The organism is Pseudomonas sp. FG98, assembly GCF_057808595.1.
In genome coordinates this window covers 1-56,372 of the sequence record NZ_JBMDIJ010000013.1, presented here as the reverse complement: position 1 = coordinate 56,372, position 56,372 = coordinate 1, and the positions used below count along the sequence as shown (strand labels likewise).

The window sequence follows — 56,372 nt, the reverse complement described above, 5'->3', positions numbered from 1 at the left end:
TTGCGCTCCATCGGGGGTCACCAACAACACACACCAGAGCAATGTCGATTCAGACCACCACCGCCCGGTTGTTGGTACAGACCTTCAACAACGCCAGGGTGATCTTCATCTGCAGGACCGAATCGCCGATCAGGGTTTCCTGCTTGAGCGGCGCATCCTCCGCCGCTTCATGAGCGGTATCGATGGCCTTGTTGAGGTGCTGGCGGGCGAGGTAGAGCGCCTCGTCCAGGGAGAGTCCTTCGCGGATGCAGAGGACGGGAGGCGGGTCGGGAACGAGTTTTTTCATGGGTGCAATCCTTAGTCGGTCGATTGGAGCTACCACGAACTCGCTGTCAAACGAGAGGGTGGCAACTGTGCGCGGGTTGACAGACCAGGGACTAAGAACCCGGCGCACCCGGAGGTGCCCACACGCACAGCCGCCATTACGACAACCAGCGTCTTAGATCCACACGGCCTGTCAAAGCCGGTCGTCGATTTTGCAACGACCGACGCAGCCTAGGCAGTGATCGCCAAGAGCGCAACGACTGGTAAGGGCGCAAAAGTATGCTTGGGAAATTGCCTACATAAAAGTCGGAAGCCCGCGAAGTTTCGTAGCGATATGCGACACCTGAAGTTTGAATCGCGGGGGTCGCGGAGCGCCTGTCGGGATACCAGGTCACGGCTTCCAAGGGCATGCCGGTGTTTTTCTAGCGCCCTCAAGATCGAGCGCCGTCCACACGGCGCATCGCTGGCAAGCCAGCTCCCACATTTGTTGCAACGTACCTATGCCTGTCAGGCCATGGTTGTTCGCCTTGTTTGGACGACGCGATATCGAGTCGAGCCCAACAGCCTCCCCGCGATGGATCGCCATGAGACAAAGGCTGGCAACTCAATTCCAACAGGCCATGGCACGTTGCAACAAATGTAGGAGCGGATTTATCCGCGATGCGCCGTGTGGACGGCGCTCGATCTTGAGAACGCTGGAAAACTCAAGACAAGCACCTGGCAGCCCTGATGCGATTTCCCGACAGACACCCGAGATCAACCTGTTATTTCTGCTAAGTAGACAGCCCATCCCGAACGCTCAATATGGAGCCCTGGCCGCTTGACCGGTATCCGCGACCAGGACATCAATCCCTATAAGGAGATAGCAATGGCAACGTTTGGATACACCGCTCATGCAGCGGACGGTAGCAACAAAACCACCACCGGCAGCGTGGAGGCCGCCAACAAGACGGAAGGGGAGAAACTGGCCAAGGCCAAGCATGCCTATCCGGTAACGATCCGGTGGAACGATGAGGTCCCGAGCGTCCAAAGCAGACGGGGGATGAGCTCCACCATCAACAACACGCAGAACATGAATGACCATTCTTCGAGCGTTCTGGGCCAAAAACCCTGACCATTCTGCGACCTGACCGAGGCAAGCCGCTGGTTCTGCGGTCCAGCGGCTCACACCACCGCCGAAAAGGCTCATGCCGAAAGATTGTCAGCGCTCTCAAGATGAGCGCCGCCCGCGCGGCGCATCGCGGCGGTCCGGCGCTCCGGTAAATCCGCTCCCACATTTGTTGCAACGTACCTATACCAGTGAGGCCATGGTTGTTCGCCTTGTTTGTACGACGCGATATCGAGTCGAGCCCGACAGCCTCCCCGCGATGGATCGCCATGAGACAAAGGCTGGCAACTCAATTCCAACAGGCCATGGCGCGTTGCAACAAATGTGGGAGCTGGCTTGCCAGCGATGCGCCGCGCGGGCGGCGCTCGATCTTGAGAACGCTGAAAAACTCAAGACAAGCACCTGGCAGCCCTGATGCGATTTGCCGACAGACACTCGCGATCAACCTGTTATTTCTGCCAGTAGACAGCCCATCTCGAACGCTCAATATGAAGACCTGGCCGCTTGACCGGTCTCTGCGACCAGCACATCAACCTTTATAAGGAAATCGACATGCAAAGGTACGCTTACATCGCCTACTCCGTAGATAGCGGTAAACCAGTCGGGCGCTCTGCTGTGGACGCGAATAGCTCTGAAGAGGCAGAGAAAATGATCCAGGCCAAATACTCCTTTCCAGTGAGGATCGAGTGGGAGTGCAACACTGTCACCAATCTCTTGCCAAGATAAAGTTCCACTGACTCCGTAGCGAGGCAGTCCACCGAGAAATACGTGCCGTTTCTCAGTAGCTGCCTCAAAGCGTTGAGCGGCTCACTCCACCACCGAAACCCGATACCCCCGACGCCTCGCCGACTGGGCAAACACCACGAACAACGCCGCCATCAACGCCAGCGCCATGGGCAAGCCGTGGGGCGCGATATCCATCGCCGCGCCGCTGACCAGCGGCCCCACCAGGCTACCCACACCCCACAACAACCCCACACTGGCATTCGCCGTGACCAGGTCCTGCCCCTTGAACTGCTGGCCGATCAGCACCAGCGCCAGGGTGTAGACCCCACCCGCCACCGCGCCCAGCAATACCAGCGCCGGCCACAACAGCCACTGCACCTGGATCAGCCACGGCAGAGCCAGGCCGATCAGCATCGCGACCACACCGCAGACCAGATGCACCGTGGTCCGCTCGCAGCGGTCGGCGAGCCAGCCGATGGGCAGCTGGAACAGCATGTCGCCGGTCAGGATCACCGTCACCATCAACGCCGCCACGCCCACCGCGTAAGCGTGATGGGAGGCATACACCGGCAGCAACGAGAGCACCACCGCATCGAAGAACGAGAAGAACAGCACGCCCATGCACAGCGCCGGAGCAACGCGGAAGAAGCCGGCCAGGGAGAAACTCTTGTGGCCATCCTCGCCGTGCTCGACATGGTCGTTGGGCACGGTCCAGACGATACAGGCCAGGGCCAACGCATAACCTACCGAGACCATCAGCACCAGCCACGGCCCCTCGGCACCGAGCAGCGAGAGCATGGCCGGGCCGAGCATCTGGCAACCGGTGAAGGCGGTGGCGTACAGCGCCATGATCTTGCCGCGGTTGTGCTCCTCGCTCAGTTCATTGACCCAGGACTCGCCAAGGATGATCGCCACGCCCATGCCGACGCCCAGCGCCAGGCGCAGCGCAGCGAGCAGGTAAAGCGACGGGAAGGCCCACTCGATCATTGCAACGCTGAGGGCGCAGACGCTGAAGCTGAGCAGGTAGATGGCGCGCCGGGTCAGGTGACGGCAGCAGACGTCGACCAGGAACGCCGAGAGCATCATGCCGGCCGCCGGCATCGCCGAGAGAATACCGATGCGCAGACTGCTCGCCCCGGCCTCCAGCAAACGCAGGGACACCAGCGGCAAGGTCGCGCCAAGACTGAAACCGACCACGGATACGACGAACAACACACCCACGAGAAAACGCTTGTTCACAACTCACTCCACAAGCCTCGGCGCGCAGCACGGATGGCTGACGCGCGGAAGCACGACACGCATGACGAAAGAAGACGGACGAACCGCAGCGGGTCCGCCAGGGGTCAGCAGAGGGAGGTGTGAGGCGAGAAGGTGAAGGCGAACAGCACGCTGCGTCGGCGCTTGAGGACGGTGTCCTTCGGCCACGCACGGCGAAGTGCCCGGAAGAGGGGCAGCCTGGCGGTGAATGGACGGACAGCGGCGTTCATAACGACAACGACAGCGACGAAAGAAAGGGTCCGCACTCTAGGACATGGCTGCCGCTCGCGTCAATCGAGAAGAAGAAAGTTCGGCTGTTGTTCAGCGCTCCAGCACCTCTACGGCATACCTATCATTTCTGTCAGTAGATGGCCTAGTGCATAGGTTCAATATGAGAGACGGCGGTTTCGCCAACGGCGAGATGGGTAGATGCCTGATGTTCGCGAAGGCGAAAACTCACTACTGCCGCAATGCCAATAAAAGGAGTTAAAAATGCCGACCTACACGTATTTGGTAACCCCATCAAAAGGTACGAAGTCGGAAGTGAGCGTAACGATTTCCGCACTCGACCAGGAAACCGCCGAAGATGGCATCAAATTCACCCACGGAGGTGGGTCTACCCTAAAGTTGCAAAAAACCGCCAGTGGTGACGACGCTGTCTGGAGACGAACCATCTGCAAGTGGTACATCCATTAGTTCCCCTGCTTGACCCACATCGCCAACATCTTCGGCGGATGGTCAATGCCTTGAAATCAACAGTCCATCGCTGGCGGCAATCTGTCGCGGTGGACCTTCGAATAGCGCTGCGTTGAATGCAGTACACAACACCATTTGCGTGGGCTAGACGAGCGGCGACACCTGTTATTTCTGCTAGCAGACAGATATCAAATCGGCCTAAATAATCCAGGCTCCCTTCCCATTGTGGAGCCTGTTGAAATGAACACTTCGTTCCGCAAAGCAGCTGGCAATCTCGACCCTGACTTCGGCAACGCCGGTCAGGCCCGTATCCCCGAGGGCCTGAACCGGATCCGCCCGAAACTGCTCGACGACCAACGCATCCTCAGCGTCGGTGGCGAGCACGCCAACAATGTCGTCGTCCTCACTCGCCACCTGAGCAACGGCGAACTCGACGACACCTTCGGCGAGCAAGGCGCCGTGCGCATCACCATGCCACGAGGGCCCGAGGTTGGAGGGGTACGGCATGAGCTCCTGTCCGATAGTCGCAGCCTGTGTTTTGGCGCAGTCGGGCTATTGGTGCAATCCACAGGTTTTGTCTTCCGGGTACTGGCCAACGGCGACGTCGACACCAGCTTCGGTGAGTCCGGTTTCTACTTCCTGGATGAGGGAGCATCGAGCAGCATCACCAATCTGGGCGTGCTCAGCGACGGCAAGATCATGGTGACCATGGTGATCCTTTCGGGCACCACCTTCACGCATTACCTGGCACGCCTGGATAACGGACACCTGGACACCACTTATGGCGACGACGGTTCGGGGATGGTCTTGATTGGTACCGGATTCGAGAATGTGTATGGCTTTGCCGTGCTGCCAAACGACGGGATTCTGCTCAGCCCCATGCCATTGGCGCTCGATAAAGCCGTGTTCCATCAGTACCTGCCCGATGGCCAACTCGATCCGGCATTCGGCACGGACGGGGTAGTCGAGCTGGTCCTGGATCAGGGACGCCTGGGGATCACGAAAATGCTACGGCAACCCGATGGCAAGATCGTCGCCGTCGGTAGCGCGGACGTCGGCTTCGGCATGCACTTCCTGATCACCCGGCTCGATGCCGATGGCGGCATGGACAGCACCTTCAACAATGGTGAGCCGAAGATCATGGTGCTCCAGGGGTATGAAGCCCAGGCAGAGGAAGTCGTCCTGCAAGCTGACAACAAGATCGTCGCCATAGGCAGTACCAGCAACAACGCCCCCCCGGTGCTCGACGACTTCGTGCTGATGCGCTTCCTGCCCAACGGAATGATCGACTCGAGTTTCGGCAACAACGGCCAGGTCATGAGCGACTTCGGTGCCCGTGACAGGAGCCACCAGGCGCAGGTTCAAGCCGACGGCAAGATCCTGGTTTCTGGCATCCACGATACCCTGGAAGAGCCCGGCACCTACGCCCTGCTGGTTCGCTACCTGGCCTGAAGCCCCCGACCACCTGCTCATCGACTCGCGGCAACCGGCAGTACCCTGCGGTCGATGGCCGGCGCTACCTGATATTTTTGTCAGTAGACGACAGCGCCCCCGAAGCATAAAAACAAGGCTCCGTCCCCCAGCACGAAGGCGCGACCATGGCGACTCGACAACACCCCGAAGGGCCCGTCCGTTTCGATGGCGATTTCGCCACCCCGCAACCGCTCCTGCTGCCGGCGTCGCCCTGTTCAGAGCAATCGCTGCTACTGGCCGACGGCAAGATCCTGATGGTCACTGTCGATCGTCCGGCGGCCGAGCTCGTACTGACCCGACACCTGCGCAGCGGCCATGTGGACAGCTCGTTCGGTGAGCACGGCCTGCAACGTATTGGCACCGAGATCGCTGCCAGCATCGGCACTCTGGCACTGGAAGCCGAAGCGAATGGCAACCTCGTGATCCACGGCAGCCTGGTCGATGAGTCGAGCGACAACCAGGCGTTGTGGCAACTGCAACTGATGCCGTGCGATGACGCCCGTCCACGCCTGGGCGTGCAGGCCTTCCTCAGCGTTTCGCGCTGGCCGCTCGCTGGCGCCATGGCTGCACCGGAGCATGCCCGGCACCAGTGGACCTGAACCGACTCAGCGCGGCGCCACAGGATCGGCCGGGCCGCCCTGGACCAGGCGATTGCGCCCAGCCTGCTTGGCCCGGTACAACGCCAGGTCGGCAACCCGCAGCAGAGCGCCCAGGGCGATGCTGTCGTCGGGCCGGGCCGGGTCATGGCTGGCGCAACCGATGCTCAGCGTGACCCGCCGAAGCGGACTGGCGACATGCTCCAGGTGGGCATCGTAGACCTGCTGGCACAAGGTCCGGGCAACGCTGCGGGCACCCTGGGCATCGGTGTCGGGCAGGATCACCGCGAACTCCTCGCCACCATAGCGGCAGACCTGATCGCCAGGCCGCAGCAGGGACTGGCCAAGCAGCATGGCGATGCGCCGCAGGCCTTCGTCGCCGGCCTGATGGCCGTAGTGATCGTTGAACACCTTGAAGTAGTCCACATCCACCATCAGCAGCGACAGCGGCCGCCCCTCACGACGGGCGCGGGCTTTTTCCTGCAGCAGCGCTTCGTCGAAACGCCGGCGGTTAGGCAGCCCGGTAAGGAAGTCCTCGCTGGCCAGGGCCTGCAAACGAGCGTTGGCCTCGGCCAGTTGCGCGTTGCTCCGCGCCAGAGCCTCGCGCATCAGGCGCTGCTCGGTGATATCGCTGAAGGCCAGGGTCATGCCGAGGATCTGCTGGTCGAGATCACGGACCGCGCCTATGTGCAGCAGATAGGTGCGCTCGCGCCAATCCAGTTCGCGGTCGGCGGGGGGCTGATCCTGTTCCAGCTCCGCCAGGCACTGCGCCAGGTCCAGTTGCGCCATCACCAACGGCTGCCCGACCAATTGCGCAGCATCGCCGCCAAGCAACTGGCCGAGCGCATGGTTGACGTTGACCAGCACCCCCTGGCGATCCACCAGCCCCAGCGCCACCGAGGCGGCGGCGTACAGCGCTTCGAGCTGCACCTCGCGGCGGTCGAGCGGACCGATGGCCGGGGTCACATCGCGGTCGATGCCGCGATAGCCGATCAGCTCGCCCTGCCCGTCGAACAGCGGCACGCCACTGGTCTCCAGCACCACCAGGCGACCATCGGAACGCAGGTTGCGATTGATCAGCCCGGCGAAGGGCCGCTGCTCGGCGACGATCCCGGCAAAGATCGCCCCGACCCGCGCCGCCTCTTCGGCCGGCATGAAGTCGAACGGTGTCTTGCCCAGCACCTCGCTCGGCGCATAGCCGAGCATCTGCCGGCTGTGCTCGGAGCAGAAGGTATAGCGTCCCTGGCTATCCACCTCCCAGAGCCAGTCTGAGTTGTGCGCGATGATTTCCCGCAGGCGAAGAACTTCCTGTCCTTCGGGGAGCGGCTCGGGTTCGGAGGCGTTGGGCATGGGAAGCGACTTCGGCGAACGACCAGGCGATTGCAAAACGCCACGTTACTGGATCACGGCCCTCACGGGCAAATCCGGCGTGAGATGGCGGATTTGTCATGCATCTCGAACGAAGCCCGACGCGCTCCAGGTAGGAGCTGCTTTAGCTGCGAAGGACCGCATAAGCGGTCCCGAAACCATCCCGCACGAGTCACAGACCATGCCCTGTTGCGGATTCACAGCGGCTGATCTGGCGCGTTTCTCCAGACTCACCGAACTGACAGGTTTTGGGACCGCTGTGCGGTCCTTCGCAGCTAAAGCAGCTCCTACCTGAACCGCGTCGCACGGGCAGTTTGGGTAAACCGGAAGATGTGTAGATACCCAAGCATTTGCCTGACCCTGCTTGTTAACAATTCTCAATAACGCTAGCATCGCCGCTCATTTCCCTCCTGCGCAGCCGAGCATGTCCGAGGATCAGGAAGACCGCAGCCTGACGCGGCTCTATCAGCGTCACCGCCACGAGCTGATGGCCTTTCTCACCCGCCGCACGCGTTGCCGCGAGACCGCCAGCGACCTGGTCCAGGACGCCTTCGTCCGCCTGATGCACAGCGAACGCGGCGAAGTCGGCAACCTGCGGGCCTTCCTCTACCGTATCGCCAACAACCTGAGCATCGATCACGCACGGCGCAACCAGGTACGCGGTATCCAGGACGAACAGGCCCTGGAACAACTGCTGACCGAAACCACCCCGGAGCGCAGCGCCCTGGCCGGCAATACCCTGGCTCATCTGGAACGCTTGATCGATGGCCTGCCCTCGCCCACTCGCGAGGTATTTCTGCTGGCCCGGGTCGAACAAATGAGCTACAAGGACATCGCCGCGAAACTGGGCCTGGAGCCCCGCGCCGTCGAACGCCACCTGAACAAGGCCCTGAGCCACTGCGCAGCCGCCGCCCTGCACGCCCGCCAGCCGACCGAATCGCCATGACCGTCCCGCCCTCCTCCGCCGATACCGCCGCCGACACTGCCCAGCAAGCGCTGGACTGGTTCACCCGGCTGCGCGCCGACGACCTGGATGCGGCCGAGCGCGAGGCGTTCGAACAGTGGCGCATGCAGGCGGACAATGCCCGCGCCTTCGATGAAGTCGAGTCGTTGTGGCGCAGTCTCGAACTACCGGCACGACGGGTGCGCCAGGCCGAGCGACGCCAGCGCCGCCATTGGCCACGCCTGGCTACGGCGGCCTGTGTGTTGCTCGCCTGCGGCCTGGCCTGGTTGCAATGGCCGGCCCTGCAACGGCTCGGCAGCGACTACGCCACCACCGCTGGCCAACGTGGCAGCTACAGCCTGGCCGACGGCTCGCAACTGCGCCTGGACAGCAACAGTGTGGTGGACGTCGATCTGACGGGGGCCACCCGCACCCTGCGCCTGCGCCAGGGACGCTTGTTCCTTGAGGTGAAGCACGATGGCCGGCCATTCGTCGTCGAGGTCGACCAGGCCAGGGTAGAAGTACTCGGCACGCGCTTCTCGGTGGCGCGCAGCGACGCGGGTGACGAGGTGATCCTGGAAAGCGGCAAGGTCGAGGTCCAGGCCGGCGACCAGCGCCAGGTGCTCGCACCGGGCCAACGCCTGACGGTCAGCGGCGAGCGCATCGAAGCACCGCAGGCAGTCGACGCCGAACGCCTGCTGGCCTGGCGCGATGGCCAGTTGCGGGTGCGCGACGTGCCACTGCGCGAGGTGCTGCAACGTCTTGCCGATTACCGTGGGCAGTCCCTGCTGCTGCTCGATGACCAGGCAGGCCAGCGTCTGGTCAGCGGCAGCTTCAATCTCGACCAGGCCGACAGCGCCCTCGACGCCCTGCTCAGCAGCCAGAAACTGCGCGCCGACAGCCTCGCCGGACGCTGGCTGATCGTGCGCTGAAAAATATTTTCCGGGCCGTCCGGTAAAGTCCGTTCCTGCTGCGTCACACCCCCACATAAGAAGCATTTGCGTTTGTATTGTTCGGGGAGGACACATGCAGCATCCGTTCGGTTTCACCTTCAATCCACAGCCCCTGGCCCGCGCCATCCTGGCCGCAACCCTCGCCGGGTCACTGCCGTTGACTGTCGCGCAGGCGGCGCAACAACCGGGCAACGAAACCCGCGCCCAGCAGTTCGAGTTCAACATCGCGCCTCAGCCGCTGGCCGACGCCCTCGACCAGTTCAGCGCCCAGAGCGGCTACCAGGTGATCTACCAGAGCAGCCAGGTCGGCGGCTTGAATTCCGCTGGCGTGCATGGCCAGCTCAGTGCCGAACAGGCCATCCAGCGCCTGACCGAAGGGACCGGCGCACGCCTGAGCCAGCCCAATGGCAACAGCTTCCTGCTGGACCTGCCCACCCGCCTCGGCAGCGGCGAACTGCAACTGGACGCCCTGAGCATTTCCGGCAAGGCACCCGGTTCGATCACCGAAGGCACCGGTCTCTACACCACCTACGCCTCCAGCAGCTCGACCCGCCTCAACCTGAGCCCCAGGGAAACCCCGCAGTCGCTGACCGTGATGACCCGCCAGCGCCTCGACGACCAGCGCCTCACCAACCTCAACGACACCCTCGAAGCGACCCCGGGCATCATCCTCACCCGCGATGGCCTGGGCGCGGAAAGCGATGCCGCCTGGTCCCGCGGCTTCCAGATCATCAACTACGAAATCGATGGCGTGCCCAGTGCCTCGCGCATGGAGAACTACACCCAGAGCATGGCCATGTACGACCGCGTCGAAGTGGTCCGTGGCGCCAGCGGCCTGATCAGCGGCATGGGCAACCCGGCGGCGACCATCAACCTGATCCGCAAGCGCCCGACCTACGAGGCTCAGGCCAGCATCACCGGCTCGGCCGGCACCTGGGACCGTTACGGCAGCGGCTTCGATGTCTCCGGGCCATTGAACGACAGCGGCAGCGTCCGCGGTCGCCTGGTGGCGGACCTGAAGACCGAGCATGCATGGATCGATCGCTACAGGCTCGACTCGCAACTGCTGTACGGCATCAGCGAGTTCGACCTGAGCGAAGACACCCTGCTGACGGTGGGCTTCAGCTACCTGCAAACCGACGTCGATGCGCCTGCCCGCAGCGGCCTGCCAACACACTTCGCAACCGGTGAACGGAGCAACTTCAGCCGCTCGGTGAACAGCGCGGCGCAGTGGTCCTACAACGACCACGAGCAGACCAGCTACTTCGCCTCGCTGGAGCAGCAACTGGGCAACGGCTGGAGCGGCAAGATCGAATACAGCCATGCCGAGAACCGTTACAGCGAACTGTTCGGCTACGTCATGGGCGACCTGCAAACCGACGGCAGCGGCCTGTCGACCTTGCCCGTGCGCTTCTCCGGCACACCGCGCCAGGACAGCCTCGACCTGTACCTGACCGGCCCGTTCCGCCTGTTCGAGCGCGAACATGAGCTGATCACCGGCATGACCCTGTCGCAGTACAGCGAGCATGTCCCCAGCTATGGCGGCTGGAACTGGACCTACCAGGGCAGCTCCGCCGCCGTGATCGGCAATATCTTCGACTGGGACGGCCGCCAGCCGAAGCCGGCATTCTCGGTGAGCGGAAAGTCGGAAATGGACGAAAGCCAGTACGCCGCCTGGGCCACCTCGCGCCTGAATCTGGCCGACGATCTGAAGCTGATCGTCGGCGGGCGCCTGACCGACTGGAAACGCGACAACAAGGACTACAGCTACGGGTCCGAAGCGACGCAGGTCAATCGCAAGGAAACCGGGGTGTTCATCCCTTACACCGGGCTGGTCTACGACATCGACGACACCTGGTCGGCCTACGCCAGCTACACCAAGATCTTCAGTCCGCAGGCCTATTACGTGCGCGACGAAGGCAACAAGCCGCTGGACCCGATGGAGGGCGTGGGCTACGAGATCGGCCTCAAGGGCACCCACCTGGACGGCAAGCTCAACTCCAGCCTGGCGCTGTTCAAGCTGCAACAGGACAACCTGGCGATCTGGATCCACGACGATGTGTACAGCTCGGAGCAGGACACCACGTCCGAGGGTGTGGAGTTCGAGCTCAACGGCGAACTGGCGGAGGGCTGGCAGGCCTCGGCGGGCTACGTCTACACCACCACGACCGACAAGGACGACGCGCGCATCAACACCATCCTGCCCCGCCACAGCCTGAAGACCTTCACCAGCTACCGCCTTCCGGGGGCGCTGGACAAGCTGACGGTGGGCGGCGGGGTGAACTGGCAGAGCAAGGTGGGCAACGACCTGCACAGCTTCACCCAGGGCGGCTACGCGGTGACCAACCTGATGGCGCGCTACCAGATCAACGAACACCTGAGCACCACGCTGAACCTGGACAACGTCTTCGACCGCAAGTACTTCAGCATGGCCGGCAGCTACGGCACCTACGGCGCGCCGCGCAACCTGATGGCGGGGTTCCGGTACGACTTCTGAGCCCTCGGCGGCCTAAGCGGTTGAATGCGCGTAAAATTTTTTGAAAAAGAGTGTTGACAGACATTCGTTTCAAGCGAATAATGCGCGCCACTTGGCTACATAGCTCAGTTGGTTAGAGCATAGCATTCATAATGCTGGGGTCCGGGGTTCAAGTCCCTGTGTAGCCACCAAGTACCGATTCATAGATGTCTACAGCAGTCTATGAATCACCTCAAGAAGCCCGCCTAGTGCGGGCTTTCTTGTTTCTTGCCCCCTCTGCCCCCTGTTCTTCCCCACAGCGTATGCTTGAGAAGGCGCATAAGGTTGAAGCGCTCCGATATAAAGCGACGCTAGCTTGCTGATAACGGTTCAGCTTAAGGAGCGCCTTCTTCCACATTATCGTACGGGGTAGGGAGCTTTCCGAGAGAGGCCGGCAATGCAGACACGGGGACACGCCCAAGAAAAAGCCCCCGGTCTTTGACAGACCGGGGGCTTTATTGAAAATATTGCCTTATTCTAACTCGCCGCCCTCAATAGCCTTCATTGAATTTCTCTGAAGTCATTTCACCTAGGTACGAACAGTTCAACATTACCGAATCCTGGGTTGCGCCAGCGACCATCTTGGCTCTCGCAAGGATTTGTCGTGTCACACACGGCTCGGTCAAACCAATGCTGCAGGAGGTAAAGGTTTGCTCACGTCCATCCGGGGATTCAGCGAAGACAAAATGATAGTAGTGCAGGACTGCCATTGATCTTGCTCCTTTCATGTCACCATAGTGATGAGATCTAGGTAACGACCAGTATCGGGCCGTTGTGGTGCCTACATCGGCGCCATGCTCGCGCATGGCATGGAACACGCGCTCAAGCTCAGCATCATCCAACGTCAGCAGCGCTGCCATATAGAAGTGCATCAGTTTGCCCAGCGGACGGGGCTCACCGCCACCGGTGTACTTGCGCCACTGACCGCCCTGCGCAAGCCCGGCAAGCTGGGCCATGTCATTGCTGGTCAGACCGAGATTTTCTTTAAGACGCGCTAGATCAGTCGGAGACGGTGGCGTGTAATGCTCGATGAAGGTCATCGTGGGACTCGCAAACAGAAAGCCCCGTTTTCACGGGGCCGGTGCATCAGGAGAGGGTTGCAACCTGCAACTTAACCACCTCCACCGGATAGCAGAAGGCCTCACGACTAATCTTGCACGCTTCGCCGTTAAGCTTGCTGGTATCAGCCATCAGCTTGACAACTTCTATATGGATTCTTTCGGCTTCGGTAATGGATAACTGCTGCATGGTTCATCCTTTCGGGAGGCGGGTCGCGCTGGATGCGCTGCCCTTAGGACGCATAATGTACCCTTAAGGTACGATAAGCAAGCACTATTTCGTTACCCTGTCTATTCAGTAAGCAGTTGTGACCTATCACTCGGCGCAGAGCAACGCCGGCCACGGCAACGCATCCCAGTCAATCGATTGACCAAAGTACCGATAAAAGAAATCCGTCAATCGCAGACTTCCATTCGGCAACATACCAAGCTGTACTTGAAATCAAGGACGAGAGCTACGGTGCCAGAGACCCCTCCTCCAAATTCCATAGGCTCGGCTCCCAAATGGCCACCTACTGTTCCAATTTCACAGCCGCGTAGCAGCCTCAATCAGCAAAGGCATGAATATATAATGTAAGAGCCCCCAGCGCTAAAGCTGTAGGATACTGCCCACCAGCAACTATTTCTTGAGGGATCCCAAATTGGACGTCAGCAGTTTCCCCAGTAATGATAAATCGATGACACTTGTTCACCTCCTTGAAAGCATGCTCCACGAGGCTGAGAAAGAATACGGGCCACGCGATCAATCCTGGGTAGTGCTTGGAATAGCGTTCGAAGGGCCGGTCCCTCACCTCTGGTTTCCCAAGCCAGGTAAGAGAATCATAATCAAGCTCTCGGAAAGCGCGCAAAACGATTTGGTCAGAACTTACTATCAGCTAGCCCATGAGTGCATACACCTGCTATCGCCTAGTGGCTCGTACGTAGTGCCGGTCATTGAGGAGGGGCTCGCTACTGTCTACTCAGAGAGATACATCGCACGAGAATTAAACTTTCACTACGAAACGCCAGAACCTGCGTACGCCAACGCGGCAGCCTTGGTTCGCGAGCTTCTTCGCACCTCTCCTGACGCCATTGCCAAGCTGAGATCGGTTGAACCAGCCTTCACAAGACTCACCGAAAAAACATTTGTTGAAGCAGGTGTAGCGGCCCCTATCCCATTAGTTAAAAAGCTCCTATCCACCTTCAAAAACGACTGATCAACCTCGGAGAAAGACGTCTTCGATGCTCCCCGCGTGATGCGCGAATTGGTTCAAATTACTGTGTACAACCATACCCTGCCCAAGAATCCAGGGCTCGGCGGCAAAGCGAATAAAAGGGCCCAACTGACGCGGGCTTTTTTGTGCCTGTTGTCCCGTTCTGAATAAGGTTCACACCCCAGCCCGAATTCTCGGAGCTCCAGATGGAGCAAGATATAAAGCACACGCAGCGAGATTATTCGCTGTCTTTTGGATTGGAGCTTGTTGATCAAATTGAAAACGGCGAACTGACCTACAAGCAGGCCCAGCCGCCGTATTGCATCCAGGGGCGGTAGACCGTTCTGGTATGGTTGCGTAAGCATGGTCGGCAGGATTGGAGCCAAGGGGCGTCGATTCGGTCCGACAGCAGTTGCGCAATGTCCGATCCGAAGGCTTTCACGCCAGAGCAGCGGATCATAGTGTTTGAGCAGCAGCTTGAGTTGATGAGCCAGAAGGCACAGTTTCATTTGCCGGCTCTGCCTGCCCCCGCAGCGGTCACCTCGTCTCGATTAACGCCGTTCCCGTCCAGCCCCTGCAATGGCAGCGCCGGACGAACCGCTGAAAAATAAATGAGGTGATTCCTCACCGTCACTCGACCTGTAAGAAAAATCTGCCAGTCCTCTTACACGGAGCGAGAAAATGAGTTCGTCCCCGGTTCCACAGCGCCACCCCCTGAGTCGTGCAGTGCAAGGTGCCTTGCTGGGCTTGATCGTCGGCAGCTGCACGCTGCCGGCACTGGCGCAGTCGTCGACCGCCGGGCACAGCAACCAGGCGCAGCAGTGGAACATCCCTGCCGGCCCGTTGCCGTCAGCGCTTGATCGCTTTGCCCGCGAGGCCGGCATCAGCCTCTCCTTCGACGCTGCCAGCGTGGCGAACCGCACGACCCGCGGTGTGAGCGGCAACCTCGATACCGCGGCAGCCCTGTCGATTCTGGTGCAGGGCAGCGAGCTTCAGGTCGAGCAACATGGTGCCAACGCTTACCTGCTGACACCGCGCACGAAAGTGGACGGACCTGTCGAAATCGGCAGCGCCGCCGCGGAGGAATATCGTCTCGCCCCGGTTATCGTCAATGCCAAGGTCAGGGTCGACGCCGGCGACGACGCCAACTCGGTAGTGGCCCAGGAGCTGTGGGTTGGCGGCAAGGTTGCCACCAGCATCCGCAACACCCCGGCCTCCGTCTCCGTGGTGACCCGCAAGGAAATGGAACAGCGCAGCGTCAGCACCACCGAAGAAGCACTGCAATACACCCCGGGCGTGGTCAGCGACTTCTATGGTTCGGACGACCGCAACGACTACTTCCAGATCCGCGGCTTCCAGGCCACCACCTACCGCGACGGCCTGACCCTGAGTTCGATGCGCGGCGTGCGCGAAGACCCGTTCGCCTATGAACGCATCGAGATCCTGCGCGGTGCCAACTCCACGCTGTTCGGTCCGGCCGATCCGGGTGGCTCGCTGAACTTCGTGACCAAGCAGCCGCGCTTCGAGCAGTTCGGCGAAGGCTATGTCACCTACGGCTCCTTCGACCACGCCGAGACCGGGATCGACGTGGGCGATGCGCTCAACGACGACAAGACCCTGGCCGGTCGCTTCACCGCCAAGCTGCAGAACAGCGACCGCGAATACGATCACTCGCAGGACGACAGCCGCTTCGTGATGGGCGGCCTGACCTGGGCGCCGACCGACTACACCTCGGCGACGATGATCCTCGACTACCTCAAGACCAACAGCTCGCCGAACAGCGGCGGCTATCCGCTGGACAAGGAATACGACCGCAGCGATTTCTACGGCGAGCCCGGCTACAACTACCACGACGTCGAGCGCACCAGCCTGAGCGGCAACATCACCCACGACTTCGACAACGGCTTCGTGCTGCGCAGCAACCTGCGCTACAGCGAGCTGACCGATAACTACGGCTACGTCTACCTGAGCGATTCCGCCTCGCGCGTCGGCACCAGCATTCCCCGCTACCTGCTGGGCACCGACAGCGATGCCAATCAGTTCAACGGCAACCTGATGCTGCAATACGACGCCCGCTTCGAAAACATCGACAGCAGCACCCTGGTGGGCGTGGAGTACCTGGACTCGTCGACCAAGCAGAGCTCCGTGTACGACCCGGTCTCCTCCATCGACATCGCCAACCCGGTGTTCACCGGCGTTCCTGGCACGCTCACGCCCTACACGGCAAGAAAGAACGATGTGTCCACCAAGGCCGTGTTCCTCCAGCAGAACCTGTCGTTCTACGAGCGCTTCATCGTCACCGCCGGCTTGCGCAATGACTCGATGGACCTGACCAGCAAGGGCTACAACCGCTTCTCCAACCCGGTGCAGATCGACGACAAGGACCACTTCTCCGCAACCTCCTACCGTGGCGCACTGACCTACATCGTCTCGGATGAGGTGTCGACCTACGTGAGCATGGTGGAGTCCGTTTCGCCGCCCGAAATCGGCGTCACGCCGAAAACCGGCCGCCAGTACGAAGTCGGGGTGAAATATTCGCCGATCGGCATGGACGCGATGTTCTCCGCCGCCGTCTACGACCTGACCCAGGAAAACGTCAGCATCGCCGTGGTGCTGCCGAGCGGCATCATCGAGCAGCAAACGGTGGGCGAGTCGCGCTCGCGCGGTCTCGACCTGGAAGCCAAGGCTCAGGTGACCCCGGAGCTCAGCCTGATCGGCAGCTACTCGTACATGAAGTCCGACGTGCTGCGTGGCTCGCTGTACGACGGTAGCTCGCTCAAGGGCAACGAGTTCAGCATCGCGCCGAACCACACCGCTTCGCTGTGGGGCTACTACGACGTGCCCGGCACCGACGTGAGCGTCGGCCTGGGCGCGCGCTACGTCGGCTCGTACTTCTTCGACGCGGCCAACACCCGCGAGAGCGAGGCCGCCACACTGTTCGACGCCGCCTTCAACTACAAGATCGCCAAGGGCACCGACCTGGCGATCAACGTCAGCAACCTGCTGGACGAGCAGCACGTGGTCGGCTCGGGCACGGCCAACTACTACAACCCAGGACGGGAAGTAACGGCCAAGGTCAGCTACAGCTGGTAAATCGTCAGTAGCCCGGTGCCCGCAGCCAATGCGGGCATTGCCGGCCGGCCATGTCTTTTTCGAATCAGTGCTGTGCGCTTTTGGACATGGCCAAGCTGCACGTCGTGGCCCAGAATCGGCGAGTCGATGACCCGGGCCAATGGCGCAAATGATGAATGTGTTGAAACAGGCGCTACGTGAGCGGCAGTTCGTCTGTCTCATGGAGTTCGTACCCAAGCCCCAGCGCATGGCCGCCTTCGAGCGCTTGATGCAGCGCGGCCAGCTGAGTGGCTGGCCGATGCTCGCCGGCATCGCCGACCGGGTCGGCAGCAACCTCGACCTGTCACCGCTGGACACCTTCAGCGCACTCTCCGCCCCCGTCCCGACCCTGCCGCACTTTTCCGGCAAGGACCGCGAGCGCCACGACCTGCTGGCGCAACTGGAACGCATGGACAGCCTCGGCCTCGACCAGCTCCTGCTGCTCACCGGCGATCGCCTGCACGGCCATGAACCGGGCCAGCGCCCGGTGCGCTACCTGGAATCGGTGGCTGCGCTCGGCATCGTGCGTCAGGCACGTCCGGACTGGCTGCTCGGCGCTGCCCTGAATCCCTTCAAGTACCGCGAGGAAGAAGGCGGCGCCCAGTACTTCAAGGCGCAGAAAAAGCTCGCCGCCGGTGCCGACTTCCTGATCCTGCAACTGGGCTTCGACATGGCCAAGTACCGCGAAGCCATGGCATGGATGCAGCGCCAGCCAACCCCGCGCCCGATGCTCGCCTGCATCATGGGCCTGACCCACGGCCGGGCGAAGATGCTCGGACAGGTCGCCGGAGTCACCGTGTCACCCTCGATGCGCGCACTGGTGGAAGCGGAAGAAGCCGTGTCCAAGGCCCACGCCCAGGCCCGTGCCGTCAGCCGCCTGGCCCTGCAGATCATCGGCCTGCGCCTGCTCGGCTACGCCGGGATCAACCTGTCCGGCGTGCATGAACTGGAACAACTGCTGGCGCTGGAACGGGCGCTGGACGAGTGGCAGGCGAAGATCCGCAGCGAGGAGGAATGGGCACTGGCCTGGGCTGAAAGCTGGCATATGCCGGGAGTACCGACGGTCACCTTCCACCCGCCGGGCTCGGCCTGGGAAGCCGGGCAGTCGCAGGTCAGCGCCACGCCCAGGGAGAAGCTGCGCTACCACCTGCTGTCCAGCTTCCACTCGGCGCTGTTCAGTCGCACCAGCCTGCTGAGCAAGACCTTTGCCTGGACCGTCCGCCGCCCGCTGTGGTCGACACCGGGCGGAGCGCGCTGGCTGCATCGCCTGGAACGCGGGGTGAAGCGACCGCTGGTGGGCTGCGATACCTGCGGCAGTTGTCGCCTGGAGGACACGCTGTATATCTGCCCGGAAACCTGCCCCAAGGGACTGGCCAACGGCCCCTGCGGCGGCACGCAACTGAACCGCTGCGAGTTCGGCGACCGGGAATGCATCCACAGCATCAAGTACCGCACGGCAAAGTCGGTGGGGCAGACGGCGGTGCTGACGGAGCGCTTGATCCCCTGCGTGGAGGTCGGCGGGCGGCAGCGCAGTTCGTGGCCGGGATGGTTCGAGGCCGGGGCGGAAGAGAACGTCAACGGACAGGCCGAAAGCGTGGCTTGATCACTTAAGGCCGGTCTTTCATAGCGGACAAGTTTCTTGCCGCAAAGCCTGCTTTTCATTCTCCATGGCCAGAATCCTGGCCACTGTTTCAGGCTCGCAGCGCCACGACACCAATCGCCAGCCAGCCTGCCAGCGCCAGCCACACCGCGCCCTTCGCTCGATAGGGCAGCAACATCACCAGACCCAGCCCGGCCAGCGAGATCAGGCCGAACCAGCCGATAGGCCCCATGGCCCAGCCCCAGGCCGCGATACTCAGCGCAAGGCTGGCGGCCAGCGCCAGCCAACCGCCCAGGCGCAGCGCACGTCGCAACCAGGGGTCGGGTAGCCGCTGCCAGACCTGCCGATAATGCCGCTCCAGCCCCAGGCACAAGCCGAGCATTCCGCTGTAGGCCAGCAACAGCCCTGTGGATAACATCACACCCATTTCAATTGACCTCCACGGCACTGGCGCCACGCCGCACCGGGCGCTCTTTCGGTGGCTGCCCGACCTTCCAGCAGCACCAGCCCAGCAGCGCGCCGATGAACAGCGTGGTGACCTCAAGGTAAATGAAGTCGCCACGATTGACGGTAAACAGGTTGCACAGCGGCAGCAGCAGGCACAGCAGCGCCGCCAGCCCCAACTGCTCGCGCCAGGCACTCAGCCAGGGGCGCACGAGGGCGTGACCGAGGGTCGCCAGCCAGACCAGGAAGAACATCCGCACCTCCCAGCCACCACGCTGGGCCAGTTCGACCGGAAGCAGGCGGTTGGCCCAGAGCAGCCCGATGCAGGCCACGGACAACCCGGCAACCACACTGACATTCAGCCGCTCCGCCACGTGATACAGCAGCGCACCCAGCGCGCCTTCACCATCGTGCCGGCGGCGCCGCTTGACGGTGAACAGCACCAGTCCGGTGGCGATCATGGCGCAACTGGCCAGGCCGCAGAGGAAGTACAGCCAGCGCATCGGATAACCGCCAAACTGGGCGAAATGCATGCCCGCCATGACCCGCTGGGTCAGCAGGCTCGGACGGCTCTCGGCCGGAGCGCGTAGCACCTTGCCGCTGACCCCGTCGAAGACCATGCTCTGGCCCTTGGTCAACTCGATGCGGTTGCCCAGCACCGGCCGCACTTCGATACGCGCATCGCTGCGCCCGGGATTCTGGATCGACAGCCCGGACAACGGTCCCATGGCCTGCTCCGCCGCCACCAGCACCGGTCCAAGATCGGTCAAGGGCGCCGCCTCGGCGCGTGCCCTGCCCGCCTCGCCATGACGCTCGCCTTGGCCGCGCCCCGCTTCGGCGTGCTGCTGCGCCGGCATGCCGCGCATGGCCCGGTTGAGTGCCTCGCGATCGCCATCGAACAGCGCGTCCGACGCCGCCGGCATGTAGATCAGATAGAAAATCACCAACCCGGTGTAGGTGATCATCAGGTGGAAGGGCAGCACCAGCACCGCCGTGGCGTTGTGGGCATCCAGCCATGAACGCTGGCCCTTGGCCGGGCGGAAGGTGAAGAACTCCTTGAAGAATTTCTTGTGGATGACAATGCCGCTGACCAGTGCCGCAAGCATCGCCATGGCTGCCAGGCCCACCACCCAGATGCCGATGTTGCGCGGCAGGTTGAGGGTGAAATGGAAGCGGAAGAAGAAACTGCCGCCTGCGGTTTCGCGCACGTCCAGCTTCTCGCCGGTAGTCGGGTCGAGGGCCATGCCGCCACCGCGCCGCTGCTCGCCGGCAGAGACGCTCAGCCCCGGCGAACGCTCGCCCGGCAGGCCGATATTCCAGGCACTGGCACCGGCATGGTTGGCCTGCAGATAGTCCAGGGCACGCTGTGCTGCCTGCTGCTGGTCGAGGTCATGAGCGGGGATTTCCGGACGCATCCAGCCATCGATTTCCTTGTCGAACACCGCCAGGGTGCCGGTGAGGAAAATCGCGAACAGGATCCAGCCAAAGACCAGGCCGCTCCAGGTATGCATCCAGGACAGCGATTGGGTGATGGTCTTCTGTTTCATCCCGCCAGCCCCGTCAGTTGTGGCCAGAAGCCGATCGCCGCCAGCGGCAGGCCCAGCGCCAGGCCGGCCCAGGCGCGGGTCGCGCTGCGGCAGGCGAAGGCCCAGAGAATCGCCCCGGTGTAGACGGCGAACGACAGCAGGCTGGCGCTGATCAGGGCATCGACCTTGTCCAGCGGCAGCACCCGCGCCAGGGCGGCAGTGAAGGCGTAGGTGAAGGCATAGCCGCCGAGGATGGCGGCGGTGATGCGAGACACCGCTGCCCAGGTTGTTGTTTTCATGGGTGCCTCGTTTACTCCAGGCACCACATTCCCTGTGGGAGCTGGCATGCCAGCGATGGCCATGGTGAATTCACCACAGTCATCGCTGGCAAGCCAGCTCCCACAGGGGTATGTGGTGAGCCAAAGGTCCTTGGTCAGAAGGTGGTGGTCACCGACGCATAGAACGCCCGGCCCGGCTCGTTGTAGGTGCTGGCCCCGGCGCTGGTCCCGGCCCCCTCGCGGTACACACGTTTGTCGAACAGGTTGTTGATGCCGGCACCGAAGGAGACGTTTTTAGTCAGTTCATAGGTGCCGCCCACGCCCCAGACATGGTACGGATCGAGGGTCTTCAGCTCGTTCTGCGCGGTGACGCTGACATCCCGGGTCGGGTTGAACACGCGCGGTTCCTGCTTGCCGTAGTAGGTGCCGGTCAGGTTCAGCGACAGGGCCTGGGTCACTTGCCAGTCGAGCATGGTGTTGACCGTGTATTCCGGCACCACCGACAGCGGGTTGCCGTCGCTGTCCTCGTTCGAGTCCATGTAGGTGAAGTTGGTGTTCCAGCTGAGGATCTCGCCCGCCTCGCCCAGCAGCGGCACGCCGATGTTGCCTTCCCAGCCCTTGACCACCGCGTCCTTGGCGTTGTCCCAGCGCAGGATGGCCTCGTTGGTCGAGGTTCGCCCGGTGAGGTCGTTGGAGGAGACGATCTTGTTGTCGTAGTCGTTGCGGAAGTAGGTCAGGCCCGCGCTCCAGCCATCCCGGGCGAAGCTGATGCCGATTTCCTTGTTGATGCTGATTTCCGGATCCAGGTCCGCATTGCCCAACACGTAGCAGCCGTTGGAGGCCAGGCTCGGCGCACAGCCGTTGCCGTTGCTGCGGTACAGGTAGTTGGGGTTGGACTGGTACAGGTTCGGCGCCTTGAACGCCCGGGCGATACCGCCCTTGAGGGTGATGTCGTCGGTGAGCTTGTACGAGGTGTTCAGGCTCGGGCTCCAGTTGGCGCCGAACTGGTCATGGTGGTCCAGGCGCAGGCCGGGAGTCAGGGTCCAGTCGCGGGTCAGCTCGATATTGTCCTCGGCATAGACGGCCATGATGGTCGCGTCCATGTCGGTGGCGCGCGAGCCGGCGGCGGAGTTCGGCAAGGTGGTGCCGATGGCGCGATCCATGGTGCTCGGGTCGTCCAGCTCCTGGTAGTTCCATTCGGCGCCGAGGGTCAGGGTCTGCGGGCGCAGCAGCTCCATCGGAATGTCCAGTTGGCCCTGGACCAGGTAGCTGTCGTAGGTGCTGGTGGACTTGTCGCTGCCACTGATATCGCCGTCCACCGAGCCGGTCTGGCCTTCCAGCAGGCGGTTGTTGCGGGTGTTCTCGTATTGCGCCATCAGGCGCGAGGTGCCGAACTCCCAGTCGCCGCGATGGGTGACGGAGAAGTTCTGCCGGTACATGGTGTTGGTCTCGCGGCCCAGCCATTTGTTGATGGTGCTGCCGGAGGTCAGCGAGTCGGTGGCGCCGGTGCCGACATCGCCGGCGTAGATATTGCCCTGGCGGCTGAAGCCACCCTCGAAGTCGATGGTCTGCTGGTTGTCCAGCGCCCAGCTGAGCAGCGCGTTGATGTCCTTGTTGCGCACGCCTTCGCGGCCTGCCGCGAGGGAGCCACCGGTCGCGGTGTGGTCGGCGTTGATATCGGCGTCGTCGGCGTCAGTCTTGTTCAGGTTGCCGTAGACGCGGAAGGTCAGCGCATCGGTCAGCGGGCCGGAGAGGCTGAAGGTGGTGCGCTTGGTCACGCCCTCGGCGTCATCCTCTGGCAGGTTGGTGAAGGCCGAGATGCTGCCGCTGATTTCCTTGGTCGGACGCTTGGTGATGATGTTCACCACACCGCCCATGGAGCCGGAACCGTAGCGAGCCGCCGCCGGGCCGCGCAGGACCTCGATGCTCTCGACTTCGTTGGCCGGTACCCAGTTGCTGTCGCCGCGAGTATCGCGCTCGCCGGAACGGGTGTAGCGCACCGAGTTGCGCGAGGTGACCGGCTTGCCGTCGATCAGGATCAGAGTGTTTTCCGGGCCCATGCCGCGCAGGTCGATCTGCCGGTTGTTGCCGCGGGTGCCGCTGGCGCTGTTGCCGGTCAGGTTGACGCCCGGCATCTTGCGGATGATTTCGGAGAGGTCGTTCACCGGCGGACGCTTCTTGATGTCCTCCTCGGTGATCAGGGACACGCCAGGCGCCTGCTTCAGCTCTTCTTCGGCCGTGGCCACCACATGGATATCGCCCAGCTCCTCGGTAGCGGCCAGCAGGGGGGACGGGGAAATGGCCAGCAGGGCCAGGCACAGGGGATTGAGCTTGAAACGGGGCTGCATCGACGACGCTCCTTTCGCAATGACGGACTGCAGGAAAGGAGCGAGCGAAAGCATCCGGCTCGCCCCAGTACCTGACCGGGACGAGCGCGAATGCTACTTTTTCTCAATTGAGAGTAAATCTTTTTTACATTTCATACACTTCTCAGCCGCAGATTGACCCGCAAGCCGGGCGAGCGATTCTGCGCCCACACCTCGCCGCCTTGCAGTTGCACGACACTGCGGGCGATCGACAGGCCAAGGCCGAAACCGTCACCGCCGGGGCGCGCGGCGTTGAGCCGGGTGAAGGGCAGGAAGATGCTTTCCAGCTTGTCCGGATCGACGCCGGGGCCCTGATCTTCGATCCAGATATGCCAATCCTCGCCCTCCCGCTGCCCGCCGAGGCGCACCACCCCGCCCGGCGGCGAATGGCGCACGGCATTGCGCAGGATGTTCTCCAGGGCCTGGGCCAGGCTGTTGAGATTGCCCAGTACCCGGCAGCCGGCCGGCAGATCGTTGCGCAGTTGCTCGGCGGGCCATTCGCTTTCGTAGCAGACGTCCTCGCACAGCACGTCCCACAGGCGGCCGATATCCACGGTTTCCACCGGCAGTTGCGGGCGCTCGGTATCCAGCCAGACCAGTTCCAGGGTGTCGTTGATCAGCCGCTCCATGCCCTGCACCTCGCGCTCCAGGCGCTGGCGCAGGGCGGTGGTGTCCTGCTCGCGCTCGCCGGTGACGCGCAGGCGGCTGAGCGGCGTGCGCAACTCATGGGACAGGTCGCGCAGCAACTGGCGCTGGAACTCCACGGTGTTCTCCAGGCGCCCGGCCATATGGTCGAAGGCCCGCGCCAGCTCGCCCAGTTCGTCGCGGCGGCGGGTCAGTTGCGTGCCGACCCGCGCGGACAGATTGCCGGTACTCAGGGCATTGGCCTGGCGGCGCAGGATCACCATCGGCGCGATCAGCGTGCGGTACAGCAGCACGCCCAGACCGAGGGCCAATGCGGCCGGCAACAGGCGCTCCAGGAACAGCCGCCAGAGGTGGTTGTACTTGCGCGGATCGAGGCGCGCCGGCAGGTCCATGACCAGCCGCGCCTCGCTGTCGCTGAACGGCATGTAGAAGGTCGGCGTCCCTCCCGGGCGACCCACCGACCAGTCCAGGGTACGCATGAAATGCAGCTTCTTGCGCTCACGCCCGCGCAGCGGCCGCGAGGACAACGACTGGTCATGCTGCCCCACCACCGCCGCCCAAACGCCCTCACGCTCGTACAGGCTGCGCAGGAAAGCATCCACGCCCGGTGTGCCGCTCTGGTTCCAGGCGTTCTCGGCTTCCTGTGCGTAATCGGAGAGGATCTTCTGCGTCGTCGCGGGCAGCTTGGCGGTGGCCGTCTCCAGGCGCTGGCTGACATCCACATGCAGACTGATGATCAACAGGCTCAGCAGGACGATGCCACCCACCAGCTTCCACAGCAGCGAATGCCGGTCGGGCAGGCTCATGGCGTCACGCGCTTGAGCACGTAACCGGCGCCACGCACCGTCTCGACCCGTCCGGCGCTGTAGCCGATGCCCTGCAATTTGCGGCGGATATGACTGACATGCATGTCCAGGCTGCGGTCATGGATCGAATAAGCGCGGTGCAGCGCCTGCTGGTAGAGGAAGGTCTTGCTCAGCACCTCGTTGGGCGAATGCAGCAGGGTTTCGAGGATGCGGTATTCGGTGCTGGTCAGGTCGGCCCAGGTGCCGTTGTTGCACACATCGCTGCGCAGCGGATCGAAGGTCAGGCCCAGGGCCTGGCCCAACCGGTCGTGCTCTTCCTCCCTTTTCCGGTGTTCACGCTCATAGGCCACCCGGCGCAGGATGGCATCGATGCGCACGTCCATCTCGCCCATGCTGAATGGCTTGGGCAGGTAATCGTCGGCGCCCTGGCTGAAGCCGACGATGCGGTCCTGCTCGGCTCCCAGTGCCGACATCAGGATCACCGGCACCCGCTGGCGCTGGCGCAACTCGGCGAGCATCTCCAGGCCGTTGCTGCCGGGCAGCAGGATATCCAGCAGCACCAGGTCGAAGCCGCCATCGCGCACCAGCTCCACGACATCGCAGGCGTCATGCCGCACGGTCACGGCAAAGCCGCGCTGGCCCAGATGGCTATCGATATGCGCGGCCAGCAGCGGATCGTCCTCGATGGCGAGGATCCGGACCGGGGCTCTGGGAGATAAGGCGGGCTGCATGGGACACCTTGCGAATGAGAATGGTTCTTTGTCGCGCATTCTGACGAAAGATTCGGAAGATGCCCATAGCTGTTTGTAGGACTTGGCGGCCCTATCGCTGGCAAGCCAGCTCCCACAGGGTGCGTGTCGAGCCCGCTGTGATCGACGCAGAAATTTGTGGGAGCTGGCATAGCCAGCGATGAGGCCAGCAAAAACAACCTAGAGCCCACGACCTACCTCAGCTTCAAAAAAATCCTATAGCTCTCTAGGAAACGTCTGATTCTTTTCCCGATATCAAGACGTCAGGGTTGCAGGCTTCCAACCGACAGGCACCGTTGCCTTTTCATTCCAGGAAAAGGGCGGTGCTCATGAGCAAGGAGCCACACCATGCAATCCACCACTCCGCGTTTCACCAACGAAGTCTCCCCTGAATATCTGCGTTCGCTGGATCACCACGATCCCGAGCACCCGGCACTGGCAATTTTCCGCCTGGCCACCGAAGGCAGTTGCAGCCGCAACGGAGGTGTCATTCGCAAGGCATCCAGCACAGTGGAAATCACCCTGCCCAATGGGGACAAGGTCCGCGTGGCCTGCGCCGGCGACCTTGTCGAATACGCCGATGGCAGCAGCGCTGCGATCCTTTCCGAGTCTGGCGAAGGACAAGGACAGGTCGCGGTCGTCGGCAGTCGAATCGACAATGGCGACGAAATCATCGATACCCCGCAGAACAAGACGCATCTCGTAAAACGGGAAGGCCAGCCATTTTCCCCCGATCATTTTCGTCTGAAGAGAGTTTGAGCCATGGCCCGTGCAATCGTGGACGGTCTGGGTCAGGGGCTTCACGGTGACAAGACCACCACAGGCGCGACCTGTATCGGCAATTTCCCCTGGTCGACGCAGGACGGTCGGGACGTCCTGCGGGTAGGCGACACTACAACCCCATGTCCCAAATGTGGCAAGGCGGGCACCATAGTGGAAGGCTCGCCTGCCATTCACTGGCACGGCCGCGCCACAGCACTGCATGGCGCGCTAATTCAATGCGCTTGCCCGTTAGGTCAAAACCAGCTGATCGCATGGCCCGAACCCGAGCTGGTCAGGGAGATGCCGCCGATACCCCTGCCGTTCACCGCCTCGCCCTCGCCAGCGGCACCTGCAACGGCTTCACGTCCCGGTAACGCCCCCACTGCTACCAGGCCCGTTTCTGCGGATGAAGACAACGAACCTGCCGAACCCGGCTTCTACATCGTGCCGAAATCCACCACCCGCCAGCAGTTGATTGCCGAACTGTTCGGCGAAGCGCCCTCGCCCGAAGTGATGCGCAAGTTCAACGGACTGAATGGCAGCCTTGGCGAGGACATCGTCAAGGCCGGGCAGATGGTGGTGCTGGGTGATCCGCGCAATTACATGTGCATGCGCGAGGAAGCGCATTTGATGGAGGCGGCGGAGGAAGTGGCCGTGGCGTTGGCTGACTTGACGCCTGAAGACGCGGACTTCATGAGCAAATACCACGGAGAGATTGCCTCGTTCCTCGGCAGCACTTCGACATGGGCCGGTGTCACGATGACAGTAATGGAAAAACATTTGGAGAAACTGACCGAAAAGATGAAGGAAGGTGTAAGCATCCATCAGGACGCTTTCGCCCGAGACAAGCACTTCAAGGGAACAGAATTCAACACAGCCCGAAAAAAATGGATCTCGGAACTTGACAGCCAATTACTAAACTCAAGAAGGATCCGAAGCCTGACAACCTTGGGGGATCACCCAAAATTGAAAAAAGCTTTGGGTATCTCTACAAAAAGCCTCGCCCACCATTGGAAAAAAGCGGGTGACATTGGAGACATACCAGGCTATTCCAAGCACATAGAGGCGATGGCAAAAGCTACCCGATACATGAAAAATGGTGGTTACCTGGCGATTGGCATCGGGTTTACTTCATCGCTTACATCCATCCAAGACATGTGCACGAATGGCTCTGCGGAGGGATGCAAAAAAATCGTCATGACCGAAGGAGGGAAGTTCATTGGTTCTGCATCTCTCGGCTATCTGGCTGGAGATACTGCTGGTCGCCTAGCCCCAAGGCTATGTGCCGTGCTGGGACTCAATGGCGTTGGAAAAGTCTTATGCACAGGAATTGGAATAGGCACCGGCACATGGGGCGGCTCTGAATTAGGAGCTCGGGGGGGCGAGAGCCTTGGAGAATTGATTTATCAGGGTGATTTCATATGACCCTCACAAACATAAGTTCATGGCCATATAGCCTCGCCCTCACGTTTACCGCTGGAGGGTTCATCCTCGTATTCATTAATATCGGCATAAAACTATACATAAGCCACAAATACCTAACTCCCTTGCTAAATGCCTTACCCAAAAGCCCTTACGCCCAATCAATATCCAGAAACATTAGCCAAGGCAGCACCTCATCACGATCTCTAACGTTTAGCCTGGTCGCAGGACTCATTCTATTCAAGAAGGCGTTCATCCGGACAGGAGATCTCTGTCAGAGCGATATAGATAGATTCCCAAAGAGGCTTGAAAAAGTCATAAAACTCGAATTTATCTTTTCAATCATCACCCTCTCTTGGATTATTTTGATTGGCATACTGTTCAAAATCCAGGAAGTGAGCACCGAGTAGCCCAACCAGCGCCAGCTTAATAAATTTTGATCTTTCGAAACCGCCCCCTCGCCTCACGAGGGGGCTCCCCCCATCAAAACTCCCACTTACTCGTCACCATCACATTCCGCGGCTCCCCATAACTCCCGCTATAGAAGTTCTCATCCAGCGAACTCACATACTTCTCATCGAACAGGTTGTTCACCGTCGCCGTCGCCGACCACTGAGGGGTCAGTTGATAGCGGGCCATCAACCCCACCGTGGCGTAGTCGTCCTGCTTGTAGGTCGAGGCCGAGGGCAGCATCCAGCTTTCCGAGGTGAAGTGAATGCTGCTTTGCCAGTTCACCCCGCCACCGACGGTCAGGCGCTCCAGCGCACCCGGCATACGGTAGGTGGTCCAGAGCTTGAAGGTGTCCAGCGGCACGATGCTTTTGATCCGTTCGCCATCGCTGTCTTCGACCCGGGCGTGGCTGTAGCTGGCGTCGATGTTCCAGCCGGGGAGGATCTCGCCGCTGACTTCCAGGTCCACACCGCGGGTGGTGGTTTTCTTGGCGGCGTAGGCGGTATCGTAGTCGGTGCCGATGATGATGCCGTCGGCGACGTTGTCGTTCTCCAGCCTGACTTCGAACAGGGCAATCGCGGTGTTCAGGCGACCATCGAAGTACTCGCCCTTGAGACCGATTTCGTAGTTGTCGCCCTCCCTCGGTTCAAGCAGCTTGCCGTTGCGGTCCTTGTAGGTCTGCGGCTTGAAGATGCTGGTGTAGCTGGCATAGACCGAGTGCTGTTCATCGAGGTCGTAGACCACCCCGGCATAGGGCGTGACTTCGCCGCTGACCCGCACGGCATCGTCGGTGTTGAGGTAGACCATGGCCGGGACGTTGTAGTGGTAGCTGGCGCGGTATTTGTAGTTGCTGACCCGCGCGCCGAGGATCAGCGAGAGGTCGTCGGTGGGCTTGAGGCGGGTGGCGAGGTAGGCGCCGTTCTGGCTTTGCTGGAGGTTGTCGTCCTCGCGGTTGAGCGTGTAGGTCGGGCGCGGGGCGTAGTTGTCCCAGGTCCAGATGTTTACCGGCTTGCCGCTGACCAGGTTGTCGCTGCCGCCCGAGGCGGTGAGGTTGCCGAAGCCGTTGCGGCGGTTTTCGTAGGATTGGTAGTTGAAGCCCATGACCAACTCATGCTCGCGACCAAAGGCCTGGAACGGGCCGGAGAGCATCAGGTCGAGGCCCTTCTGCTTCTGCCAGTTCTCACCCTTGGTGGCGGTGTATTTCAGGCCGCTGCCGGTGGCCGGGTCGACGAAGCCGGTGGAGGTGCCGGCGATCACCGAGTCGTAGTCACGGGTGCCGTACAGGTAGCTGGTGGACAGCTTCAGGCTCCAGTCGTTGGCCAGTTTCTGCTCCAGCGAGGCGAAGCTGTTGATGATCTGCTGGCGGTTGGTGCTGTCGCGGCTGGCCGGGTTGTCCGAACGCGAGGTGTGCAGCTTGTTGCCATAGCGATCGAGCACCGGCAGACCGGTGGTGGAGAAGCCACGGGGATCATTGTTCAGGTAGTCGAAACCGACGGTGAGCAAGGTGCTGTCGCTCAGGTCGAATTCGGTGATGCCGTAGAGCACGGTCTTTTCCTGCTGCAGGTGGTCGGTGAAGCTGTTGCCCTGCTGGTACACCGCTACCGCCCTGCCCCGCACATTGCCGGTTTCGGTGAGCGGACCGGACACGTCCACTTCGCCGCGATACAGGTCCCAGGAACCCAGGCCGCCGCTGACGTAGCCCTTGAAGCTGTCGGTCGGGCGCTTGCGCACCAGATTGACCGTGCCAGACGGATCTCCTGCACCGCTGAGCAGACCGGTGGCACCGCGCACCACTTCGACCCGGTCGTAGATCGCCATGTCCGCCAAGGCATGGGGCAACGCCTGGCTGAAGGCGAAGGAGGTGGTCGGCATGCCGTCGAACTGGTAGTTGTCGATCGCCAGGCCACGGGAGAACACGTAGAGGCGGTCGCTGCCCGGGCTTTGCACGTTGATGCCAGGCGCCTGCTCCAGCACCTGGCCGATGCTGCGCAGGTTCTGGTCGTCGATGCGCTGGCGGGTCAGGACGCTGACCGATTGCGGGGTTTCCCGCAGGCTCAGGTTGAGCCTGGTCGCAGTGCTGGTCGCGCCGGTGGTGTAGGAACCTGTGCCCTCGGTGGTGCTCCCCAGCCCCACTCCGGTGATGCTGGTGGCACCCAGTTCCAGCGTGTCGGCGGACTGCGCCACGCTCACCAGCACATAGCCGTCCGGGCTGGATTGCGCTTGCAGGCCCTGGCCATGCAGCAGTGCGACGAAACCTTCCTGTACGCCGTAGCTGCCCTGCAAGCCAGCGCTGCGCTTGTGCGCCACCTGCTCGGCATTGAAGGAAATCGCCACCCCGGCCTCGCGGGCATAGCGGCTGAGCACATCACCCAATGCACCTGCGGGGATGTCGTAGCGTTGCAGTTGCTGCTGGGCCTGGGCCGGCAGCGCGACGAGCAGCGGCGCGCCGACGATGGCAACATGAATGGCCAGCGCCAGGGCGCTGCCGGCGGTGCGGGGGCGTAGCGAAACAGACATCTTCCGTGGTCCTCGTTAGGTGTTGGCTAGTACAAGGACGCACGGCTGCCGGGAAGTGGAAAAAGATTGTGAGAATTATTTCGCTTGCGGACGAATCCGGGTGATCCACGGGGTGTACTGCACCACCTCGATCGGCAGGCTGCGCGCCAGCAGGCGCAGGGCCCGTTCGCTGTCATCGGCGGGCAGCACCGCCGAGACCCTGAGCCCGGCCAGGGCCTTGGCGTCGTAGCTGAGATAGCCGCGATGGTGTCGCGCCAGACGCTCCAGCACTTCGTTCAACGGCTGCTCGCGAATCACCAGTTGGTGCTGCTGCCAGGCCTGCTCCAGGCCATTGCCGTCCACTGCTTGCGGCGCCTGGATGCCATGGGCGTCGAACTGCACCTGCTGGCCGGCGCCGACGGTGATGCTGTCGCCGGCACTGCTGACCTGGGTGCTGGACTCGATCATCGCCAGGCGCGTCGAATCGCCCAGGCGTTCCACCACGAAACGGGTGCCGAGGGCACGCACGCTGCCGTGTTCGGTGACGACGACGAAGGGGCGTCCCGGGTCCTTGGCCACATCCACCAGGATCTCGCCGCCGAGCAGGCGCAGGGTTCGCGTCCCGGCGTCGAATTGCAGGTCGACCGCCGAGCGCCCGTCCAGTTGGATACGGCTGCCGTCGGGCAGTTGCTGGCTGCTCCACTCGCCAACGCCGGTGCGGATATCCGCCAGCAGATAGGCGGGCGGGAACTGCTGCAGCGCCAGCCCCGCCGGCAGAGCCAGCACGACCGCCAGGGCCAGCACCTTGAGTCCGCGGTGCCCGGAAGAGCGCGCCGTTACGCTTTCCAGCGCGGCACGCACCGGCGCCCGCGGCAGCTCGCGCAACGGTGCTAGGCTGCCCTGCAACGCCTGCACGGCACGGGCATGGGCCGGGTCGCTGGCGAGCCAGGCGCGAAAGGCTTCCTGCTCGGCGGCATCCGGCTCGTCGTCCATGCGCACCAGCCACTGCGCCGCCTGGTGCAGCACCTCCGGCGCCACGCTCACAGCCCGCCCCCTGCTGCATGGCATTGCAGCAGCGCCTGGACCAAGTCGTTTTGCACGGTCTTGGTCGAGACGTTCAGTTGCGCGGCGATCTCGGCATGGCCGAGGCCATCGAGATGGCGCAGGACGAACACCTGGCGCATGCGCGGCGCCATGGCTTGCAGTGCCCTGGCGATATGTTCGAGTGCTTGCACGGCCGCCATCACCTGCTCGGCGGAGGGCGCCTGTTCGAGGTACTCGGCATGTCGGGCCAGCTCTTCGCGATAAGCCTGTTCGAGTTTCTGCCGCCGCCCGCGATCCATCAGCAGACGCCGCGCCACCGTGGCGAGAAAGGCCCGCGGCTCGTTCGGCGCCACATAGGACCCGGCGCTGAGCAGGCGGATGAAGGTGTCCTGGGCCATGTCCGCGGCATTGTGCGGACACTCCAGGCGCCGCCGCAGCCAGCCCAGCAACCAGCCGTGATAGCCCTTGTACAACGCATCGAGACTGTCGGCGGGTGGCGTGGCTTTCATGGCGGGCAACACTAAATGAGAATGGTTCTATCTTAAGTTGCTGACACAGAAAGTTGCAATCCGCTCAACGCATGCTGGCGAACAGCACGCTCATGCCCAGCCCCAGCAGGGCCACGCCGATCACCCGGTCCACCAGGCGCTGGCGCTCGATCATCAGGCGCCGCAGCGGCGCGCTGGAGAAACACAGCGCCACCAGGCTGAACCACAGCCAATGGGCCACGGACATGAACAGCCCATAGGCGAATTGCCGGGCCAGCGAACTGTCCGGCCCGACCACCTGGGTATAGACGCTGACCACGAACAGCAGGGTCTTCGGATTGAGGGCGTTGGTGAGGAAACCCGAGAGGAAAGTCCCCCGCGCATTGGGCTGGATTTCCCCGTCCAGCGACAGACGGCGGGTGTTGGTCAGCGAGCTGTAGCCGAGGTAGATCAGATACCCGGCGCCCAGCACCTTCATCACCAGGAACAGCGTCGGCGAGTGCTGCACCAGCAGCGAAACGCCGAGCACAGTGTACAGCACATGCACCTGCACACCGCAGGCGATTCCGAGGGCGGCGGACAATCCGCTGCGCCGGCCGAAGGCGTAGCTGGCACGGGTCACCATGGCGAAGTCCGGGCCGGGGCTGATCACCGCGAGCACGGTGAACAGGGCGACGGCAATCAGTTCGTTCACGAGGATTTTCCTTGTATCAATCAGCGAGTTTTCAGCGCAGATCGGCTGCGCGGTGCTCATTATCGAGACCGTTACAGCTAGGGAAAAAGCGATTTATAGTGCGACAAATCCGCTAGTTTTCCTCACAGATATGAAACTGCCTGCCCTCACCGCCTTCCGCTACTTCGATGTCGCCGCGCGCACCGAAAGCTTCGTCCGCGCCGCCGAGCTGCTGCATGTCACCCATGGCGCGGTCAGCCGCCAGGTGCGCCTGCTGGAAGCGTCACTCGGCGTCGAACTGTTCGAGCGACGCAACCGCGCGATCTTCCTCACTGCCGCCGGACGCACCCTGCTCGGCACCACGCAATCGATCTTCGAGCAGCTCGAAGGCACGGTGGCGCGGCTGCAACAGCACAGCCGGGAGAACGTGCTGGTGCTGTCCTGCGAGCCGACCCTGGCGATGAAATGGCTGATCCCGCGGCTGGCGGACTTTCATGCTCGGCAGCCGGATATCCAGGTGCACCTGATGGCCGCGGGCGGGCCGGTGGACTTCGTGCGCAGCGGCGTCGACCTGGCACTGCGGCGCGATGACTTCCAGTGGGAAGACGGGCTGCATGTGCAGAAGGTCTGCGACGAATGGGTCGGCCCGGTTGCCAGTCCCAACCTGCCACTGCCGGCCAAGGGCTTCGCCGGCCTGCGCCTGCTGCACAGCGCCACCCGGCCAGGGGCCTGGGCCACCTGGCTGCGCTTGAACAGGAAAAGTGAACGCGGTATCGAGCGGGCCGACTACGAGCACTTCTACCTGTGCATCCAGGCCGCAGTGGCCGGACTCGGCGTGGCCATGGCTTCACGGTTGATGGTCGAGGACGAACTGGCCAGCGGGCAGTTGGTTGCCCCGCACGGCTTCGTCCGGGATGGTTCGGCGTATGTGCTGCTGTGTCCGCAGGTGCTGGCGGAGTCGGAGAAGTGTCAGCGGTTTACCGAGTGGGTCATGGAGCAGACCAGCAGCGCCTAAAGCGACCAGAACACTCCAGGCTCATTGGATACACAGGATTTGGGACCGCTGCGCAGTCCTTCGCAGCTAAAGCAGCTCCTACCGGCACCGCGCTGCACTAGCCGCATCCGGCCCCCATCCCCCAGGTGCGATAGCCCGCCGTATCGATGTGGATCCGCCCCGTCGGGTAGCGCCCCAGGCCCATGTTCCAGGCTTGGCCATAGCGCTGCCAGAAGCGACACAGCGCTTGCGCGTCGGCCCCATCAGCCAGCAGAAGGTCGACGGCAAATGCCCGCATATGGGCACTGTTCGCCGCACCGCCAGCGCAGCGGTTGAGCAGTGGATCGCGATAGGCGGAGACCACTTCGAAGGCCCCGAGAATGCGCTCGTCACGCAGCAGGTCGAGCAGGCGCAGGGTGCTGCGAACATCCGCCCAATGCGACATCGGCGACACCGCGAAGGGCTCGGCGCGGCACTGGCGCCAGTCGCTGGCCGAACGCAGCAACTGGTGGATCGGCACCACGCCGTAGAGCCGGGCGTCCACCAGCATCTGGCGAAATGGCCGGGTATCGTGCTCGCCGCTCCACTGGGCGAACATCCACAGGTCGCGCTGGTCGGCCTGGCCTACCCCGGCGAACAGCATTGCAACCAGCGCCATCGCCCCTCTTCCCAGCACCATGGAAATTCCTCCAGTATGGCGAGCCTCCCATCCGCGGGGAGCATTCTGACAAGGAGTTAAGCATGCACAAGATTGCACCGATCGCACTGGGCCTGATCGCCCTCGGCGTTGGCAGCCAGGCAGTGGCCGACACCCGGGTCGAACTGGGCGACCAGGCGCGGGTGACCCGGCTGTTCGCCTATCCCAACAACTGCAGCGTGATCTGCTTTCGCGACTGGTCGCTGGAACAGACCGTCGAGCATTACCTGACCCAGAGCGTGCAGCGCGACGGCTATCCCGCCGCGACGGTGAAGGTCAGCCGCGACAACGACAGGTACCACGCCGATATCAGCGGCGTCCCAAACGACTACCACAAGCCCCTGACGGCACTGCTCGACGCCGGCGAACTGGCCTACAACGGCGCGAAGAAGCTCAATGCCGACGGCAAGTGGGCCTACGACTGGTACCTGTTCCTGCCCCTCGGCATGGCCCTGGAAAACCGCCGCAGCATCGAGCTGCTGCACTTCCCGCCGGATTACTCGCTGACCCAGGCCCAGGACTATCTGCGCTCCAACACCACCGACCGCTGGGCCAGCCTGCTGACCTTCAACGGCATCCCGGCCGAGCAGACCCCGGCCTACCAGACCATCGTCGATATCGCCCCGATCGCTGCCCCGGCCAGCGCCGGTTCGACCCTGGAAGGCACCTACGGCTACTTCCAGGATTACCAGGTGCGCATGGTCAAGGACGTCACCCTGACGTCGAAGGGCGAGTCGCTGCCGATGGTCGCCTTCGGCGCGCCAGTGCGCAGCTGGATCAAGCAGCAATACGGCGCCGACCTGAAGGTGCTGGGACTGGCGATCATCAGCCCGAGCACGGGGCAGAAGGTGCCCGTGGTGGGCTCCAACCATCCGAGTGCGATCTGGTATGCGGCGGATCCGGCCAACAACGGGGGTAGTCAGGAAAAGGCCGATGCGGCGGGCCTGAAGATGATGGGCCAGGATCTCAGCGCGGCGTGCTGGCAAGCGGGGATGGGGCGCAATCCTGCTGCCGATGCGCAACTGACCTTGAATGCCTGTACGCAGAAATGGCAGGTGACGGCGAAGAAGCAGACCTGCGAGCTGTTCTACCGGACGATTCGCGAGATGACGCCGGAGCAGGCGAGTGCGAAGTGCAATACCGGGGCGATGACCCGGGAGTTGAGGGAACTGCAGAAGCCAGCAGAGGAACTCTGAGTCACTCGGTCACTGTGGGAGCTGGCTTGCCAGCGATGAGGTCGGTGAATTCACCATCGCTATCGCTGGCAAGCCAGCTCCCACAGGTTCAGGCGGTGTCGCCGAAAGCCTTATTCCTGCGGCCGCAAACGGTACTGCGGCGGCAGTTGCTCAAGGCCGCTGATGGTCACGTCCAGGCTCTTCCAGCGACCATCCTGAATGCCGTAGATGCAGCCATGCACCGACAGCTCCTGGCCACGGTGCCAGGCGTTCTGGACGATGGTGGTGTGGCCGACGTTGGCTACCTGCTGGATCACGTTCAGCTCGCACATCCGGTCCACCCGCGCCTCTTCGTCGGGCAGTTTCGCCAGCTCGGCGCGGTGTTCGTAATACAGGTCGCGAATCGAACGCAGCCAGCCATCGATCAGGCCGAACTGGCGGTCCTGCATCGAGGCGCGCACGCCGCCGCAACCATAGTGGCCGGTGACCAGGATATGCCGCACCTTGAGCACATCCACCGCGTACTGGATCACCGACAGGCAATTCAGGTCGGTGTGCAGCACCACGTTGGCGACATTGCGGTGAACGAACAGGTCGCCCGGCAGCATGCCGACGATCTCGTTGGCCGGGACCCGCGCATCGGAGCAGCCGATCCAGAGGAATTCCGGGGTCTGCTGGCGGGCCAGCTTGGCGAAGAAGTCCGGGTCCTTCTGCTTGATGGCATCGGCCCAGCGCGCGTTGTTATCGATCAGTTCCTGCAGGTCGTGCATGTTCAGGCCTCATGGAGTGATGCGGTTCTTATGGTTATTCGATCAGGGTACAGGCCATCACCAGGGCGTCTTCACGGCCGCCGGCCACCGGGTAATAGTCACGGCGCCGACCGACCTCGTTGAAGCCGTAGCGCTCGTACAGGCGATAGGCCGACTGGTTGCTGGCGCGCACTTCGAGGAAGCACTCGCGGCCATTGAGCTCGTAGGCACGCTTCATCAGCTCTTCCAGCAGGCGCAGGCCGAGACCACGACCCTGGCTTTCCGGCTTGACCGTGATGTTGAGCAGGTGCGCTTCGTCGATGATCACCTGGATCACGCCGTGGCCGACCTGCTGCTGGCCTTCGAACATCAGCCAGATTTCATAGTTCTTCAGGCCGTCGAGGAAGATGCCGCGGGTCCAGGGATGACTGAAGGCGGCGTATTCGATCTTCAGCACGGCATCCAGATCCGCCTCGGTCATCCGGCGGAAACTGAGGGTGTCACTCATTGCTTGGCTTCCAGCGCGCCATCAGCCGGCGCATGGCTTTCCAGACGTCCGCCTTGCGTTGCGGCTCGTCCATCAACAATTCAAGACCGGGCAGCGCCCAGGCGCTGCCCAGGCCCTCGACCGGAAATTCCTGGTAGTACGCGGCTTCGTCGCGCTCGCCGGCATGGCGGATGGCCGGCAGGCCGACCAGCCACAGGCAGGCGGCCGGCTCGCGCTCCAGTTGCACCTGGGTGAAGCCGTGGACGAAGTCGCGGGCGGCGTCCGGCCCCTGGTCGAGGCTGCCCCGGACCAGCAGCGGCCAGCGGATCGGCTCGCCGAGGATCTGCGGGCTGTCGGGCAGGCCAGCGGCGCGCAGCATGTCCTTGAGCAGCAGATAGGAAGGGTCGCGGCTCTGGAACGGCTGGCCGGTAGCCAGCTCCACCAGCAGCAGGCAATTGCCGGCGCGCAGCAGTTGCAGGGCGAAACGCGGTGGTGGGGGGGCGACCACCTTGACCGGCGCGGGCTTGTCTTCCTCGGCCTCGACCGGCTTGCTGACCGCCTTGGCCGTGGCACCCGGGCGCGGAATCTCGATCTTCGGCCGCTCCGCCGGCTTGGCCACCGCCGGCGCGGCGGCCGGGGCGACGCGATCCGCGACCGGCGCGGGCGCTTCCTCCACCAGCGGTTCCAGCGGCAACAGCAGCTCCGGGCGCGACGGCGCGGCGAACGGCAGTTCGGTACGCGGCAGCCAGTGCACCACTTGCATGGCATTCAGGTAAGCGCGGCGGCGGGACTCGGTCAGCAAGGAAGTTCGGCCATCTGTGGATAAGTCAGGGCGCACATTCTAACGCCGTTGCGCGTGCGCCGCCGCAGTCGATCGCACAAATCCGCCGGACAACCGCTGCAAACGATCAAGGGTGAAACCATTCCCGTTCAATGCAGTACAATCCGGGGTTTTATTTGGCAGCGAGTCGACCCGCCAATGATCGAACCGAAACGCGTCCTGCGCGCCCTGGCCGAACACTGGAACCTGCTGGAACCTTTGTCGGAGCGCTTTGACGGCGGCACCCTGAGCCTGGGCGAACTGCGCCAGCAACTGGCCGCCCAGCAGCTGGAAAGCACGCCGCAGGACATCACCGCCCTGCTCGACGTGTGGATCCGCCTGGATATCCTGGTCCCGGTGGCAAAAAGCCCGAACCGCTTCGAGCTGAACGCGCAGATCCACGATTTCCTCGCCTACCTGCGCCGCGAGCACCGCCTCGGCCTGTGCCTGGAGATCGAAGCCTACCTGCGCCACCTGGAGCGCCTGGCCGGGCATATCCAGGACGCCTTCGACATTCGCGACGGCCATGACCTGGCCCGCCAGTTGCGCCTGCTCGACATGCGCGTGCGCGACGTGCTGAAGAAGCTCGACAACGACGAACAGGCGCTGATCGGCGTGGCCGAGCGGGCCAAGACCAGCGACCGGCAGATCCCGCTGCGCCAGCGCTATGCCGAGGTGCTGGCGACCTGGGACGAATACGTCGAGCCGATGATCCAGCTGGTCAACGCCGACGGCGCCTTCGAACAGGGCGTGCGCAAGGTCGAGACCGTGCTGCTGCGCCTGCTCAGCGAACAGGCGCGGCTCGGTCAACTGGTCGACGACGACATGCTGCTGCGCACCCACGCGCGCATCCTCGAAATGCAGACCAGCGCCCAGCTGACCCTGCGCCATGCCCGCGAACTGCTGCTGCCGCTGCGTGAAGAAGCGCGCCGGCACAACGCCGTGACCCGCGGCGCCGCCCTGGCCCTGTCGGTGATCCGGCGCAAGGGCATCGACGCCGTGCCGCAGGCGGCCATGCCGCTGTTCACCCGGCCGCAGAGCACCTTCCTCGGCAGCGCCAGCCAGGTCGAGGCCTATGTCTACGCCCTGGCCCGCTTCGAACCGAAGCCGGCGCAGTTCCCCAAGGCGCACAAGACCCAGAAAGGTGCGCCAACCCAGGCCCCGCGCACGGTCAAGGAAATGCTCGAGCGCTGCGAGGACGCCCTGCCCCTGCCGGACCTGATGGTCTGGCTGCTGGAGCAGGAACCGGAAGGCGCCACCGACGAACTGCTGTACTGGTTCTCGCGACTCTCGCGGGAAAAACGCTTCAACCGCGAACGCCTCGACCGCCGCGAGTACTCCACCCGCGAACACCTGGTCAGCCTGCGCTCCTTCGCCCTGAAATCCAGCCGCGAAACCGCGCCCGAACTTTCGCCCGAACCTGCTGCGAGCCCTACCCATGCATCTTGATCTTTCCGAACTGTCCCAGCTCGCACCGATCTTCCGCGAGCTGTTCAAGGGCTTCCATATCAGCCGGCGCGACCCGGAGCTGTACACCCAGCTGTCGAACTTCCAGGACCAGTACCGCGGCCTGTTCAAGGCCCTCGGCTTCGAGCTGGTCTGCGATACCCGCGGTTTCTACTACTTCGTCCCCGAGCAGGCCGCCGCCCAGGTCAACAAGACCGCGCAGCGCCTGTCGCTGTTCACCTTCATCCTGGTCGAGCACCTCGCCGACCAGGGCCGCGACCCGATGTCGGTACTGGATGGCGGCAGCCTCGGCCGTGACGAGCTGCCGTCGATGCTCGACAAGTACCGCGACCTGTTCCTCCAGGCCGAGGTGCAGACCCCGGACGAGCTGGAAGAAAAGATCATGCGCCGCATGACCCAGCTCGGCTTCGCCCACGAGGAAAACGGCATCTACCGCTTCCTGCCGCCGATGCACCGCTTCCTCGACGTGTGCCTGTCGGTCCAGCAGGACCGCGACCTGGCCGCCAGCCTGCACAGCAACCTGCCGCTGCCGACCCCGGTGCTGGTGGAAGAGGAAAGCCCGGAAGAACTCAACCGCACCGACGACCCGCTGGACCTGGCGCCCTTCGCCGAGGAAAGCGAAGAAGAGGCCCTGGCCCGGGCCATCGCCGAAGAGCAACAGGAGATTGACGCATGAGCCAGGAACGCTACGGCATCCGCCGTTTCGCATTGCTCAACACCGCCGGCTACAGCCTCGGCCTGTTCCCCCTGGAACACCCGCTGTCGGTCTACGGCGCCAACAACCTGGGCAAGAGTGCCTCGATCAACGCCCTGCAGTTCCCGATTCTGGCGCGCATGTCGGACATGAGCTTCGGCAAGTACAGCCTGGAGCAGTCGCGGCGCTTCTACTTCGCCAGCGACACCAGCTACATCCTCTGCGAGGTCAACCTGCCCCACGGCCCGCACGTGATCGGCGTGGTCGGGCGCGGCCCGGGCGGCGGCTTCGGCCACCAGTTCTTCGCCTACGCCGGCGAGCTGGACCTGGCCCACTACCAGAAGAACGACACCTGCCTGCGCCAGAAAGAACTGTTCAGCAACCTCGAGCGCAACGGCCTGAAGGCCTACGAACTCAAGCCTGACGAACTGCGCCGGCTGCTGGTCGGCGGGCACACCTCGATCCCGCTGGACCTGACCCTGATCCCGCTGCGCTCCACCAGCGAACAGAGCCTGAAGACCTTCCGCGCCCTGTTCATCAACCTGCTGCACATGCGCGAGATCACCGCGGCCAAGCTCAAGCAGCTGTTCCTCGATGCCTTCGAGCACAGCCTGCGCTCCGGCAGCGTCGACTACATCGCCGCCTGCGACGAAGCCTTCCGCGACGTGCGGCGGATGGAGCAGGACTACAACTCGCTGGTCGCCGCCGGGCCGCTGGTCGAAGCGCTGGCCAACGGCGTGGCCCAGCGCGACATCCTGCGCGGCAAGCTGCATCGCCTGTCGCCGCTGCTCGACTCGCTGCTGGGTACCTGGCAGGACTACTCCGGCGCGCGCAAGGAGGAGCTGGTCATCCAGGCCGAGCACTACCGCAACGAACAGGATTCGCTGCAGAACGACCAGCGCAACGGCACCCAGGAGCTGATGCGCCTGGAGCGCGAGATCAGCGGGATCCAGCGCTGGCTCGGCGAGCTGTCGGTGCTGAAGAACCGCTTCGCCCTGGTCGACGATGTGAAGGTGCTGGAACAGCAACTGCTGGCGGCCAAGGACGCCCACGACGAACTGGCCGGCGCCCTGGCGCAGTCCCGTCAGTTCAGCGCCGAAGACCTCGACGAGCGCGTGCGCGAGCTGGAAAAACGCCTGAAGTCGGTGAAGCAGCAACTGGACCATGCCGACAACAACAGCTATGCCCGCCTGCGCGAAGAGTTCTCGCAGCAGGATGTCGAGCGCCTGATGCGCCTGTTCAACGGCGCGCTGTTCAGCCTGCCGCTGGGCGAACGCGGCATCGAACTGGATGAAAGCGACGTCTGGATCAAGACCCTCGAAGCCCTGCTGGACGGCTTCAAGGGCGAGCGCTTCGAAGTGCCGGGGATCTCCGTCGACCTCTCGCATATCGAGCCCCCTGCCCTGCAGGCCCTGGCCGACCGCGCCGCCCTGCGCGACCAGAAGGAGCGTCTGGAGAAGGAGCTCAAGCAGCTCAAGACCCAGCAATCCGTGGCCGCCGACCGCGCCGCCAGCAAGACCCAGACCGAAACCCTGTACCAGCAGGTACTGGATGCGCAGAAGGCCCTGGAAGACTTCCGCCGCAGCCAGACCCTGAGCGCCGAGGAAGGCGAGAAGCTGGAGCAACTGGCCCAGTTCGAAGCCGCCCAGGACGAGCTCAAGCGCTCCAGCGACGCCTTCACCGAGCGCGTCCAGCAACTGTCCGCCAAGCTGCAACTGGTGGGCCGGCAGATCGCCGACATGGAAGCCAAGCAGCGCACCCTCGACGACGCCCTGCGCCGCCGCCAACTGCTGCCGGCAGACCTGCCGTTCGGTACGCCATTCATGGAGCCGGTGGACGACTCCATGGACAACCTGCTGCCGCTGCTCAACGACTACCAGGACAGCTGGCAGGGCCTGCTGCGGGTCGACAACCAGATCGAGGCGCTGTACGCCCAGGTGCGCCTCAAGGGCGTGGCCAAGTTCGACAGCGAAGACGACATGGAACGCCGCCTGCAACTGCTGATCAACGCCTACGCGCACCGTACCGACGAAGCCCTGACCCTGGGCAAGGCGCGCCGCGCGGCGGTCACCGACATCGCCCGGACCCTGCGCAACATCCGTAGCGACTACGACAGCCTCGAACACCAGCTGGCCCTGTTCAACCGCGAGATCAACCGCCGCCAGGTGTCCAACCTGCAAAGCTTCCGCATCGTCCTCGCGCCGAACAAGGAAGCGCTCAAGCACATCGACCAGATCATCCACAGCGCCGGCCAGTACGAGGAAGGCGAGACCCTGTCGGTGTTCGACCTGAGCCAGAGCGCCGAGCAGGACAACAAGAACGAGGAAGCCAAGGAATACCTCGCTCGCCTGGTGGCTGCCAACCACAACCAGTTGGGCCTGAAGGACCTGTTCGAACTGGCCTTCGAGATCACCAAGGTGCATGGCCAGCCGGTGATCCACACCGACATCGACGGTGCGGCGTCCAACGGCACCACCATGACCATCAAGGCGCTGACCAACATGTACCTGTTGCTGCACCTGATGGACCGCGACCTGGCCGGGCGCGTGCGCCTGCCGTACTACCTCGACGAAGCGGCGGACATCGACGAACGCAACCAGGCGGCACTGCTGGAAACCAGCCTGCAACTGGGCTTCGTGCCGATCCTGGCGAGCGTGAAGCCACAGGTGTCGGCGCGGGTGGCGATCGACCTCGAAGGCGGCAGCGGACCGAACGGGATCTACATCGACGAGGCGGACTGGAAATACATCAGTCGGCGGGATGTGGAGAAGGCGGTGGTGCGGGAGGAAGAGGAAGAGACGTCGGCCTGAGAGTGAGATGGGGCCTTCAGGGCCTCATCGCCGGCAACGCCGGCTCCCACAGGTTTCGAGGTTGACACTGAACCTGTGGGAGCCGGCGTTGCCGGCGATAGGGCCCGAGAGCCCCTGAAAATTTCAGACTCTGGTCACTTGGCCCAGGGCAGAATCGGAATCGCCGTCACCGCGTTCTGCGGGCTGCCTTCGATGATCCGGTCGCTGTACACCAGGTAAACCAGGGTGTTGCGTGTTTTGTCGAAGAAGCGCACTACCTGCATGGTCTTGAACACCAGCGAGGTACGCTCCTTGAACACTTCCTCGCCATCCTTGAGCGTGCCCTTGAATTCAATCGGCCCGACCTGGCGGCAGGCGATGGAGGCTTCGGCACGGTCCTCGGCCAGGCCCAGGCCACCTTTCACGCCGCCGGTCTTGGCCCGCGACAGGTAGCAGGTCACGCCCGAGACCTTGGGATCGTCGAAGGCCTCGACGACGATCTTGTCATTGGGCCCCAACATCTTGAACACCGTGGATACCTCACCCACCACTTCCGCCGAGGCCAGCATCGGCAACGCCAGCAAAGCGGCGGCAAACAGTCCCTTGAACACGTGGATCTCTCCTCAGACCAGAATCAGGTTGTCGCGGTGCACCAGCTCCGGCTCGGCGCTGTAGCCCAGCAGGCTTTCGATGGCATCCGACGGCTGGCCGATGATTTTCTGTGCTTCCAGGGCGCTGTAGTTGGCCAGGCCACGGGCCACTTCGGCACCGTCCGGACCGACGCAGACCACCATCTCGCCACGGCGGAAACTGCCTTGTACGGTCTTCACGCCCACTGGCAGCAGGCTCTTGTTGGCACCACGCAGCGCCTGCACGGCGCCGGCGTCCAGCACCAGGGTGCCGCGGGTCTGCAGGTGGCCAGCCAGCCATTGCTTGCGCGCGGCGAGCATGCCGCGCTCCGGCGACAGCAGGGTGCCGATGCGCTCGCCGGCCTTGAGGCGGTCCAGCACGCGCTCGATACGCCCACCGATGATGATGGTGTGGGCACCGGAACGGGCCGCCAGACGGGCTGCGCGCAGCTTGGTCTGCATGCCGCCACGACCCAGGGCGCCGCCGGTACCGCCAGCCACGGCGTCCAGCGCCGGATCGTCGGCACGGGCTTCGTAGATCAGCTGGGCTTCGGGGTTGTTGCGCGGGTCGGCGTCGAACATGCCGTCGCGGTCGGTGAGGATCACCAGCAGGTCGGCTTCGACCAGGTTGGCCACCAGAGCCGCCAGGGTGTCGTTGTCGCCAAAGCGGATCTCGTCGGTGACCACGGTGTCGTTCTCGTTGATCACCGGTACCACGCCCAGCTCCACCAGGGTGCGCAGGGTGCTGCGAGCGTTGAGGTAACGCTTGCGGTCGGACAGGTCGTCGTGGGTCAGGAGAATCTGCGCGGTGTGCTTGCCGTGCTCGGCGAAGCTCGATTCCCAGGCCTGCACCAGGCCCATCTGGCCGATGGAAGCAGCTGCCTGCAACTCGTTCATCGCACTCGGTCGCTTGGTCCAGCCCAGACGGCTCATGCCGGCAGCCACGGCCCCGGAGGAGACCAGCACCAACTCGACGCCTGCTTCACGCAGGGCCACCATCTGCTCAACCCAGACACCCATCGCCGCGCGATCCAGGCCCTTGCCATCTGCCGTCAGCAGGGCACTGCCAATCTTCACGACCCAGCGCTGGGCACCTGTCACCTTGCTCCGCATCTTCTTCCAACCTATCGATCTGTGTGGATTCTGTAGATTTTGTAGATAACAAAACGCCGCTTGAAAAAGCGGCGTTCAGTGTACTGCAACGGATCAGTCGCGCACGTAAATGATTTCCGGACCGTCTTCGTCGTCCTCTTCGCCCCAGAAGTCATCATCGTCATCGCTGGCATCGGCCACGCTCTTGACGCCGGTGCGGCGCAAGGTGCGGGCATCGTCCAGGGCCTGCAGCTGAGCGCGGGCCTCGTCTTCGATGCGCTGGTCGAGGTCGGCCAGTTCGGCAGCGTAGGCCGGGTCGGCGGCCAGGCGGTCGGCGCGGTCTTCGAGGTAGCGCATCAGGTCGTGGCTGATCTGCTCGGTGCCCTGGCGGGAGATCGCCGAGATCAGGTAGACCGGGCCTTCCCATTGCAGGCGATCGACCACTTCCTTGACCCGGGCTTCACGCTCGTCTTCCGGGATCATGTCCGACTTGTTCAGCACCAGCCAGCGCTCGCGCTCGCACAGCGACGGGCTGAAGCGCTCCAGCTCGTTGACGATCACTTCAGCGGCATCGGCCGGGCTGCTTTCGTCCAGCGGCGCCAGGTCGACCAAGTGCAGCAGCACGCGGGTACGAGCCAGGTGCTTGAGGAAGCGGATACCCAGGCCGGCACCGTCGGAAGCGCCTTCGATCAGGCCGGGAATGTCGGCGATGACGAAGCTTTTCCAGCGGTCGACGCTGACCACGCCCAGGTTCGGCACCAGGGTGGTGAACGGGTAGTCGGCGACCTTCGGCTTGGCGGCGGAAACGGCACGGATGAAGGTGCTCTTGCCAGCGTTTGGCAGGCCCAGCAGACCGACGTCGGCGAGGACTTTCATTTCCAGCTTGAGGTCACGCTGCTCGCCCGGCTTGCCTGGGGTGGTCTGGCGTGGCGCACGGTTGGTACTGGACTTGAAACGGGTGTTGCCCAGGCCGTGCCAGCCGCCCTGCACCACCATCAGTTTCTGACCGGCCTTGACCAGGTCGCCGATGATTTCCTGGGTGCTGGCGTCGATCACGGTGGTGCCCACCGGAACACGCAGGATCAGGTCTTCACCCTTCTTGCCGGTGCAGTCGGTGCTGCCACCGTTTGCGCCACGCTCGGCTTCGAAATGACGGGTGTAGCGGTAGTCGACCAGGGTGTTGAGGTTTTCGTCGGCGACCATGTAGATCGAACCGCCATCACCACCGTCACCACCGTTGGGACCACCGTTCTCGATGAATTTTTCGCGGCGGAAGGCCATGCAACCGTTCCCGCCATCACCGGCTTTGACCCGGATCGATACTTCGTCAACAAACTTCATTCAAAACCGCCTCTCGTCAGATCGACGAGCTGAGTGACCAGATACGTAAGGCTCTTGCAAAAATGAGCGCGGCTAACCCGTCATGCGAATACAGCGCCGGCAGCCCATGCGGACAGCTTTGCAAGAGACTCACTCCATAAACGAAAAAGCCCCGTCGCAAGACAGGGCTTCTCCAGCGATCGCACGATTACTCGGCGACAACGCTCACGTAACGACGACCGAAGGCGCCTTTTACTTCGAACTTGATCTTGCCAGCGATCTTGGCGAACAAGGTGTGATCCTTGCCCATGCCAACGCCGTAGCCAGCGTGGAACTGGGTGCCGCGCTGACGGACGATGATGTTGCCTGGAACGATAGCCTGGCCGCCATACATCTTCACGCCAAGGCGTTTGGCTTCTGAGTCGCGACCGTTACGGGTACTACCACCAGCTTTTTTGTGTGCCATGAGTTCAATTCTCCTGAAGGGGGATTAGGCTGGAAATTAAGCCTGAATACCGGTGATTTTGATCTCGGTGAACCACTGGCGGTGGCCCATACGCTTCATGTGGTGCTTACGGCGGCGGAACTTGATGATGCGCACTTTGTCGTGACGACCTTGGGAGATCACTTCAGCAACAACTTTTGCACCAGCAACGACTGGAGCGCCGATGTTCACGTCGTCGCCATTGGCAACCAGCAGAACGCGGTCGAAAGTAACGGATTCGCCGGTAGCGACTTCCAGTTTTTCGATCTTCAGGTATTCACCTTCGGCGACTTTGTACTGCTTGCCACCGGTAACAATTACTGCGTAAGACATTGGGTATTTCTCCGATAATCCTGCTCACCCAGCGCTTTATAGGAAGAGTATTGGCTGGCATGGCTGCACGAGGCTGGAACGGCCCGGTGCAATTGCGTAAGGCAGGTGCTGCCCAGGAAGTAGGGTGCGCGATTGTACGCAAGCCAACCAGCCCTTGCAAGTGGCGCCCCGGGCCGCCGGGCCGGGCGCCTTGACAGGCCGGGACCCGCAACCTAGCATGCCGCGCAACCTATATGGAGCACCTGTGGCCGATGCAACCCCAAGCTTTCTACCGCGCGGTAGCGGACGATTTCAGCGCCGTTGACGAGATCATCAAGAAACAGCTGACTTCCCGCGTTCCGCTGGTATCGAAAATCGGCGACTACATTACCTCGGCCGGCGGCAAGCGTCTGCGTCCGCTGCTGGTACTGCTCTGCGGCAAGGCCCTGGGCCGCGAAGGCGACGACCTGCGCCTGCTGGCCGCCACCATCGAATTCCTCCACACCGCCACCCTGCTGCATGACGACGTGGTCGACATGTCCGGCATGCGCCGCGGCCGCTCCACCGCCAATGCCCTGTGGGGCAACGCACCGAGCGTACTGGTGGGCGACTTCCTTTATTCCCGCTCCTTCGAAATGATGGTCGAGCTGGGCTCGATGCCGGTCATGCAGATCCTCTCCAAGGCCACCCGGGTCATCGCCGAAGGCGAAGTGCTGCAGCTGTCGCGGATTCGCGATGCCAGCACCACCGAAGAGATCTACATGGACGTCATCCGCGGCAAGACCGCGATGCTGTTCGAAGCCTCGACCCACAGCGCCGCCGCCCTGGCCGGTGCCAGCGAAGAACAGCGCGAGGCCCTGCGCACCTTCGGCGACCATCTGGGCGTGGCCTTCCAGCTGGTCGACGACCTGCTCGACTACAAGGGCGATGCGCAGACCCTGGGCAAGAACGTCGGCGACGACCTGGCCGAAGGCAAGCCGACCCTGCCGCTGATCTACACCATGCGCGAAGGCACCCCGGAACAGGCCGCACTGGTCCGCCAGGCGATCCAGAAAGGCGGGATCGAAGACCTGGAACGCATCCGCGAAGCCGTGGAAGCCTCGGGCTCCCTGGACTACACCGCCAACCTGGCCCGCGACTACGTCGCCCGCGCCATTGCCTGCCTCGAAGTGCTGCCGGCCAGCGAATACCGCGATGCGCTGGTTGAACTCAGCGAATTCGCCGTCGCCCGCACCCACTGATCGACCCCGCCCGGCCCGTCGCTCGACGGGCCTGATTTTCCTCTGTCGGACAAAACCCTATACAATGTGGGTTTTCTGCACGCACGACCCGAGGAAATTTAGTGAGCACCTTGCCACCCTGCCCCAAATGCAATTCCGAATACACCTATGAAGACGGCGCTCAACTGATCTGCCCCGAGTGCGCCCACGAGTGGTCGGCCAGCGGCGACGCCGAGGCGGCCAACGATGACGTGGTGAAGAAGGACGCGGTCGGCAACGTCCTGCAGGACGGCGACACCATCACCGTGATCAAGGACCTGAAGGTCAAGGGCACCTCGCTGGTGGTCAAGGTCGGCACCAAGGTCAAGAACATCCGCCTGTGCGACGGCGACCACGATATCGACTGCAAGATCGACGGCATCGGCCCGATGAAGCTGAAGTCGGAGTTCGTCCGCAAGGTCTGATTTCCCGCCTGATTCCAGGTGCGCGCTGCGACACGGGCGCGCACCTCGGCAGAAAATGCAAATTATTCCCAATTGTCACTTGCTATTCTGATAATAAGAATTATTCTCACTGAACGCTTTCAAGGAGAATAGCCATGACTTATCTGATCGACGCCTGGCTTGACCGCCCCCACCCCTACCTGCGCATCCTCCACCGCGAGACCGGCGAAGTCTGTGCCGTGCTCGAAGAAGCGGCACTGGACGAACTGCGCGACCAGGGCGACCTGGACCTGAATGGTTTGAATTCGAGTGAGCCGATCGTGCTCAAGGAACTGGTGAGGAACCTGTTCCTGTTCTGCTATGCCCGGGCGTTGCGCCCGAACACCCCGCATACGGGGTTCTAGCTGATTTCTTTACTGTCTTTAAGGCCTCATCGCCGGCAACGCCGGCTCCCACAGGTTGGCGGTGCACGCGATCCTTGTGGGAGCTGGCGTTGCCAGCGATGAGGCTTGAAGCCTTACAGAACGTCCAGCAGCTCGACGTCGAACACCAGCACGCTGTGCGGCGGGATGCTGCCGACGCCCTGGGCGCCGTAGGCCAGCTCGCTTGGCACGTACAGGCGCCATTTGCTGCCGGCATTCATCAGTTGCAGGGCTTCGGTCCAGCCAGCGATCACGCCACCAACCGGGAATTCGGCCGGCTGGCCACGATCGTAGGAGCTGTCGAAGACAGTGCCGTCGATCAGGGTGCCGTGGTAGTGGGTACGCACGTTGTCTTCACGAGTCGGCTTGGCGCCTTCGCCAGCGGTCAGCACTTCGTACTGCAGGCCGGAGGCCAGGGTGGTGATGCCTTCGCGCTTGGCGTTCTCGACCAGGAATTCCTTGCCGGCAGCAGCAGCGGCTTCAGCCTTGGCAGCCTGCTGGGCCTGCATGACTTCGCGGATCACACGGAAGCTGGCCGACAGGTCTTCTTCGCTGACGCGGCTTTCAGCGCCATTGAAGGCGTCGGTCAGGCCGGCCAGGATGGCATCCAGGCTCACACCCGGTGGCGGGTTGTCGCGCAGTTGACCGCCCAGTTGGCGGCCGATGCCGTAGCTGACGCGGGTTTCGTCGGTAGACAGGTTGATTTCGGACATTCGCTTGCTCCGCAGCAGGGCGCTTGACGACCGCGCCCTTTATGAAAAGGGCTCGCAGCCTAGCACACTGCGGCGAAGCGAATCAGCTACCTGGGGGAACGGCTGGACAGCGGCACCTTGAGGTCTTCCTCGACGACACTGGCCATCCCGCACATTTCGTCCTGCACCGACCAATGCACCAGGTGCATGCGCATCGCCGGCAGGCCGTCGAGCAGGTTATGCGCCTCCTCCACCGAATGCACTTTCAGGCGTCCGCCACGGACGTCGGTGAGCGCATGGGCGTGCCCGTGGGAGCGGGCCTCCAGCAAATAGTCGCCCCCTTCGATGGCGATCAGGTTGAGCTCGTCGATACGGCCCGCGCGGGCCTGGGTGTTCAGTTCGTGCAGGTTCATGGGCATACCTCGCAACGTTGACTGCTCATTTTTCGTACAGCCGGTTACAAAGCACAAGGCAGAAACGCAACCGCCCGTCCGTTTTGCAACGGACGGGCGGTCGATGAAGCGGGCGGAACCGCGATCAGTGCTTGGTGACCTTGTCCAGGTAACCCATGGCAAAGGCCGAGACCACGAAGGTCATGTGGATGATCACGTACCACATCAGGTAGTTGGAGGCGATGTTCTGCGCATCCATGAAAACCCGCAGCAGGTGGATCGAGGAGATCGCCACGATCGACGCCGCGACCTTCATCTTCAGCGAAGAGGAGTCCATCTTGCCCAGCCAGCTGAGCTTTTCCTTGTCTTCGTCGATGTCCAGTTGCGAGACGAAGTTCTCGTAGCCGGAGATCATCACCATCACCAGCAGGCCGCCGACCAGGGCCATGTCGATCAGCGACAGCAGCACCAGGATCAGGTCGGCCTCGGCCAGGGCAAAGACGTTTGGCAGAACGTGGAAGATTTCCTGGAAGAACTTCAGCGCCAGCGCCAGCAAGCCCAGCGACAATCCAAAGTAGATCGGTGCGAGCAGCCAGCGCGAGGCGTACATCGCATTTTCGATAAAGCGTTCCATTGAGCTAGTCACCTGAAGGCGGGGAAAATCGGGCGGGAGTATATCAGCCGAACGTGTAGGAAAAAGCCCGCGACGCGCTGCCGCAGGCGGCAAGGAAAGGTATCAGGCGCGCACTTCAGTGATGCGCGTGACCGTTTACCCGGCGCAACTGCGCCTGCAGGTGCACGCTCCAGATCTGCGGATCATCGGCCAGCTGATAACCGTGGAGGGTCAGGCTGTCGACGATGGCGTTGAGCACCGACTCGGCCACGAACGGTCCATGGAACGGCCCCTGGGCCTTGATCGCGGAAGGTTGTTCGCCGGCCATTCCGGCGGCGAAGAGGAGTGTCCACATGCCGTTGTCACCGGACAGGGGACGAATGCTGCACTCGATGCGGGTCACCAGACCCAGGCATTGGCGGGTAAGGCTGAGGCTGCGCGGCATGGCGACGACCCTCGGAAGAACCTCGTTCAGCCTTCGACAAGGCTGTTTCCATCCTGTACCGACGACTATCCATGCTTTGAAGGATAGAAGAAAACCGGCCGGCACAAGCTGCCGGGGCCGAACGGGCGCCGAATGGTCATGCCACCCCGGCGCCCGCCATCACAGGGTCAGGCCGGCTTCACTTCGGCAAGCGCCTGTTCCGCCTGCTCTTTTTCCGCCTCCTTGAAGTCTTCCTCGCTGATCATCTCGGCGATCACCCGCAGGCGCTCCACCACCCGGGCGTTGACGCTGCCCTCGGGGAACTGGCCGTCGGCATCCGGCGCACCGGCCGGCTCGCCCACCAGCAGGCTCAGCGCCTCGTCGGCCTGGCTGACCGCATAGACATGGAACTGCCCTGCGCGCACGGCCTGCAGCACGCGCTCGTCGAGCATCAGGGTCGAGACGTTGGCCTTGGGAATGATCGCCCCCTGCTCACCGGTCAGCCCGCGCGCTTCGCAGAGGCGGAAGAAGCCCTCGATCTTCTCGTTGACCCCGCCCACCGCCTGCACTTCACCGAACTGGTTGATCGAGCCGGTGATGGCGAAGCACTGCTTGAGCGGCGTTTTCGACAAGGCCGAGATCAGCGTGCAGGCCTCGCCGAGGGACGCGCTGTCGCCGTCGACATAGCCGTAGGACTGCTCCAGGGCGATGCTCGCCGAAATCGCCAGAGGGAATTCCTGGGCATACCGGCTGCCCAGGTAACCGGTGAGGATCATCACCCCCTTGGAGTGGATCGGCTGACCGAGGTTGACCTCGCGCTCGATATCGACGATGCCGCTGCCGCCCGGGTACACCGTGGCGGAAATCCGCGCCGGCACGCCGAAGGCGGAGTCGCCCACTTCCAGCACGGTCAGCCCGTTGCACTTGCCGACCGCAGCGCCCTCGGTGTCGATCAGGATGATCCCGGCGAGCATGTCGTCGAGAATCCGCGCCGATACCCGCCCGGTGCGCGTGGCCTTGGCCTTGAGCGCACGCTCGATATGGCCGACATCGGTCATTTCATCGTTGGCCAGGTGACGGATGAAATCCGCCTCGCTGACCAACTGGAACAGATCGCCGATCCGCGCCGACAGGCGCTTCTGGTTTTCCGCCAGGCGCGCGCTGTAGGTGGCCAGGCGCGCCACCGCATCGGCGGTCAGCGGTGCCATGCCTTCCTCGCTGGTGCGGGTTTTCAGCAACTGGGCGAACTGCTCCAGGCTCTCGTCGTGCATCGGGATCTCTTCATCGAAATCCACCAGCACGCGGAACATCTCCTGGAAGTCCGGATCGTGGTCCTGCAGCGCGTAGTAGAGCTGGCGGGCGCCGATAATGACGACCTTGACCTGCAACGGAATCATCTGCGGCGTCAGGGTCACGGTGGCGATGCGCCCCAGCTCGCCCAGGGGCGATTCCATCTTCAGCTTGCGCGATTGCAGGGCGCGCTTGAGTGCGTCCCAGACGAAGGGCTCGCCGAGCATCTTCTCCGCTTCGAGAATCAGGAAGCCGCCATTGGCGCGGTGCAGCGCACCCGGGCGCAGTTGCCGGTAGTTGGTGTACAGCGCGCCCTGGTCGGTGCTGTATTCGATCCGGCCAAAGAGGTTGTCGTAGGTCGGGTGCGGCTCGAACACCACCGGTGCGCCGCCATTGACGGCGTGACCGACCACCAGGCTCGGCGACAGCTGCTCTTCGAGCATCTTGCGCGCCACGGCGTCGACCTTGCTGTCATCCACCAGCTGCTCGACCACGGTGCGCAGCAGGTGGACCTGCACGGCCTGCAGGTAGGCGCATACCGCAGCGTTTTCCGAGTACTTCTCGGAGAGCGGGCCGAGCAGCGGTTGCAGGGCCAGGGTGATGGTTTCTTCGTTGAGCTGGCGCAGTTGGTTGTTCGACTCGCGCTTCCACTGCGGCAGGCTGGCCAGTTCCTCGTTCAGGCGCTCTTCAAGATCGGCGATGTCCTGGTGGAAGCGCTCGCGCTCGGCCTCCGGCAACTGGGCGAATTCGGCCTCGTCGAGGGCCTTGCCGTCGCTCATCGGGGTGAAGGCGACGTTGCTGCTGTCGCGGTACAGGGCCACGTCCTTTTCCAGCGAAGCCCGCTCGATCACATCGAGGGCACGGTCGTAACGCTGGTTGAAGGCGCGGTCGATGGCGCTCTTCTTCTGCTGGTAGGACGGGTGCTCGAACACCGCCGGGAAGGTCACCACCAGGTTGTCGATCAGGCTGCCGATGTCGGCGATGAAGGTACTCGCGCTGCCCGGTGGCAGCTCCACCGCACGCGGCTCGCGCGGCTCGTCGAAATTGTTGACGTAGACCCAGTCGGACGGGGTCTGCAGGCGCTTGCCTTCGGCTTTCAGGTAGCGTTTGACGAACGAGAAGCGGCCGGTCCCCGGCTCGCCCATGACGAATACGTTGTATCCCGGACGCGGCATGGCGACGCCGAACTGCAGGGCTTCGACTGCACGCTCCTGGCCTAGTACACCGCGAAATGGCTCCAGATCATTGGTTGTGGAAAAAGCGAACTGTTCAGCGGAAAACGGCCGGGTCAGGGCTTCGGGCGCAAGACGCAGGCTCGCAGCGACAGGATCGGGCATCGGGCTTCCTTACTTCGGCGGGGCAGATGACGGCATTCTGGCGCTGCCCGCGCCCGTGTTGCAAGGCTCTCGGCGCAATTGCCTACAAGGTGGAAAAACGTGATGGATCGCCTATGTGAAAGCAATATTTCGCAATTAATCACGGAACCGTTGAATCGTGCCTAAGCTCTACACTGCGCGGCCCGGTAGATAACCGGACCGGATCCGGCAGCTACCTCTGAAGCATGCCGGACAACCCTGACCTTTGGTTTGCACATCAAAAAAGAGAACAAAGCTATGAAACGGATTCTTCTGGGTACTCTGTTCACCGCGGTTTCGATCAACGCCATGGCCCAGGCGCCCGGCGGTCCGGACTGCGGTTGGGGCAACATGCTGTTCGAAGGGCAACGCGGTACGCCTGCCCACTTCCTCGCTTCCACCACCAACGGCACCTCGGGCAACGCCACCTTCGGCATGACCTCGGGCACCAACGGCTGCTCGACCAACGCTGCGCTGACCTACGGCGGCAAATCCTGGCTCGCCATGAACGGCATGATGAACGAGCTCTCCGAAGACATGGCCAAGGGCCAGGGCGAAGCCCTGACCACCTACGCCGTGGTTCTTGGCGTAGCCCCTGAAGACCGCGCGCACTTCGCCGCCGTCACCCACCAGCACTTCTCGGAAATCTTCAAGACCGCGGACACCACCGCTGAAGACGTCCACACCAACACCCTCGCCATCCTCAAGTCGGATGCTCGCCTGGCCAAGTACGCTACCCCGGCCTGAATCTGACCTGGTGTCACCCCGCCCCGGGGACGGGGCGGGTTGCTGCATCGCTCCCATCGGCTTCATTCGAGAAGTAGTCGCCCGACATGCTCAAACGCCTCGCCTACCTGGCGCTCTGTGCCTGTGCCCCGTTGCACGCCGCACCTTTCATGGACGAATCGCGCTTGCAGCGCCTGGCCGCCGATCCCTACTGGATCGCCCTGGGCCACTACGAGACGGGCAAGCTCGGCGGCTGGCGCAGCTATGTCGACGACGAGCGCTTCTTTCTCGCCGATGACGGCGCGCACCACCCGGACCGCGAACTGGCCGCCACCGTAAAGGCGCTGTACGAGCCAGCCAGCAAGGGCGACCAGCATGCCCAGTGCGTCTACCCCGCCCGTACCCGCTGGCTGCGCGAGCAACTGCACCTGACCGATCTGCCGACACCCGACTGCATCGAATACCGCGAGTGGTTCCAGGACGTGGCGCCACACAGCGCGGTGCTGATCTTCCCGGCCGCCTACCTGAACAGCCCGTCGTCGATGTTCGGCCACACCCTGCTGCGTATCGACCAGGCCGACGTGCAAAGCAACCAGACCGCCCTGCTCAGCTACGCGGTCAATTTCGGTGCCTATATCGAAGGCAACGACAACAGCATTCTCTACGCCTGGAAGGGCCTGATGGGCGGCTATCCGGGCCTGTTCGCCTTCGTCCCCTACCAGGAAAAGCTCTCCGAATACCGCAGCCTGGAAAACCGCGACCTGTGGGAATACCAGTTGAACCTCACGCCCGAGGAAACCGGGCGCATGGTCGAGCACATCTGGGAGCTCAAGCAGATCCGCTTCGACTATTTCTTCTTCGATGAAAACTGCTCCTACCGTTTGCTGGAACTGCTCCAGGTGGCTCGGCCAAGCCTGGACCTGACCTCGCACTTCCCGCTCACCGCCATTCCCACCGACACGGTCAAGGCGGTAAAGAACGCCGGGCTGGTGGAACGGGTGGACTACCGTCCGTCGCGGGAACGCGAGTTGCTGGCCCGCGCCGAGCCGCTGGACAAGGCCGAGCAGCAACAGGTGCTGGCGCTGGCCGCCGATACCAGCAAGCTGCAAAGTCCTGAATTCACCGCCCTGCCCGCGCCGCGCCAGGCCCTGGTGCAGGACGCCGCCTACCGTCTCGAGCGCTATCGCGCCACCGGCCAGGAGCGCGACCCGGAGCAGGCCCGGCGCAGCTTCGAACTGCTGCGGGCAATCAACCGCAACCCGCCGCCGCCATTGGACATCGAGCGTCCCGGCCTGCCGGAGAACGGCCATGAGTCGCGCACCTGGCAACTCGGCGTCGGCACCCGCGAGGACCGCGCCTTCGCCGAATATGGCCTGCGCATGGCCTACCACGACCTCAACGACAACGCCTACGGCTTCCCGCTGGGCGCACAGATCGAGATTCTCCAGCTCAAGCTGCGCCAGTACGAAGGTAATGACTGGCAGGTGCAGCGCCTGGACCTGGCGACCATACGCTCGCTGACCCCGCGCAACGACCTGCTCAAGCCGTGGTCATGGCAGGTGGCTGGCGGCCTGGAACGAGTGCCCGGAAAGCATGATGACGAGGTGCTGGTCAGCCATGTCAACGGCGGCGCCGGCGGCACCTGGAAGCTGGGCGACGACCTGCTCGGCTTCGCCCTGGGCACGGTGCGGGTCGAGCATCACAACGATTTCGCCCAGTTCATCGCCCCGGCGGCCGGGTTCAATACCGGAGTGCTGTGGCGCAACGGCCTGGGCAACCTGAGCCTGGAGGCCAAGGGCGATTACTTCATCAACGGCGAAGTGCGGCGCAGCCTGAGCCTGAACCAGCAATGGGAGCTGAGCGACAGCCTGGGACTGCGGTTGAGTGCCAAGCGCGAGTTCAGCCAATTGGCGACGGCGCAGAACGAGGTGATGCTGGAACTCAAGTGGTACAACTATTGATGTTGCGTTGGTGGGCCTCATCGCTGCATGGGTATCTACACATTTCTATCAGGTACAACACGGACCTTGTGGGAGCGGCTGTTAGCCGCGATCGGCGGCGAAGCCGTCGTAAAAC

Annotated in this window: 52 protein-coding genes, 1 tRNA gene and 1 pseudogene; 25 read left to right on the top strand and 29 right to left on the bottom strand. The window is 63.0% G+C overall.

Annotated elements, in window-relative coordinates:
- Positions 1-49: 49 nt before the first annotated feature.
- Complete coding sequence (locus ACODSK_RS11560) at positions 50-286, bottom strand: hypothetical protein (protein ID WP_489016095.1); 237 nt, start codon at positions 284-286, stop codon at positions 50-52.
- A gap of 798 nt (positions 287-1,084) precedes the next feature.
- Between ACODSK_RS11560 and ACODSK_RS11555 the strand changes: the two genes are divergently transcribed.
- Complete coding sequence (locus ACODSK_RS11555) at positions 1,085-1,378, top strand: hypothetical protein (protein WP_489016093.1); 294 nt, start codon at positions 1,085-1,087, stop codon at positions 1,376-1,378.
- A gap of 801 nt (positions 1,379-2,179) precedes the next feature.
- Here ACODSK_RS11555 and ACODSK_RS11550 read toward each other — a convergent pair.
- Entirely contained in the window at positions 2,180-3,337 is a 1,158-nt protein-coding gene (locus ACODSK_RS11550) for an MFS transporter (RefSeq protein ID WP_489016092.1), read from the bottom strand.
- 510 nt (positions 3,338-3,847) lie between these two features.
- Between ACODSK_RS11550 and ACODSK_RS11545 the strand changes: the two genes are divergently transcribed.
- The 3 genes from ACODSK_RS11545 to ACODSK_RS11535 all read left to right on the top strand — a co-directional run bounded on the left by ACODSK_RS11545 (position 3,848) and on the right by ACODSK_RS11535 (position 6,123).
- Complete coding sequence (locus ACODSK_RS11545) at positions 3,848-4,051, top strand: hypothetical protein (protein WP_489016090.1); 204 nt, start codon at positions 3,848-3,850, stop codon at positions 4,049-4,051.
- Positions 4,052-4,291: 240 nt separating this feature from the next.
- Complete coding sequence (locus ACODSK_RS11540; RefSeq protein WP_489016088.1) at positions 4,292-5,503, top strand: NHL repeat-containing protein; 1,212 nt, start codon at positions 4,292-4,294, stop codon at positions 5,501-5,503.
- A gap of 146 nt (positions 5,504-5,649) precedes the next feature.
- On the top strand, positions 5,650-6,123 hold the full coding sequence (locus ACODSK_RS11535) for a hypothetical protein (RefSeq protein WP_489016087.1): 474 nt from the start codon (positions 5,650-5,652) through the stop codon (positions 6,121-6,123).
- A gap of 6 nt (positions 6,124-6,129) precedes the next feature.
- On the opposite strand, the gene ACODSK_RS11530 is transcribed toward ACODSK_RS11535, so the two are convergent.
- On the bottom strand, positions 6,130-7,470 hold the full coding sequence (locus tag ACODSK_RS11530) for a sensor domain-containing diguanylate cyclase (protein WP_489016085.1): 1,341 nt from the start codon (positions 7,468-7,470) through the stop codon (positions 6,130-6,132).
- 442 nt (positions 7,471-7,912) lie between these two features.
- Between ACODSK_RS11530 and ACODSK_RS11525 the strand changes: the two genes are divergently transcribed.
- From ACODSK_RS11525 to ACODSK_RS11510, 4 genes are all read left to right on the top strand, one after another.
- Positions 7,913-8,434 carry an RNA polymerase sigma factor gene (locus ACODSK_RS11525; protein WP_489016083.1) on the top strand — a complete coding sequence of 174 codons (522 nt, stop codon included), beginning with the start codon at positions 7,913-7,915 and terminating at the stop codon, positions 8,432-8,434.
- A complete protein-coding gene (locus ACODSK_RS11520; protein WP_489016081.1) occupies positions 8,431-9,363 on the top strand; it encodes a FecR family protein in 933 nt (310 codons plus the stop codon). Before ACODSK_RS11525 ends, ACODSK_RS11520 begins: the two co-directional genes overlap by 4 nt.
- A gap of 94 nt (positions 9,364-9,457) precedes the next feature.
- Entirely contained in the window at positions 9,458-11,881 is a 2,424-nt protein-coding gene (locus ACODSK_RS11515; protein WP_489016079.1) for a TonB-dependent siderophore receptor, read from the top strand.
- A gap of 93 nt (positions 11,882-11,974) precedes the next feature.
- Positions 11,975-12,051 (top strand) — tRNA-Met (locus ACODSK_RS11510).
- Between the two features lie 339 nt (positions 12,052-12,390).
- On the opposite strand, the gene ACODSK_RS11505 is transcribed toward ACODSK_RS11510, so the two are convergent.
- Both ACODSK_RS11505 and ACODSK_RS11500 read right to left on the bottom strand, forming a co-directional pair.
- The gene (locus ACODSK_RS11505) at positions 12,391-12,939 is read right to left on the bottom strand and encodes a hypothetical protein (RefSeq protein WP_489016077.1); all 549 of its coding nucleotides are present in this window, start codon (positions 12,937-12,939) and stop codon (positions 12,391-12,393) included.
- Positions 12,940-12,985: 46 nt separating this feature from the next.
- The gene (locus ACODSK_RS11500; protein ID WP_489016075.1) at positions 12,986-13,147 is read right to left on the bottom strand and encodes a hypothetical protein; all 162 of its coding nucleotides are present in this window, start codon (positions 13,145-13,147) and stop codon (positions 12,986-12,988) included.
- A gap of 487 nt (positions 13,148-13,634) precedes the next feature.
- Here ACODSK_RS11500 and ACODSK_RS11495 point away from each other — a divergent pair, with 487 nt between their 5' ends.
- From ACODSK_RS11495 to ACODSK_RS11480, 4 genes and pseudogenes are all read left to right on the top strand, one after another.
- Positions 13,635-14,153 carry a hypothetical protein gene (locus ACODSK_RS11495; protein ID WP_489016074.1) on the top strand — a complete coding sequence of 173 codons (519 nt, stop codon included), beginning with the start codon at positions 13,635-13,637 and terminating at the stop codon, positions 14,151-14,153.
- A gap of 203 nt (positions 14,154-14,356) precedes the next feature.
- Positions 14,357-14,656, top strand: a pseudogene (locus ACODSK_RS11490) (IS3 family transposase); the annotation flags it as partial.
- Positions 14,657-14,831: 175 nt separating this feature from the next.
- Positions 14,832-17,243, top strand: a complete 2,412-nt coding sequence (locus ACODSK_RS11485) for a TonB-dependent siderophore receptor (protein ID WP_489016072.1) — start codon at positions 14,832-14,834, stop codon at positions 17,241-17,243.
- Positions 17,244-17,394: 151 nt separating this feature from the next.
- Positions 17,395-18,864: a methylenetetrahydrofolate reductase C-terminal domain-containing protein gene (locus ACODSK_RS11480; RefSeq protein ID WP_489016070.1), complete on the top strand. Its 1,470-nt coding sequence runs from the start codon at positions 17,395-17,397 to the stop codon at positions 18,862-18,864.
- Between the two features lie 88 nt (positions 18,865-18,952).
- Here the strand turns inward: ACODSK_RS11480 and ACODSK_RS11475 are convergent, their stop codons facing one another.
- From ACODSK_RS11475 to ACODSK_RS11450, 6 genes are all read right to left on the bottom strand, one after another.
- Positions 18,953-19,288: a DUF3325 domain-containing protein gene (locus tag ACODSK_RS11475; protein ID WP_489016069.1), complete on the bottom strand. Its 336-nt coding sequence runs from the start codon at positions 19,286-19,288 to the stop codon at positions 18,953-18,955.
- 1 nt (position 19,289) lies between these two features.
- Complete coding sequence (locus ACODSK_RS11470; protein WP_489016068.1) at positions 19,290-20,852, bottom strand: PepSY-associated TM helix domain-containing protein; 1,563 nt, start codon at positions 20,850-20,852, stop codon at positions 19,290-19,292.
- Positions 20,849-21,130, bottom strand: a complete 282-nt coding sequence (locus tag ACODSK_RS11465) for a DUF3649 domain-containing protein (RefSeq protein ID WP_489016066.1) — start codon at positions 21,128-21,130, stop codon at positions 20,849-20,851. The genes ACODSK_RS11470 and ACODSK_RS11465 overlap by 4 nt, the downstream gene beginning before the upstream one ends.
- A gap of 134 nt (positions 21,131-21,264) precedes the next feature.
- Positions 21,265-23,457, bottom strand: a complete 2,193-nt coding sequence (locus ACODSK_RS11460) for a FepA family TonB-dependent siderophore receptor (RefSeq protein WP_489016064.1) — start codon at positions 23,455-23,457, stop codon at positions 21,265-21,267.
- A gap of 131 nt (positions 23,458-23,588) precedes the next feature.
- Positions 23,589-24,926 (bottom strand): sensor histidine kinase, encoded by a 1,338-nt coding sequence (locus ACODSK_RS11455; RefSeq protein WP_489016062.1) that lies wholly within the window; start codon positions 24,924-24,926, stop codon positions 23,589-23,591.
- Positions 24,923-25,657: a response regulator transcription factor gene (locus ACODSK_RS11450; RefSeq protein ID WP_489016060.1), complete on the bottom strand. Its 735-nt coding sequence runs from the start codon at positions 25,655-25,657 to the stop codon at positions 24,923-24,925. The genes ACODSK_RS11455 and ACODSK_RS11450 overlap by 4 nt, the downstream gene beginning before the upstream one ends.
- Before the next feature lie 366 nt (positions 25,658-26,023).
- On the opposite strand from ACODSK_RS11450, the gene ACODSK_RS11445 reads away from it, so the two are divergent.
- From ACODSK_RS11445 to ACODSK_RS11435, 3 genes are read left to right on the top strand one after another with little or no spacing between them, the layout of a single operon-like run.
- Complete coding sequence (locus tag ACODSK_RS11445) at positions 26,024-26,434, top strand: PAAR domain-containing protein (RefSeq protein WP_489016059.1); 411 nt, start codon at positions 26,024-26,026, stop codon at positions 26,432-26,434.
- 3 nt (positions 26,435-26,437) lie between these two features.
- Positions 26,438-27,862 carry a PAAR domain-containing protein gene (locus tag ACODSK_RS11440; RefSeq protein ID WP_489016057.1) on the top strand — a complete coding sequence of 475 codons (1,425 nt, stop codon included), beginning with the start codon at positions 26,438-26,440 and terminating at the stop codon, positions 27,860-27,862.
- On the top strand, positions 27,859-28,269 hold the full coding sequence (locus ACODSK_RS11435; RefSeq protein WP_489016055.1) for a hypothetical protein: 411 nt from the start codon (positions 27,859-27,861) through the stop codon (positions 28,267-28,269). The genes ACODSK_RS11440 and ACODSK_RS11435 overlap by 4 nt, the downstream gene beginning before the upstream one ends.
- A gap of 73 nt (positions 28,270-28,342) precedes the next feature.
- Here the strand turns inward: ACODSK_RS11435 and ACODSK_RS11430 are convergent, their stop codons facing one another.
- From ACODSK_RS11430 to ACODSK_RS11415, 4 genes are all read right to left on the bottom strand, one after another.
- Positions 28,343-30,826, bottom strand: a complete 2,484-nt coding sequence (locus tag ACODSK_RS11430) for a TonB-dependent siderophore receptor (protein ID WP_489016053.1) — start codon at positions 30,824-30,826, stop codon at positions 28,343-28,345.
- Positions 30,827-30,901: 75 nt separating this feature from the next.
- Positions 30,902-31,849 (bottom strand): FecR family protein, encoded by a 948-nt coding sequence (locus tag ACODSK_RS11425; protein ID WP_489016052.1) that lies wholly within the window; start codon positions 31,847-31,849, stop codon positions 30,902-30,904.
- Positions 31,846-32,358 carry a sigma-70 family RNA polymerase sigma factor gene (locus tag ACODSK_RS11420; RefSeq protein ID WP_489016050.1) on the bottom strand — a complete coding sequence of 171 codons (513 nt, stop codon included), beginning with the start codon at positions 32,356-32,358 and terminating at the stop codon, positions 31,846-31,848. The genes ACODSK_RS11425 and ACODSK_RS11420 overlap by 4 nt, the downstream gene beginning before the upstream one ends.
- A 64-nt stretch (positions 32,359-32,422) precedes the next feature.
- On the bottom strand, positions 32,423-33,031 hold the full coding sequence (locus ACODSK_RS11415; RefSeq protein ID WP_489016049.1) for a LysE family translocator: 609 nt from the start codon (positions 33,029-33,031) through the stop codon (positions 32,423-32,425).
- Positions 33,032-33,161: 130 nt separating this feature from the next.
- Between ACODSK_RS11415 and ACODSK_RS11410 the strand changes: the two genes are divergently transcribed.
- Positions 33,162-34,025, top strand: a complete 864-nt coding sequence (locus tag ACODSK_RS11410; protein ID WP_489016048.1) for a LysR substrate-binding domain-containing protein — start codon at positions 33,162-33,164, stop codon at positions 34,023-34,025.
- A 97-nt stretch (positions 34,026-34,122) separates the two neighbouring features.
- Here the strand turns inward: ACODSK_RS11410 and ACODSK_RS11405 are convergent, their stop codons facing one another.
- Positions 34,123-34,683, bottom strand: a complete 561-nt coding sequence (locus ACODSK_RS11405; protein ID WP_489016046.1) for a D-Ala-D-Ala carboxypeptidase family metallohydrolase — start codon at positions 34,681-34,683, stop codon at positions 34,123-34,125.
- Between the two features lie 62 nt (positions 34,684-34,745).
- Between ACODSK_RS11405 and ACODSK_RS11400 the strand changes: the two genes are divergently transcribed.
- Positions 34,746-35,897 (top strand): hypothetical protein, encoded by a 1,152-nt coding sequence (locus ACODSK_RS11400; RefSeq protein ID WP_489016044.1) that lies wholly within the window; start codon positions 34,746-34,748, stop codon positions 35,895-35,897.
- Between the two features lie 110 nt (positions 35,898-36,007).
- Here ACODSK_RS11400 and can read toward each other — a convergent pair whose 3' ends face one another.
- From can to ACODSK_RS11385, 3 genes are read right to left on the bottom strand one after another with little or no spacing between them, the layout of a single operon-like run.
- Positions 36,008-36,646 (bottom strand): carbonate dehydratase, encoded by a 639-nt coding sequence (can, locus tag ACODSK_RS11395; RefSeq protein ID WP_489016043.1) that lies wholly within the window; start codon positions 36,644-36,646, stop codon positions 36,008-36,010.
- A gap of 34 nt (positions 36,647-36,680) precedes the next feature.
- On the bottom strand, positions 36,681-37,133 hold the full coding sequence (rimI, locus tag ACODSK_RS11390; RefSeq protein WP_489016041.1) for a ribosomal protein S18-alanine N-acetyltransferase: 453 nt from the start codon (positions 37,131-37,133) through the stop codon (positions 36,681-36,683).
- On the bottom strand, positions 37,126-37,914 hold the full coding sequence (locus tag ACODSK_RS11385; protein WP_489016039.1) for an energy transducer TonB: 789 nt from the start codon (positions 37,912-37,914) through the stop codon (positions 37,126-37,128). Before ACODSK_RS11385 ends, rimI begins: the two co-directional genes overlap by 8 nt.
- A 177-nt stretch (positions 37,915-38,091) precedes the next feature.
- On the opposite strand from ACODSK_RS11385, the gene mksB reads away from it, so the two are divergent.
- The 3 genes from mksB to mksF are packed head-to-tail and all read left to right on the top strand — an operon-like array spanning position 38,092 to position 42,903.
- Positions 38,092-39,381 (top strand): Mks condensin complex protein MksB, encoded by a 1,290-nt coding sequence (gene mksB, locus ACODSK_RS11380; protein ID WP_489016038.1) that lies wholly within the window; start codon positions 38,092-38,094, stop codon positions 39,379-39,381.
- Positions 39,371-40,075, top strand: a complete 705-nt coding sequence (gene mksE / locus ACODSK_RS11375) for an Mks condensin complex protein MksE (RefSeq protein ID WP_489016036.1) — start codon at positions 39,371-39,373, stop codon at positions 40,073-40,075. The genes mksB and mksE overlap by 11 nt, the downstream gene beginning before the upstream one ends.
- Complete coding sequence (gene mksF / locus ACODSK_RS11370) at positions 40,072-42,903, top strand: Mks condensin complex protein MksF (RefSeq protein ID WP_489016034.1); 2,832 nt, start codon at positions 40,072-40,074, stop codon at positions 42,901-42,903. The genes mksE and mksF overlap by 4 nt, the downstream gene beginning before the upstream one ends.
- Positions 42,904-43,037: 134 nt before the next feature.
- Here mksF and ACODSK_RS11365 read toward each other — a convergent pair whose 3' ends face one another.
- The 5 genes from ACODSK_RS11365 to rplU form a co-directional block, all read right to left on the bottom strand.
- A complete protein-coding gene (locus tag ACODSK_RS11365; RefSeq protein WP_489016169.1) occupies positions 43,038-43,451 on the bottom strand; it encodes a CreA family protein in 414 nt (137 codons plus the stop codon).
- 54 nt (positions 43,452-43,505) lie between these two features.
- On the bottom strand, positions 43,506-44,624 hold the full coding sequence (gene proB / locus ACODSK_RS11360) for a glutamate 5-kinase (RefSeq protein WP_489016033.1): 1,119 nt from the start codon (positions 44,622-44,624) through the stop codon (positions 43,506-43,508).
- Between the two features lie 93 nt (positions 44,625-44,717).
- Complete coding sequence (gene cgtA / locus ACODSK_RS11355; protein ID WP_489016031.1) at positions 44,718-45,944, bottom strand: Obg family GTPase CgtA; 1,227 nt, start codon at positions 45,942-45,944, stop codon at positions 44,718-44,720.
- A 187-nt stretch (positions 45,945-46,131) separates the two neighbouring features.
- Entirely contained in the window at positions 46,132-46,389 is a 258-nt protein-coding gene (gene rpmA, locus ACODSK_RS11350) for a 50S ribosomal protein L27 (RefSeq protein ID WP_009398991.1), read from the bottom strand.
- Positions 46,390-46,425: 36 nt separating this feature from the next.
- Positions 46,426-46,740, bottom strand: coding sequence for a 50S ribosomal protein L21 (rplU, locus tag ACODSK_RS11345; protein WP_009398990.1), 315 nt, complete (start codon positions 46,738-46,740; stop codon positions 46,426-46,428).
- A 251-nt stretch (positions 46,741-46,991) separates the two neighbouring features.
- Between rplU and ACODSK_RS11340 the strand changes: the two genes are divergently transcribed.
- From ACODSK_RS11340 to ACODSK_RS11330, 3 genes are all read left to right on the top strand, one after another.
- Positions 46,992-47,960: a polyprenyl synthetase family protein gene (locus ACODSK_RS11340; protein WP_489016029.1), complete on the top strand. Its 969-nt coding sequence runs from the start codon at positions 46,992-46,994 to the stop codon at positions 47,958-47,960.
- A gap of 101 nt (positions 47,961-48,061) precedes the next feature.
- Positions 48,062-48,403: a zinc ribbon domain-containing protein YjdM gene (locus ACODSK_RS11335; protein WP_075801500.1), complete on the top strand. Its 342-nt coding sequence runs from the start codon at positions 48,062-48,064 to the stop codon at positions 48,401-48,403.
- Positions 48,404-48,537: 134 nt separating this feature from the next.
- Positions 48,538-48,786 (top strand): PA4570 family protein, encoded by a 249-nt coding sequence (locus ACODSK_RS11330; protein WP_489016027.1) that lies wholly within the window; start codon positions 48,538-48,540, stop codon positions 48,784-48,786.
- 113 nt (positions 48,787-48,899) lie between these two features.
- On the opposite strand, the gene bamJ is transcribed toward ACODSK_RS11330, so the two are convergent.
- The 5 genes from bamJ to ACODSK_RS11305 all read right to left on the bottom strand — a co-directional run bounded on the left by bamJ (position 48,900) and on the right by ACODSK_RS11305 (position 53,552).
- Entirely contained in the window at positions 48,900-49,517 is a 618-nt protein-coding gene (bamJ, locus tag ACODSK_RS11325; RefSeq protein ID WP_489016026.1) for a BamJ family beta-barrel-assembly machinery protein, read from the bottom strand.
- 86 nt (positions 49,518-49,603) lie between these two features.
- Positions 49,604-49,909, bottom strand: coding sequence for a DUF6482 family protein (locus ACODSK_RS11320; protein ID WP_489016025.1), 306 nt, complete (start codon positions 49,907-49,909; stop codon positions 49,604-49,606).
- A 124-nt stretch (positions 49,910-50,033) separates the two neighbouring features.
- Complete coding sequence (locus ACODSK_RS11315; protein ID WP_075801504.1) at positions 50,034-50,522, bottom strand: TIGR00645 family protein; 489 nt, start codon at positions 50,520-50,522, stop codon at positions 50,034-50,036.
- 115 nt (positions 50,523-50,637) lie between these two features.
- Positions 50,638-50,946 (bottom strand): PA4575 family protein, encoded by a 309-nt coding sequence (locus ACODSK_RS11310; protein WP_489016024.1) that lies wholly within the window; start codon positions 50,944-50,946, stop codon positions 50,638-50,640.
- A 167-nt stretch (positions 50,947-51,113) separates the two neighbouring features.
- Positions 51,114-53,552 (bottom strand): Lon protease family protein, encoded by a 2,439-nt coding sequence (locus ACODSK_RS11305; protein WP_489016022.1) that lies wholly within the window; start codon positions 53,550-53,552, stop codon positions 51,114-51,116.
- Positions 53,553-53,828: 276 nt separating this feature from the next.
- On the opposite strand from ACODSK_RS11305, the gene ACODSK_RS11300 reads away from it, so the two are divergent.
- Positions 53,829-54,317, top strand: a complete 489-nt coding sequence (locus ACODSK_RS11300; RefSeq protein WP_489016020.1) for a DUF3015 domain-containing protein — start codon at positions 53,829-53,831, stop codon at positions 54,315-54,317.
- Positions 54,318-54,403: 86 nt separating this feature from the next.
- Positions 54,404-56,257 carry an Lnb N-terminal periplasmic domain-containing protein gene (locus ACODSK_RS11295; RefSeq protein WP_489016019.1) on the top strand — a complete coding sequence of 618 codons (1,854 nt, stop codon included), beginning with the start codon at positions 54,404-54,406 and terminating at the stop codon, positions 56,255-56,257.
- Positions 56,258-56,372 lie beyond the last annotated feature (115 nt).

Bases quoted from the DNA above. Each gene is read 5' to 3' on its own strand.
- ACODSK_RS11560 (WP_489016095.1), bottom strand. From the start codon at position 286: ATGAAAAAACTCGTTCCCGACCCGCCTCCCGTCCTCTGCATCCGCGAA.
- ACODSK_RS11545 (WP_489016090.1), top strand. From the start codon at position 3,848: ATGCCGACCTACACGTATTTGGTAACCCCATCAAAAGGTACGAAGTCG.
- ACODSK_RS11540 (WP_489016088.1), top strand. From the start codon at position 4,292: ATGAACACTTCGTTCCGCAAAGCAGCTGGCAATCTCGACCCTGACTTC.
- ACODSK_RS11535 (WP_489016087.1), top strand. From the start codon at position 5,650: ATGGCGACTCGACAACACCCCGAAGGGCCCGTCCGTTTCGATGGCGAT.
- ACODSK_RS11530 (WP_489016085.1), bottom strand. From the start codon at position 7,470: ATGCCCAACGCCTCCGAACCCGAGCCGCTCCCCGAAGGACAGGAAGTT.
- ACODSK_RS11525 (WP_489016083.1), top strand. From the start codon at position 7,913: ATGTCCGAGGATCAGGAAGACCGCAGCCTGACGCGGCTCTATCAGCGT.
- ACODSK_RS11520 (WP_489016081.1), top strand. From the start codon at position 8,431: ATGACCGTCCCGCCCTCCTCCGCCGATACCGCCGCCGACACTGCCCAG.
- ACODSK_RS11515 (WP_489016079.1), top strand. From the start codon at position 9,458: ATGCAGCATCCGTTCGGTTTCACCTTCAATCCACAGCCCCTGGCCCGC.
- ACODSK_RS11505 (WP_489016077.1), bottom strand. From the start codon at position 12,939: ATGACCTTCATCGAGCATTACACGCCACCGTCTCCGACTGATCTAGCG.
- ACODSK_RS11500 (WP_489016075.1), bottom strand. From the start codon at position 13,147: ATGCAGCAGTTATCCATTACCGAAGCCGAAAGAATCCATATAGAAGTT.
- ACODSK_RS11495 (WP_489016074.1), top strand. From the start codon at position 13,635: ATGACACTTGTTCACCTCCTTGAAAGCATGCTCCACGAGGCTGAGAAA.
- ACODSK_RS11485 (WP_489016072.1), top strand. From the start codon at position 14,832: ATGAGTTCGTCCCCGGTTCCACAGCGCCACCCCCTGAGTCGTGCAGTG.
- ACODSK_RS11480 (WP_489016070.1), top strand. From the start codon at position 17,395: ATGAATGTGTTGAAACAGGCGCTACGTGAGCGGCAGTTCGTCTGTCTC.
- ACODSK_RS11475 (WP_489016069.1), bottom strand. From the start codon at position 19,288: ATGGGTGTGATGTTATCCACAGGGCTGTTGCTGGCCTACAGCGGAATG.
- ACODSK_RS11470 (WP_489016068.1), bottom strand. From the start codon at position 20,852: ATGAAACAGAAGACCATCACCCAATCGCTGTCCTGGATGCATACCTGG.
- ACODSK_RS11465 (WP_489016066.1), bottom strand. From the start codon at position 21,130: ATGAAAACAACAACCTGGGCAGCGGTGTCTCGCATCACCGCCGCCATC.
- ACODSK_RS11460 (WP_489016064.1), bottom strand. From the start codon at position 23,457: ATGCAGCCCCGTTTCAAGCTCAATCCCCTGTGCCTGGCCCTGCTGGCC.
- ACODSK_RS11455 (WP_489016062.1), bottom strand. From the start codon at position 24,926: ATGAGCCTGCCCGACCGGCATTCGCTGCTGTGGAAGCTGGTGGGTGGC.
- ACODSK_RS11450 (WP_489016060.1), bottom strand. From the start codon at position 25,657: ATGCAGCCCGCCTTATCTCCCAGAGCCCCGGTCCGGATCCTCGCCATC.
- ACODSK_RS11445 (WP_489016059.1), top strand. From the start codon at position 26,024: ATGCAATCCACCACTCCGCGTTTCACCAACGAAGTCTCCCCTGAATAT.
- ACODSK_RS11440 (WP_489016057.1), top strand. From the start codon at position 26,438: ATGGCCCGTGCAATCGTGGACGGTCTGGGTCAGGGGCTTCACGGTGAC.
- ACODSK_RS11435 (WP_489016055.1), top strand. From the start codon at position 27,859: ATGACCCTCACAAACATAAGTTCATGGCCATATAGCCTCGCCCTCACG.
- ACODSK_RS11430 (WP_489016053.1), bottom strand. From the start codon at position 30,826: ATGTCTGTTTCGCTACGCCCCCGCACCGCCGGCAGCGCCCTGGCGCTG.
- ACODSK_RS11420 (WP_489016050.1), bottom strand. From the start codon at position 32,358: ATGAAAGCCACGCCACCCGCCGACAGTCTCGATGCGTTGTACAAGGGC.
- ACODSK_RS11410 (WP_489016048.1), top strand. From the start codon at position 33,162: ATGAAACTGCCTGCCCTCACCGCCTTCCGCTACTTCGATGTCGCCGCG.
- ACODSK_RS11405 (WP_489016046.1), bottom strand. From the start codon at position 34,683: ATGGTGCTGGGAAGAGGGGCGATGGCGCTGGTTGCAATGCTGTTCGCC.
- ACODSK_RS11400 (WP_489016044.1), top strand. From the start codon at position 34,746: ATGCACAAGATTGCACCGATCGCACTGGGCCTGATCGCCCTCGGCGTT.
- can (WP_489016043.1), bottom strand. From the start codon at position 36,646: ATGCACGACCTGCAGGAACTGATCGATAACAACGCGCGCTGGGCCGAT.
- rimI (WP_489016041.1), bottom strand. From the start codon at position 37,133: ATGAGTGACACCCTCAGTTTCCGCCGGATGACCGAGGCGGATCTGGAT.
- mksB (WP_489016038.1), top strand. From the start codon at position 38,092: ATGATCGAACCGAAACGCGTCCTGCGCGCCCTGGCCGAACACTGGAAC.
- mksE (WP_489016036.1), top strand. From the start codon at position 39,371: ATGCATCTTGATCTTTCCGAACTGTCCCAGCTCGCACCGATCTTCCGC.
- mksF (WP_489016034.1), top strand. From the start codon at position 40,072: ATGAGCCAGGAACGCTACGGCATCCGCCGTTTCGCATTGCTCAACACC.
- ACODSK_RS11365 (WP_489016169.1), bottom strand. From the start codon at position 43,451: ATGCTGGCCTCGGCGGAAGTGGTGGGTGAGGTATCCACGGTGTTCAAG.
- proB (WP_489016033.1), bottom strand. From the start codon at position 44,624: ATGCGGAGCAAGGTGACAGGTGCCCAGCGCTGGGTCGTGAAGATTGGC.
- cgtA (WP_489016031.1), bottom strand. From the start codon at position 45,944: ATGAAGTTTGTTGACGAAGTATCGATCCGGGTCAAAGCCGGTGATGGC.
- rpmA (WP_009398991.1), bottom strand. From the start codon at position 46,389: ATGGCACACAAAAAAGCTGGTGGTAGTACCCGTAACGGTCGCGACTCA.
- rplU (WP_009398990.1), bottom strand. From the start codon at position 46,740: ATGTCTTACGCAGTAATTGTTACCGGTGGCAAGCAGTACAAAGTCGCC.
- ACODSK_RS11340 (WP_489016029.1), top strand. From the start codon at position 46,992: ATGCAACCCCAAGCTTTCTACCGCGCGGTAGCGGACGATTTCAGCGCC.
- ACODSK_RS11330 (WP_489016027.1), top strand. From the start codon at position 48,538: ATGACTTATCTGATCGACGCCTGGCTTGACCGCCCCCACCCCTACCTG.
- bamJ (WP_489016026.1), bottom strand. From the start codon at position 49,517: ATGTCCGAAATCAACCTGTCTACCGACGAAACCCGCGTCAGCTACGGC.
- ACODSK_RS11320 (WP_489016025.1), bottom strand. From the start codon at position 49,909: ATGAACCTGCACGAACTGAACACCCAGGCCCGCGCGGGCCGTATCGAC.
- ACODSK_RS11315 (WP_075801504.1), bottom strand. From the start codon at position 50,522: ATGGAACGCTTTATCGAAAATGCGATGTACGCCTCGCGCTGGCTGCTC.
- ACODSK_RS11310 (WP_489016024.1), bottom strand. From the start codon at position 50,946: ATGCCGCGCAGCCTCAGCCTTACCCGCCAATGCCTGGGTCTGGTGACC.
- ACODSK_RS11305 (WP_489016022.1), bottom strand. From the start codon at position 53,552: ATGCCCGATCCTGTCGCTGCGAGCCTGCGTCTTGCGCCCGAAGCCCTG.
- ACODSK_RS11300 (WP_489016020.1), top strand. From the start codon at position 53,829: ATGAAACGGATTCTTCTGGGTACTCTGTTCACCGCGGTTTCGATCAAC.
- ACODSK_RS11295 (WP_489016019.1), top strand. From the start codon at position 54,404: ATGCTCAAACGCCTCGCCTACCTGGCGCTCTGTGCCTGTGCCCCGTTG.